Source organism: Stutzerimonas stutzeri, assembly GCF_024448985.1.
Taxonomy (GTDB): Bacteria; Pseudomonadota; Gammaproteobacteria; order Pseudomonadales; family Pseudomonadaceae; genus Stutzerimonas; species Stutzerimonas stutzeri_AP.
The window spans coordinates 1-49,089 of sequence record NZ_JAMOII010000026.1 but is presented as its reverse complement, the minus strand read 5'-3'; the positions used below and the strand labels follow the sequence as shown (position 1 = coordinate 49,089).

At 59.3% G+C, this 49,089-nt stretch carries 42 protein-coding genes and 3 tRNA genes; 27 read left to right on the top strand and 18 right to left on the bottom strand.

Annotation, left to right across the window (positions count from 1 at the left end; translation table 11 throughout):
• Positions 1-558, top strand: a 558-nt coding sequence (locus NA647_RS18485) for a L,D-transpeptidase family protein (protein ID WP_256059008.1), incomplete at its 5' end; no start/stop codon positions are given.
• Between the two features lie 84 nt (positions 559-642).
• Here NA647_RS18485 and NA647_RS18480 read toward each other — a convergent pair.
• Positions 643-897, bottom strand: a complete 255-nt coding sequence (locus tag NA647_RS18480) for an Lpp/OprI family alanine-zipper lipoprotein (protein WP_131648997.1) — start codon at positions 895-897, stop codon at positions 643-645.
• A gap of 413 nt (positions 898-1,310) precedes the next feature.
• Between NA647_RS18480 and NA647_RS18475 the strand changes: the two genes are divergently transcribed.
• Positions 1,311-1,601 carry a GNAT family N-acetyltransferase gene (locus NA647_RS18475; RefSeq protein ID WP_131648930.1) on the top strand — a complete coding sequence of 97 codons (291 nt, stop codon included), beginning with the start codon at positions 1,311-1,313 and terminating at the stop codon, positions 1,599-1,601.
• Positions 1,602-1,647: 46 nt separating this feature from the next.
• On the opposite strand, the gene NA647_RS18470 is transcribed toward NA647_RS18475, so the two are convergent.
• Positions 1,648-2,724, bottom strand: coding sequence for a 3-deoxy-7-phosphoheptulonate synthase (locus NA647_RS18470; RefSeq protein WP_256059007.1), 1,077 nt, complete (start codon positions 2,722-2,724; stop codon positions 1,648-1,650).
• A gap of 276 nt (positions 2,725-3,000) precedes the next feature.
• Between NA647_RS18470 and NA647_RS18465 the strand changes: the two genes are divergently transcribed.
• Positions 3,001-3,954, top strand: coding sequence for a putative 2-dehydropantoate 2-reductase (locus tag NA647_RS18465; RefSeq protein WP_256059006.1), 954 nt, complete (start codon positions 3,001-3,003; stop codon positions 3,952-3,954).
• Positions 3,955-4,278: 324 nt separating this feature from the next.
• Positions 4,279-5,253, top strand: a complete 975-nt coding sequence (gene cysB, locus NA647_RS18460) for an HTH-type transcriptional regulator CysB (RefSeq protein WP_256059005.1) — start codon at positions 4,279-4,281, stop codon at positions 5,251-5,253.
• A gap of 56 nt (positions 5,254-5,309) precedes the next feature.
• On the opposite strand, the gene NA647_RS18455 is transcribed toward cysB, so the two are convergent.
• Entirely contained in the window at positions 5,310-6,047 is a 738-nt protein-coding gene (locus NA647_RS18455; protein WP_256059004.1) for a phosphoadenylyl-sulfate reductase, read from the bottom strand.
• 185 nt (positions 6,048-6,232) lie between these two features.
• Between NA647_RS18455 and thrH the strand changes: the two genes are divergently transcribed.
• Positions 6,233-6,850, top strand: a complete 618-nt coding sequence (gene thrH / locus NA647_RS18450) for a bifunctional phosphoserine phosphatase/homoserine phosphotransferase ThrH (protein WP_256059003.1) — start codon at positions 6,233-6,235, stop codon at positions 6,848-6,850.
• Between the two features lie 210 nt (positions 6,851-7,060).
• Here thrH and pabB read toward each other — a convergent pair whose 3' ends face one another.
• Genes pabB through NA647_RS18430 form a run of 4 tightly spaced genes read right to left on the bottom strand, consistent with a single transcriptional unit; the run spans position 7,061 to position 11,503 of the window.
• The gene (pabB, locus tag NA647_RS18445; RefSeq protein ID WP_256059002.1) at positions 7,061-8,401 is read right to left on the bottom strand and encodes an aminodeoxychorismate synthase component I; all 1,341 of its coding nucleotides are present in this window, start codon (positions 8,399-8,401) and stop codon (positions 7,061-7,063) included.
• A gap of 47 nt (positions 8,402-8,448) precedes the next feature.
• Positions 8,449-9,432 carry an alpha-L-glutamate ligase-like protein gene (locus NA647_RS18440; RefSeq protein ID WP_256059001.1) on the bottom strand — a complete coding sequence of 328 codons (984 nt, stop codon included), beginning with the start codon at positions 9,430-9,432 and terminating at the stop codon, positions 8,449-8,451.
• A gap of 3 nt (positions 9,433-9,435) precedes the next feature.
• The gene (locus NA647_RS18435; protein WP_256059000.1) at positions 9,436-10,962 is read right to left on the bottom strand and encodes an inactive transglutaminase family protein; all 1,527 of its coding nucleotides are present in this window, start codon (positions 10,960-10,962) and stop codon (positions 9,436-9,438) included.
• Positions 10,963-10,966: 4 nt separating this feature from the next.
• Positions 10,967-11,503 (bottom strand): ATP-dependent zinc protease, encoded by a 537-nt coding sequence (locus tag NA647_RS18430; RefSeq protein WP_256058999.1) that lies wholly within the window; start codon positions 11,501-11,503, stop codon positions 10,967-10,969.
• A gap of 273 nt (positions 11,504-11,776) precedes the next feature.
• Here NA647_RS18430 and NA647_RS18425 point away from each other — a divergent pair, with 273 nt between their 5' ends.
• The 5 genes from NA647_RS18425 (at position 11,777) to prpF (ending at position 18,601) form a co-directional block, all read left to right on the top strand.
• Positions 11,777-12,499: a GntR family transcriptional regulator gene (locus NA647_RS18425; protein ID WP_256058998.1), complete on the top strand. Its 723-nt coding sequence runs from the start codon at positions 11,777-11,779 to the stop codon at positions 12,497-12,499.
• Complete coding sequence (gene prpB, locus NA647_RS18420) at positions 12,496-13,383, top strand: methylisocitrate lyase (RefSeq protein WP_256058997.1); 888 nt, start codon at positions 12,496-12,498, stop codon at positions 13,381-13,383. The genes NA647_RS18425 and prpB overlap by 4 nt, the downstream gene beginning before the upstream one ends.
• A 79-nt stretch (positions 13,384-13,462) precedes the next feature.
• A complete protein-coding gene (gene prpC, locus NA647_RS18415; RefSeq protein WP_256058996.1) occupies positions 13,463-14,590 on the top strand; it encodes a bifunctional 2-methylcitrate synthase/citrate synthase in 1,128 nt (375 codons plus the stop codon).
• Positions 14,591-14,661: 71 nt separating this feature from the next.
• Complete coding sequence (gene acnD, locus NA647_RS18410) at positions 14,662-17,259, top strand: Fe/S-dependent 2-methylisocitrate dehydratase AcnD (protein ID WP_256058995.1); 2,598 nt, start codon at positions 14,662-14,664, stop codon at positions 17,257-17,259.
• 154 nt (positions 17,260-17,413) lie between these two features.
• Positions 17,414-18,601 (top strand): 2-methylaconitate cis-trans isomerase PrpF, encoded by a 1,188-nt coding sequence (gene prpF, locus NA647_RS18405; protein WP_256058994.1) that lies wholly within the window; start codon positions 17,414-17,416, stop codon positions 18,599-18,601.
• 184 nt (positions 18,602-18,785) lie between these two features.
• On the opposite strand, the gene ppsR is transcribed toward prpF, so the two are convergent.
• On the bottom strand, positions 18,786-19,604 hold the full coding sequence (gene ppsR / locus NA647_RS18400; RefSeq protein ID WP_131648912.1) for a posphoenolpyruvate synthetase regulatory kinase/phosphorylase PpsR: 819 nt from the start codon (positions 19,602-19,604) through the stop codon (positions 18,786-18,788).
• Between the two features lie 155 nt (positions 19,605-19,759).
• Here ppsR and ppsA point away from each other — a divergent pair, with 155 nt between their 5' ends.
• Both ppsA and rraA read left to right on the top strand, forming a co-directional pair.
• Complete coding sequence (gene ppsA / locus NA647_RS18395) at positions 19,760-22,132, top strand: phosphoenolpyruvate synthase (RefSeq protein WP_256058993.1); 2,373 nt, start codon at positions 19,760-19,762, stop codon at positions 22,130-22,132.
• Positions 22,133-22,284: 152 nt separating this feature from the next.
• Entirely contained in the window at positions 22,285-22,773 is a 489-nt protein-coding gene (rraA, locus tag NA647_RS18390) for a ribonuclease E activity regulator RraA (protein ID WP_256048751.1), read from the top strand.
• A gap of 632 nt (positions 22,774-23,405) precedes the next feature.
• Here the strand turns inward: rraA and acnB are convergent.
• Positions 23,406-26,015 carry a bifunctional aconitate hydratase 2/2-methylisocitrate dehydratase gene (acnB, locus tag NA647_RS18385; protein WP_256058992.1) on the bottom strand — a complete coding sequence of 870 codons (2,610 nt, stop codon included), beginning with the start codon at positions 26,013-26,015 and terminating at the stop codon, positions 23,406-23,408.
• A 403-nt stretch (positions 26,016-26,418) separates the two neighbouring features.
• Here acnB and NA647_RS18380 point away from each other — a divergent pair, with 403 nt between their 5' ends.
• Positions 26,419-26,886: a DUF1289 domain-containing protein gene (locus NA647_RS18380; protein WP_256058991.1), complete on the top strand. Its 468-nt coding sequence runs from the start codon at positions 26,419-26,421 to the stop codon at positions 26,884-26,886.
• Positions 26,887-26,924: 38 nt separating this feature from the next.
• Here the strand turns inward: NA647_RS18380 and NA647_RS18375 are convergent, their stop codons facing one another.
• Entirely contained in the window at positions 26,925-27,788 is an 864-nt protein-coding gene (locus NA647_RS18375) for a universal stress protein (protein ID WP_256058990.1), read from the bottom strand.
• A gap of 177 nt (positions 27,789-27,965) precedes the next feature.
• Between NA647_RS18375 and NA647_RS18370 the strand changes: the two genes are divergently transcribed.
• On the top strand, positions 27,966-28,571 hold the full coding sequence (locus NA647_RS18370) for a tRNA-(ms[2]io[6]A)-hydroxylase (protein WP_256058989.1): 606 nt from the start codon (positions 27,966-27,968) through the stop codon (positions 28,569-28,571).
• 5 nt (positions 28,572-28,576) lie between these two features.
• Here the strand turns inward: NA647_RS18370 and lpxH are convergent, their stop codons facing one another.
• Together lpxH and NA647_RS18360 are read right to left on the bottom strand one after the other, a co-directional pair.
• Complete coding sequence (gene lpxH / locus NA647_RS18365) at positions 28,577-29,299, bottom strand: UDP-2,3-diacylglucosamine diphosphatase (protein WP_256058988.1); 723 nt, start codon at positions 29,297-29,299, stop codon at positions 28,577-28,579.
• A gap of 6 nt (positions 29,300-29,305) precedes the next feature.
• Complete coding sequence (locus tag NA647_RS18360) at positions 29,306-29,800, bottom strand: peptidylprolyl isomerase (protein ID WP_256058987.1); 495 nt, start codon at positions 29,798-29,800, stop codon at positions 29,306-29,308.
• 191 nt (positions 29,801-29,991) lie between these two features.
• On the opposite strand from NA647_RS18360, the gene NA647_RS18355 reads away from it, so the two are divergent.
• The gene (locus NA647_RS18355) at positions 29,992-31,659 is read left to right on the top strand and encodes a glutamine--tRNA ligase/YqeY domain fusion protein (RefSeq protein ID WP_256058986.1); all 1,668 of its coding nucleotides are present in this window, start codon (positions 29,992-29,994) and stop codon (positions 31,657-31,659) included.
• Positions 31,659-33,044 (top strand): cysteine--tRNA ligase, encoded by a 1,386-nt coding sequence (gene cysS, locus NA647_RS18350; protein WP_256058985.1) that lies wholly within the window; start codon positions 31,659-31,661, stop codon positions 33,042-33,044. Before NA647_RS18355 ends, cysS begins: the two co-directional genes overlap by 1 nt.
• Before the next feature lie 282 nt (positions 33,045-33,326).
• Here cysS and NA647_RS18345 read toward each other — a convergent pair whose 3' ends face one another.
• On the bottom strand, positions 33,327-35,195 hold the full coding sequence (locus tag NA647_RS18345) for a sigma-54-dependent Fis family transcriptional regulator (RefSeq protein WP_256058984.1): 1,869 nt from the start codon (positions 35,193-35,195) through the stop codon (positions 33,327-33,329).
• Between the two features lie 217 nt (positions 35,196-35,412).
• On the opposite strand from NA647_RS18345, the gene NA647_RS18340 reads away from it, so the two are divergent.
• The 6 genes from NA647_RS18340 to NA647_RS18315 are packed head-to-tail and all read left to right on the top strand — an operon-like array spanning position 35,413 to position 41,342.
• Positions 35,413-36,495, top strand: a complete 1,083-nt coding sequence (locus NA647_RS18340) for an ABC transporter ATP-binding protein (protein WP_256058983.1) — start codon at positions 35,413-35,415, stop codon at positions 36,493-36,495.
• 9 nt (positions 36,496-36,504) lie between these two features.
• A complete protein-coding gene (locus NA647_RS18335) occupies positions 36,505-37,602 on the top strand; it encodes an ABC transporter ATP-binding protein (protein WP_256058982.1) in 1,098 nt (365 codons plus the stop codon).
• Positions 37,599-38,462: a carbohydrate ABC transporter permease gene (locus NA647_RS18330; protein WP_256058981.1), complete on the top strand. Its 864-nt coding sequence runs from the start codon at positions 37,599-37,601 to the stop codon at positions 38,460-38,462. The genes NA647_RS18335 and NA647_RS18330 overlap by 4 nt, the downstream gene beginning before the upstream one ends.
• Before the next feature lie 13 nt (positions 38,463-38,475).
• Positions 38,476-39,276 (top strand): carbohydrate ABC transporter permease, encoded by an 801-nt coding sequence (locus NA647_RS18325; RefSeq protein ID WP_256058980.1) that lies wholly within the window; start codon positions 38,476-38,478, stop codon positions 39,274-39,276.
• A 10-nt stretch (positions 39,277-39,286) separates the two neighbouring features.
• Entirely contained in the window at positions 39,287-39,559 is a 273-nt protein-coding gene (locus NA647_RS18320; RefSeq protein ID WP_256058979.1) for a DUF2160 domain-containing protein, read from the top strand.
• Positions 39,560-39,602: 43 nt separating this feature from the next.
• A complete protein-coding gene (locus NA647_RS18315; RefSeq protein WP_256058978.1) occupies positions 39,603-41,342 on the top strand; it encodes an ABC transporter substrate-binding protein in 1,740 nt (579 codons plus the stop codon).
• A gap of 97 nt (positions 41,343-41,439) precedes the next feature.
• Here NA647_RS18315 and folD read toward each other — a convergent pair whose 3' ends face one another.
• Positions 41,440-42,294 (bottom strand): bifunctional methylenetetrahydrofolate dehydrogenase/methenyltetrahydrofolate cyclohydrolase FolD, encoded by an 855-nt coding sequence (gene folD, locus NA647_RS18310; RefSeq protein WP_256058977.1) that lies wholly within the window; start codon positions 42,292-42,294, stop codon positions 41,440-41,442.
• 271 nt (positions 42,295-42,565) lie between these two features.
• On the opposite strand from folD, the gene NA647_RS18305 reads away from it, so the two are divergent.
• The 5 genes from NA647_RS18305 (at position 42,566) to NA647_RS18285 (ending at position 45,210) form a co-directional block, all read left to right on the top strand.
• Positions 42,566-42,642: transfer RNA gene (locus NA647_RS18305), tRNA-Arg, on the top strand.
• A 33-nt stretch (positions 42,643-42,675) separates the two neighbouring features.
• Positions 42,676-42,751 (top strand) — tRNA-His (locus NA647_RS18300).
• Between the two features lie 45 nt (positions 42,752-42,796).
• Positions 42,797-42,881: transfer RNA gene (locus NA647_RS18295), tRNA-Leu, on the top strand.
• 990 nt (positions 42,882-43,871) lie between these two features.
• Positions 43,872-44,213, top strand: a complete 342-nt coding sequence (locus NA647_RS18290) for a DUF6968 family protein (RefSeq protein ID WP_256058976.1) — start codon at positions 43,872-43,874, stop codon at positions 44,211-44,213.
• Between the two features lie 517 nt (positions 44,214-44,730).
• On the top strand, positions 44,731-45,210 hold the full coding sequence (locus tag NA647_RS18285; protein WP_256058975.1) for a VOC family protein: 480 nt from the start codon (positions 44,731-44,733) through the stop codon (positions 45,208-45,210).
• Between the two features lie 83 nt (positions 45,211-45,293).
• Here NA647_RS18285 and tcyN read toward each other — a convergent pair whose 3' ends face one another.
• The 4 genes from tcyN to NA647_RS18265 form a co-directional block, all read right to left on the bottom strand.
• The gene (tcyN, locus tag NA647_RS18280) at positions 45,294-46,052 is read right to left on the bottom strand and encodes an L-cystine ABC transporter ATP-binding protein TcyN (protein ID WP_256058974.1); all 759 of its coding nucleotides are present in this window, start codon (positions 46,050-46,052) and stop codon (positions 45,294-45,296) included.
• Complete coding sequence (gene tcyL / locus NA647_RS18275; RefSeq protein WP_256058973.1) at positions 46,052-46,720, bottom strand: cystine ABC transporter permease; 669 nt, start codon at positions 46,718-46,720, stop codon at positions 46,052-46,054. The genes tcyN and tcyL overlap by 1 nt, the downstream gene beginning before the upstream one ends.
• Positions 46,717-47,514, bottom strand: a complete 798-nt coding sequence (tcyJ, locus tag NA647_RS18270; RefSeq protein WP_256058972.1) for a cystine ABC transporter substrate-binding protein — start codon at positions 47,512-47,514, stop codon at positions 46,717-46,719. Before tcyJ ends, tcyL begins: the two co-directional genes overlap by 4 nt.
• 104 nt (positions 47,515-47,618) lie before the next feature.
• Positions 47,619-48,623: a D-cysteine desulfhydrase gene (locus NA647_RS18265; protein WP_256058971.1), complete on the bottom strand. Its 1,005-nt coding sequence runs from the start codon at positions 48,621-48,623 to the stop codon at positions 47,619-47,621.
• Between the last annotated feature and the right edge of the window lie 466 nt (positions 48,624-49,089).

The following is a 49,089-nucleotide window of genomic DNA, read 5'->3' as shown; positions in this document are numbered from 1 at the left end:
GGCAATACCCGCATTTCAGCGATGACCAGTAATCCTGCCTGGTATCCGCCGCAGTCGATTCGAGATGAACACGCCGCCGAGGGCGATCCGCTGCCGAAGGTCGTACCGCCGGGGCCGGATAACCCGCTTGGCCCGTACAAGATGACCCTGGCAATGCCCGGCTACCTTATCCACGGTTCGAACAAGAAGTTCGGTATCGGCATGCGTGTCAGTCACGGTTGCTTCCGCATGCTCAATCACAACGTGCTGGAGCTGGCCGGGCTGGTCAAGGTCGGCACTGCGGTGCGAATCATCGACGAGCCCTACAAGTTCGGTGTGAGCCAAGGCAAGATCTATCTAGAGGCGCATACGCCGCTGCAGGACGAAGAAAAGCATATGACGCTTATGGATAAGCACGCAGTGGTAGTCAATACGTTGCTTCAGCGTGATGAGGCCGCCGGTGTGCTGCAACTGGATTGGGAGATGGTGCGGGAGATCATTGCTGGTGAAGACGGCTTGCCGATTCAGATTGCCGAGCAGGGGCAGGCGTTGGCCAGTCAGGACGATCCGATCTTCTGACAGCGGCCACCGAATCGAGACGTTAATTTGTCATCCATAAAAAAGCCGACCTGGAGCAGGTCGGCTTTTTTTATCGCCTGAAGCTTACTTGCGGCTGGCACGTTCCAGCATACGCAGTGCACGCTCATTGGCTTCATCAGCAGTCTGCTGAGCCTTCTGAGCAGCCTGCAGAGCCTCGTCGGCCTTGCTGTACGCTTCGTCGGCACGGGCCTGGGCACGAGCAGCGGCGTCTTCGGTCGCGGTCAGACGGGCTTCGCCTTCCTGAGTCATGCTGTTGCTGCACCCAGTAGCCAGAACTGCGGCGAAAGCCAGAGCAGAAAATTTCAGAACGTTGTTCATCGTGTTCCCCTTAAGGATGAAATCCATGGCAACTTCCGTTATGGAAAGTTGGCGCGCACATACTACCGATTAGTTGCGCTAAGTAAACTGAGGCAAGCAGCGGTCACCATAATTTTTCTGCAAGCTCATTCTTTCACGGCATATGCTAGCCAGATTGGCTGAAAAACAATCAGAGTCAGCCGTTGCACTCGTTACATGGACCGGTCGGGATGCTGAAAAGTTGCACTTCGCGGCGCTACGGCGAATGAAAAGTATCAATCACTCAGACGTAGGGGCATAGCCGGTTTTAAGCAATTGAAGCGACGTCTTACATAGCGGTAGCATGCGTCGTCAAACAAACAAGAAAATGGGGAATGTGCGGGCTCCGCATGCACCTCTTAAGTTGAAGGCAGCAAGCCTGCTGAGGAGGCCAGATGACCGACAAGCTAACCATCCACCATGACCGGACAAGCCACCAGTTCGAAACTACCGTGGACGGCTATCGCGCCTATCTGGCTTATGTAGACTTGGGTAAACAGACCCTGGATATCTACCGGACTTTCGTACCTGATGCGCTTCGCGGTCGTGGCGTTGCCGCCGTACTGGCGCAGCACGCGCTGGACTACGCCAAGCGCGAGGGCTATACGGTCATTCCATCCTGTTCGTACGTGGAGCGGTATATCGAGCGGCAGGGCAACTCAACGGATACTATCGAAAGCGAGTAAGGAAAAACGCCGGCAAGCGGCGTTTTTCCCGGACCAGGAGTAGCCGTTAGCCGCGGGCGCGCTTGGGCAATACATCCTTCAACTTTGCATGCATGCCGAGAATGGCTTTCTCGGTGGCTTCCCAATCGATGCAAGCATCGGTAACGGATACGCCGTACTTCAGGTCCGAGAGGTCTTTTGGTATAGGCTGATTACCCCAGCCCAAATGGCTTTCCACCATCAACCCGACGATCGAGTTGTTTCCTTCGAGGATCTGGTTGGCCACGTTTTCCATGACTAATGGCTGCAGGGCCGGATCCTTGTTGGAGTTCGCATGGCTGCAATCGACCATGATGTTGGGGGTAACGCCAGCCTTGTTCAATTCCTGTTCGCATACCGCCACGCTGACAGAGTCGTAGTTCGGCTTGCCATTGCCCCCGCGCAGAACCACATGCCCGTACGCGTTGCCCTTGGTGGTCACGATCGATACACCACCGGACTGGTTGATGCCGAGGAAGCGGTGCGGGCTTGAAACGGATTGCAGCGCATTGATCGCGACGGTCAGACTGCCGTCCGTACCATTCTTGAAGCCCACTGCAGAGGATAGACCTGAGGCCATCTCGCGGTGTGTCTGGGATTCGGTGGTGCGCGCGCCGATTGCCGACCAGCTGATCAGGTCCTGCAGATACTGCGGTGAGATGGGATCCAGGGCTTCGGTGGCGGTTGGCAGGCCCTTCTCGGCGAGGTCCAGCAGCAGCTTGCGACCGATATGCAGTCCATCCTGAATCTTGAACGAGTCGTCCATGTAGGGATCGTTGATCAGGCCTTTCCAGCCGACTGTAGTGCGTGGTTTCTCAAAGTACACCCGCATGACGAGAAACAGACTGTCGGACACTTTTTCCGCCAGAACCTTGAGGCGTTCTGCATATTCATGCGCGGCCTTGAGGTCGTGGATGGAACAGGGGCCGATTACCAGAAACAGGCGGTGGTCTTTGCCGTCGAGAATGTCGCGAACAACCTGGCGTCCGTGGGAAACGGTCTGCAATGCCGTGGCGGTCAGCGGGAGTTCACGCTTCAATTGCTCCGGCGTGATAAGCGTCACGTTGGATGCAACGTTTAGGTCGTCGATTGGTAGATCAGCCATCTGTCACTCTTCAGGGTCACGTGAGTCGTCCGCCAGCCATCCCGGTGCGGCGGAACGGAACGTTGGGGCGCAGCGGGGAGCGGAACCTTATCGCGTATTGCATCGCCTCGACAATAATCTTGAAGGCGTACTGCCGCCTTGGCGTGCTCAATGTAAGTTCGCGCCGGAAAACGGACCGTTCGCGGCGGCTGGGCGCTGCCTTGGGACGTTGATAAGGTGGCGACTGCAAGCGCGCCATTAGAGGCGTCCCACTGAACTGAAGCTGGAGTTTTCCGCATGACTGCACCCAACCCTCGAATAGGAATCATCGGCACTGGAGCTATCGGCGGTTTTTACGGAGTGATGCTCGCTCGCGCCGGCTATGACGTGCACTTTCTGCTGCGCAGCGAGTACGAAGCGGTTCTACAAGGTGGGCTGCGGATAAACAGCACGGTGCATGGCTCGTTGCATCTGGGTGCGGTACAGGCCTATCGCAGCGCGGCGGATATGCCCAAGTGCGATTGGCTGCTGGTTGGTGCCAAAAGCACCAGTAATCTGGAGCTGGCCCCGTTGATCGAGGAGGCGTCTGGAGAGGATGCCAAGGTTGTGGTCTTGCAGAACGGTCTGGGAGTCGAGGAGGAGCTGCGTCAGGTTCTACCGAACAATGTTCATCTGCTTGGTGGCCTCTGTTTCATCTGCGCGCACCGCTCGGCATTAGGTGTCGTCGAGCATCAAGCGCTTGGCGGGGTCAATCTTGGCTATCACTCAGGGTCGGCAGCAACCCCGGAGCAACAGCGGGCGCTGGTCGAAGAAGGCGTGGCGATGTTCCGCGCGGCGGGAGTCGATTCCAACGCGGCCGACAATCTGGCTCAGGCGCGCTGGCAGAAGCTGGTGTGGAACTTACCCTATAACGGCCTTTCCGTGCTTCTGGATGCCGGTACGGCACCCTTGATGTCCAATCCGGACAGTCGCGCTCTGGTCAGGTCAATCATGCTGGAAGCCTGCGGAGCCGCAGCGGCTTGTGGTCAACCGTTACCAGAAGTACTAGTGGATCGGATGATGATGGCCACCGATCATATGCCTGATTACCTTCCGAGCATGTACCACGATCATGCGCACGGTCGCCCGTTGGAGCTCGATGCGATCTATGCCGCTCCGCTGGCCGCAGCTGCGAATGCCGGATTTGCGATGCCCAAGACCGAGGCTCTGTATCAGGCCTTGTGCTTTATTACTGGGCGCGCAGACCGCTAATCCACTCACCTTGGATGACGTCAATCGCAGTCGGGCGGGTGTTCAGCGCGGTAGTGGTTTTCCTTCGGGCTGCTAAGCTCAAACGAGGCCGCGATATCCATTTGGTGTTCTCGGCCTCGGCGCCTACGGATGCGATCAGTCTGGCAGATCGGGCAGCGTATACGCAGGTATGCTCGCAGTTTTACTTTGCAAGAGTTGCAGTAACGTGACGTCGCCTGGATGCTACGAGCGATACATACGGAAATGACCTAGAATTCCGATTTCTGGCGCAGAAGTTATAAAAATGGTGGCGTTCAGGCGCCATTGGCATTTTGAGGGATCTCTATGAAGCTTCAGCAACTGCGTTACATCTGGGAAGTGGCGCATCATGACCTCAATGTCTCCGCAACGGCGCAGAGCCTGTATACCTCTCAACCTGGCATCAGCAAGCAGATACGGTTGCTTGAGGATGAACTGGGCGTCGAAGTCTTTGCCCGCAGTGGAAAGCATCTGACCAGAGTCACTCCGGCTGGCGAGCGAATCATCACCACGGCCGGCGAAATCCTGCGCAAATGCGAAAGCATCAAACAGATCGCCCAGGAATTTTCCAACGAAAAGCGCGGCACGCTGAGCATCGCAACTACTCACACGCAGGCTCGTTATGCCTTGCCGCCGGTGATCCGTACGTTCATCAAACAGTACCCCGACGTTTCATTGCACATGCATCAAGGCACGCCCATGCAAATTGCTGAAATGGCCGCTGACGGGACTGTGGATTTTGCCATCGCCACGGAAGGACTGGAGCAGTTCGGCGATCTGGTGATGATGCCGTGCTATCGCTGGAACCGTTGTGTAGTCGTGCCGCAGGGGCACCCCCTGACCGAACTGGAAAAACTCACCCTGGAAGCACTGGCGGAGCATCCAATCGTGACCTACGTGTTCGGTTTTACCGGGCGCTCAAAGCTGGACGAGGCATTCAGCCACCGGGGTTTATCGCCCAAGGTAGTATTCACGGCAGCGGATGCAGACGTCATCAAGACCTATGTTCGACTTGGATTGGGCGTCGGCATCGTGGCGCGGATGGCGGTCGATGCCAAGCTTGATCCGGACCTGGTGGTGCTCGATGCCAGCGAGCTGTTCGAAGCCAGCGTCACTAAGATCGGCTTCCGCCGCGGTACCTTTCTGCGTGGCTTCATGGCAGATTTCATCGAAACCTTCGCACCGCATCTTGATCGGGAAATGCTCGAGAAAGCCGTGCAGTGCCGAAACAAGGGCGAACTGGACGAATTGTTCCAAAACGTCGAGTTACCAACCTTTTAGCAGTAGCGGTAAGCCTCAAGTCAAGGCAGCAGCTTCGTCCAGTGCTTTGGTTGTTCTCACTGCTTCGCTATCAGATTGCCGGCATGCAGCCCACATTCCTTCTGCGTGGACTCCTCCCACCACCAGCGTCCTTCACGCTCGTGCTGGTTCGGCAGTACCGGGCGAGTGCAAGGCTCGCAGCCAATGCTGATGAATCCACGTTCATGCAGAGTGTTGTAAGGCACCTCTAGCATGCGGATATAGCCCCAGACTTCTTCGCTGGACATCTGCGCCAGGGGGTTGAACTTGTACAACGTGTGCTCCGGCGTCGAAAAAGCACTGTCGATTTCCAGTACCGAAACCTGACTGCGGGTACCAGGGCTCTGGTCGCGACGCTGGCCAGTGGCCCAGGCGCGAACGCCGGACAGCTTGCGCCGAAGCGGCTCGATCTTACGTATTCCGCAGCATTCACCATGGCCGTCGCGATAGAAACTGAACAACCCTTTTTCGTTGACCATCGGTTGGAGCAGGGCAGGGTTGGGCGTCATGATCTCGATCGGAATGCCGTAGTGCTCGCGAACCTGCTCGATGAAGCGGTAGGTCTCACTGTGTAAACGACCGGTATCGAGGCTGAACACTTTTACGTTTTTGTTCAGCTTCCAGGCCATGTCCACCAGCACGACGTCTTCGGCGCCGCTGAAAGAGATCCATAGATCGTCTCCGAAGAGGTCGAAGGCGAGCTTGAGAATCTCTTGTGGTGATTTGCCAGCATAGGCTGCGGCCAGGTCGGAGATATCAATAGTTTGGTGAGTCATCAGGCGGCTTCCTTGATTGGCGCTTGGGGCGCTCTGCTGGCCGCGGATGTTAGCAAATAGGCTTTATGACGCTAAATAACGTTTGCAGCGGTTACGCCAAACTTTAGTGAATAAGCTGCTGCGTTGCGTCGCTCCGCCCTTGTCGTTAGAGTGCCGCTTCATTTTTCTGCTTTAAGGAGTGGCCCGTGGAAATAGCCTGTCTTGACCTGGAAGGTGTGCTGGTTCCGGAAATCTGGATCGCCTTTGCCGAGGCCACTGGAATCGAATCCCTCCGGGCGACCACGCGGGACATTCCTGACTATGACGTGCTGATGAAGCAGCGGCTGCGCATCCTCGACGAGCACGGCCTGAAACTGGCGGATATCCAAGCCGTCATCGCGACCCTGAAACCGCTCGATGGCGCCGTCGAGTTCGTCGACTGGCTACGCGAGCGCTTCCAGGTTGTGATCCTGTCGGACACCTTCTATGAGTTTTCGCAGCCGCTGATGCGCCAGCTGGGCTTCCCGACGCTGCTTTGCCATCGCCTGATCACTGACGAATCAGGGCGTGTCGTAAATTACGAGCTGCGCCAGAAAGACCCCAAGCGCCAGTCAGTGATCGCGCTGAAGAGCCTGTATTACCGCGTCATCGCGGCGGGCGATTCCTACAATGACACGACCATGCTGTCCGAGGCCCACGCCGGCATCCTGTTCCACGCACCGGACAACGTCATCCGCGAGTTTCCACAGTTTCCGGCTGTGCATACCTTCGAGGAACTCAAGCAGGAATTCATCAAGGCATCGAATCGCAAGCTGGCGCTCTAAATAGCGGCAAGGCGCAAGCCATAAGCTTCAAGTAAACGCGGAAAAGCAGCGGCAACCGTAGGGTGGGCCGGGCGGCGTTCCGCTTCAGTTCACCGACAGGGCCAGGCCTTGGTGGGCTGAAGCCCACCCTACGTTAGTTTGACAGGCTCTGGACGCCAGCCCGCACAGTATTAGCTTGCAGCTTGCAGCTTGCAGCTTGCAGCTTGCAGCCTATAGCCGTTCCAACGTCTCCATCAGTACCTTCACCTTGTCCAGGGTTTCCTGGTACTCGGCCTGCCAGTCGGAGTCGGCCACTATTCCTCCGCCGCCCCAGCAAACGGCCTGGTCGTTCTGAACCAGTAGCGTGCGGATGGCGATCGAACTGTCCATCTCGCCCCGTACATCGAGATATAACAACGAGCCGCAATAGATCGAACGCTGGCTGGGTTCAAGCTCATCGATCACCTGCATGGCGCGAATTTTGGGCGCGCCGGTAATCGACCCTCCCGGAAAGCTGCCTGCCAGCAGGTCCAACGCATCCTTGTCGGCGGCCAGGGTGCCGCTGACCCCGCTCACCAGATGGTGCACGTTCGGATAACTTTCCAGCGAGAATAGTTCGGGAACCCTTACGGTGCCGATCTCGCAGCTGCGTCCTAAATCGTTGCGCAGCAAATCGACGATCATCAGGTTTTCCGCTCGATCCTTATCGCTACTCAGCAGTATTTGAGCCTCTCTTTGGTCGGCTTCGGGATCGAGTCGGCGGGGGCGGGTGCCCTTGATCGGGCGCGTGTCTACAACGCCTTCAGTCAATCGCAAAAAACGCTCGGGGGATAGGCTGAGGATCGCGCCGCCTTTAACATTGATATAACCCGAGTAAGGCGTTGGGCATGCGGCGCGCAACGCCTGGTATGCCTGCCAAGGATCTCCGTTGCAGGGCGCTCGAAAACGATGTGCGAAATTCACCTGATAGCAATCGCCAGCCTGGATGTATTGCTGAATACGCGCAATGGCATCCTGGTACTCGGCGCGCTCCAGATCGGCTTTGAACCGCGAGCCGAGACAGAACGACGTGTGCGCGGGTGACCACACCGACTCGAACCGTTCGATCAGCTGAATCCGCTCTGCATCGGGCAGCTTGGGGTGAAACACCAAATGCGTCGTCTGGCTGTGATGATCGTTGATCAATGCCCAGGCATACAGGCCGAGTTGGGCATGCGGAAGCTGGAGGTCTTGCGCGGCGTTGGTGGGGAGTCGTTCGAGTCGTGAGCCGAAATCGTAGGCAAGAAAACCCAGCAGCCCGCCAGTAAATGGCAGCTCGATATCCGCCGGAGCATCCGCATCGCCAAGTGCTTCTAGCGCGTTACGCAGTCGTGCAAAAAAGGCGTTGCCCGTCTCTGTTATGAGCGGCTCCAGTATTTCGATCGGCCATGCGCTTAGCAGGTCGTACCGTCCGCGCTCGGCGACCGGTCGTCCGGAGTCGAGCAATACGGCACCGGGCGCGTGCCGGATGCGCTCGAACCACTGCGCCGGATCAGGTTGATAGGGAAGGGCGTGTACCGTACAGAGAGGCATACAGGTTTTGGTCTAGAGAGGCCCGACTATCGGCTCGGGCCTCAGCGTCAGGAGTGGGTCGGGATGTGGCCGAAAAGATCCTGGGCGAATCGCACCCGCTCTTCGGGCGTTTCCTGAATACCCTTTTCCTTGAGTTCCTCGATCCGGTTCTCAACAGCGTGCGCGCGATGGGTCAGGCCACAGTCATTGGCAATCTGAATATTCAGGCCAGGGCGGGCGTTGAGCTCAAGAATCAGCGGACCCTTGTCCTGGTCGAGCACCATGTCTACGCCGATGTAGCCCAGCCCGCACAGCTCATAACAGCCGGCGGCGAGCTTCATGAAACCGTCCCAGTTGGGTAGCTGCACGCCATCCACCGCATTGGTGGTGTCGGGGTGCTTGGTGATCTTGTTGTTCAGCCAAGTGCCGCGCAGCGTGATGCCGGTGGCCAGATCCACACCGACGCCGATGGCGCCCTGGTGCAGGTTGGCCTTGCCGCCGGACTGGCGGGTCGGCAGGCGCAGCATGGCCATGACCGGGTAGCCCATAAGCACGATGATGCGGATATCCGGCACGCCTTCGTAGCTGATGCTCTTGAAGATTGGGTCCGGCGTAACGCGGTATTCGATCAGCGCCCGATCGCGGTGTCCGCCCAGAGAGTAGAGCCCGGTGAGGATGTTGGAAATCTGATGCTCGATCTCCTCATGCGTGATGATCTTGCCCGAAACCGTCCGGTAGCGGCCCTCGAATCGATCGGCGATTACCAGAATGCCGTCGCCGCCAGCGCCCTGCGCCGGCTTGACGACGAAATCGGGGCGCCCCTTCACGATGTCCTGGAGCTTCTCTATATCCTTCTCGGTCTCGATGATGCCGTACATTTCCGGCACATCGATACCGGCTTCGATGGCCCGTTCCTTGGTGATGATCTTGTCATCGACGATCGGGTACAGGTTGCGCTTGTTGTACTTGAGCACATAGTCCGCGTTGCGGCGGTTGATGCCCATGATGCCCTTGGCTTCCAGGGCCTTCCACGTCTTGATCAGACCGAACATGGCTCAATCCTTCAGAAAGGCTTTGAAACGGAACAGCTCGGTCAGGCGGTAGCCACGATAGCGACCCATGGCCAGCATGAAGCCCACCATGATCAGCAGCACTGCCGGGAAGGTGAAGATGAAGTAAGTCAGTTCCGGGATGTTCATCAGCATGAACGCCAGGCTTGCCGCGATCAGGGTGCCGACCGCCACCTTGAAGGCATGACCGCCGCCGCGTTCTTCCCAAGTGATCGACAGGCGCTCGATGGTCATGGTCAGGATCACCATCGGGAACAGCGAGACGGAAAGCCCGCGCTCGAGCCCGAGCTTGTGACTCAACAGGCTGATCACCGCAATCAGCACGACGACGAACGTGAGCACGACCGAGAGACGCGGCAGCATCTGCAACTTCAGATGTTCAAGGTAGGAGCGCAGGGACAAACCGAGTGCCGTAATGACGGTAAACAGGATGATGCCGAAGCCAATCTGGGTCTCGCGGAACGCCAGTGCGATCAGTACCGGGGTGAAGGTACCCAGCGTCTGCAAGCCGCCGAGGTTGCGCAGAATCAGAATCACCAGTACCCCGATCGGGATCATGATCATGATCTGATAGGTCTGTTGAGTCTGAAGCGGCAGGCCATAAAGTGAGTACTCGAGGAAATCTGCGTCGGTGTTCTCGTCCGTCAGCTTCGCCAGGCGGATGGCGTTCATCTCGCTGCTGTTGAGCGTGAACGTCACCTGTGCATTACGCCCACCTTCGAGCGTTAGCAGCGGCTCGTCACCGGTCCACCAGACCAAACGATCTTTTGGCAGACCTTGCTCGCCGGTTTCCGGATTGAAATACAGCCACTTGTCGCCGTTGAAGCTGCGCAGCCAAAGTTCGGGCGTTTGCGCCATATCGGCGAGCAGTCGAACGGTATGCACGCGCTCCATCGGAACATGGGCGATGGACAGCAGCAAATCGATTACGCGGGCTTTGTTTGGAGTCGCCGAATCGCCACCGAGCAGTAGTTTGACGTTGTCATCATCGGCATTGTTTACACGCTTGATGGCTTCGCTGATGAATGTCTCAACATCGGCCGAATGCTGGCGGATCGGTGAGAGCAGGGCTTCGGCGGCAATTTTTTCGGCACCTTCGACCGGGATGCTGTCGCGAAAGATCGGGCCGGTGGCTGCGGTTTGTTCGCCGCTGTAGCGTCTGGTGAGCACCAGGCGGTAGTAAAGCGTTTGATTGCCACTGGCACGACGCGCCGACCAGGTGACGCGACGGTTGCCGTCGGCGCGGTTGATGCTCACGCCGTAATTGTTGGAAATGAAGCTTTCGTTGAGGCTGACGAACTCCTGGTTCAGCGGAGGTACGTACATCTGCAGCTTCACCGGCTCGCGCGGGCTGGCCTGAAATTCGATTTTGGCGTCGATATTCCACAGGTCATCGGTTTCGTCTTCGGTGATTGGGATTCCGAGGACGAAGATCTGGTACGCGGTGATCGCGATGCCCAGCGTGACGAGCAGGAAAATCAGAACTTTGAGATGCAGGGTAAGGGCGCGCATGGAATTACTCGTCAGCGTCGGATTCGATAATGCAGCCGGGTTTGCCAGCAGCGTACTTAAGGCTTGGATCGACCAGGGCACCGAAGCGAGTAAGCGCATCGGAACCTATTAAAAGTGGATATTGGAATGCACTTCTGTCCGTGAGGTTCACTTCAATGCTGCGTTTGGCCTTACCCATGCACAGCTCGAGCTCCACGACGGGGCGCGGTGTATAGGTTTTTTCTTCTTCTGGATCGAAGTCTCCAGCGCGACGTTTGATCTTGCTGATGCGCTGCAGCGGGAGCTCGATTGGGTGGTCATGAGCCTCGTCGACGGCGAGGTAGAAGCGAACCCAATCCTTCCCTTTGCGCTTGAAGTTTTCGATATCGCGCGCGCTGAGCGAGGCAGTTTGCGCGCCCGTATCGAGTTTCGCAGCTAGCTCGATACCAAAGTCGGGTAGAGCGACATGTTCGTTCAGGCCATAGATGGTTTTGCTATCCGCCTGGGCGAAGAGCGGGGAGGCCAGAAGGCACAGCGACAGAAGAAAGGGTTTGGCGCTCATAGGTCCAGGATTAGTCGAGTCGGAAAGCATGGGCGGAACGGCAGCCCGTGAGCTTGGAGGGCATGGCGAGGCGGGCGCCAGGCGCCCAGTACCGGCGCATTCTACATGGCCGTTCGTTCCGCCGACTAGGTTATGCCTTGAGCTCGGCTGCGTCATGTCATCGATGCCACTCGCGCATCATAGGCCGTATTGTCGACAATCTACTTTCGTCCATTGACCATTTGGTGATTCTGAGCGTAAGTTATCGGCATTGCTATCCGTGGTGTCAACAATATGCTCGATACCGTCGAAAACCTCCGTTCTGATCAATTAGATAGCGGAACCCTGTCCGAACACGTGTTCCGGCTGATTCAGGCGGCCATCGTCAAGGGCGATATCGCACCCGGCAGCAAGATTTCCGAGCCGGAGCTGGCGCGTACCTATGGCATCAGTCGTGGGCCGTTGCGCGAGGCGATCCACCGCCTAGAAGGGCAGAAGCTGCTGGTGCGCATTCCCCATGTGGGCGCACGGGTGGTTTCCCTCAGTCATGCCGAGCTGATCGAGCTCTACGAGATCCGCGAATCTTTGGAAGGCATGGCCTGTCGGCTGGCCGCCGAGCGCATGAGCGACGCTGAGATCGAAGAGCTACGGCGCGTGCTGAGCACGCATGAGCGCGACGAGGCCTTCCAGGCGGGCGTCGGTTACTACCAGCAGGAAGGCGATTTCGATTTTCACTACCGGATCATTCAGGGCAGTGGCAATCGCACCCTGGCCAAGTTGTTGTGCGACGAGCTCTATCAGCTGGTTCGCATGTATCGAATCCAGTTTTCTACCACGCCGAATCGGCCACATCAGGCCTTCGCCGAACATCACCGAATCCTCGATGCCATCGCCGAGCGCGATGGCGAACTGGCGGAGCTGCTGATGCGCCGTCATATCGCGGCTTCCAAGCGCAACGTCGAGCGCCACTTCCAGGGCGTTCTCGAACAAACACCATATGAAAGGGGCAATGCATGACTCTTCCTACTGCCGGTCAGCGTTTCCGTGACGCCGTGGCCAGTGAGCACCCACTGCAGGTCGTCGGCGCGATCAATGCCAACCATGCGTTGCTGGCCAAGCGAGCCGGCTTCAAGGCTATTTACCTGTCCGGTGGCGGTGTCGCAGCCGGTTCGTTGGGGCTGCCGGATCTCGGCATCACCGGGCTCGACGACGTGCTGACCGATGTACGTCGCATCACTGATGTCTGCGATCTGCCGCTGCTGGTGGATGTCGACACCGGTTTCGGCTCCTCGGCCTTCAACGTGGCGCGTACCGTCAAGTCGATGATCAAGTTCGGCGCGGCGGCGATCCATATCGAGGACCAAGTCGGCGCCAAGCGCTGCGGTCATCGTCCGAACAAAGAGATCGTCTCCCAGCAGGAGATGGTTGACCGCATCAAGGCGGCGGTGGATGCGCGCACCGATGACAGCTTCGTGATCATGGCGCGCACCGATGCGCTGGCAGTGGAGGGGCTGGAGTCCGCCCTCGAGCGTGCCCAAGCCTGCATCGAGGCGGGCGCTGACATGATTTTCCCCGAGGCCATCACCGAGCTGTCGATGTACAAAACGTTCGCCGATCGCGTGAATGCGCCGATCCTGGCCAATATCACCGAATTCGGAGCAACGCCGCTGTATACCACCGAAGAGCTGGCCAGCGTCGACGTCTCTCTGGTGCTCTATCCGCTGTCGGCCTTCCGCGCCATGAACAAGGCGGCCGAAAACGTCTATACCGCGCTGCGTCGTGATGGCACGCAGAAGAACGTGATCGATACCATGCAGACCCGCATGGAGCTGTACGACCGCATCAACTATCACGTTTTCGAGCAGAGCCTCGATGCGTTGTTCGCTCAGAAGAAGAGCTGAGCGCGTCCGGTCCCGGCAGAACCGTCGGAGCCTTCCACCGATGTGCGATATCCAGAATAAATCCAATAAGGAGATAACCATGGCTGAAGCAAAAGTATTGAGCGGGGCGGGCCTGCGCGGTCAGATCGCTGGACAGACCGCTTTATGTACCGTCGGCAAGGAAGGCGCCGGCCTGACCTATCGCGGTTATGACGTTCGCGATCTGGCTGCCGTGGCCGATTTCGAGGAAGTGGCCTACCTGCTATTCCATGGGGAGCTGCCCAATGTCGAGCAACTGGCGGCTTACAAGAACCGCCTGAAGACGCTACGCGATCTGCCGCAGGCGCTGAAGGAAGTGCTGGAGCGCATACCGGCCAGCGCCCATCCGATGGACGTCATGCGTACCGGCGCTTCGGTGCTCGGCACTCTGGAGCCGGAAGTCAGCTTCGAGCAGCAGCGTGACGTCGCCGAGCGCCTGATGGCCGCATTCCCGGCGATCATGTGCTACTGGTATCGCTTCACCCACGACGGCTTACGCATTGAGTGCACCAGCGACGAAGACACCCTGGGCGGGCATTTCCTCGCGCTGCTGCACGGCAAGAAGCCGAGCGACCTGCACGTTCGGGTGATGAACGTCTCGCTGATCCTCTATGCCGAGCACGAGTTCAACGCCTCGACGTTCACCGCACGGGTTTGTGCTTCGACCCTGTCCGACCTGTACTCCTGCGTGACTGGCGCCATCGGTTCGCTGCGTGGCCCGCTGCATGGCGGCGCCAACGAGGCGGCCATGGAGCTGATCGAGCGCTTCAATACTCCCGAAGAGGCCCGCGAAGGCCTGTTGGGCATGCTCGAGCGCAAGGAAAAGATCATGGGCTTCGGTCACGCTATCTATAGCGTTTCCGATCCGCGCAACGAAGTCATCAAGGTCTGGGCTAAAAAATTGGCCGAGGAAGTCGGCGATACCGTGCTGCATCCGGTATCGGTAGCTGTCGACGAGACCATGTGGGAGCAGAAGAAGCTCTTCCCCAACGCCGACTTCTACCACGCTTCGGCCTATCACTTCATGGGCATCCCTACCAAGCTATTCACGCCGATCTTCGTCTGCTCGCGTGTGACCGGCTGGGCGTCCCATGTGTTCGAACAACGCAGCAACAACCGGATCATTCGGCCGAGCGCCGATTACATCGGTCCGGAACAGCGCAAGGTCGTACCGATCGCCGAGCGCTGATCGGAAGAGGGGAGGCCCGCAGGGCTTCCCTTCCTTGCTTTACGGAACATTCCTGATTGAGTTCTTCCGGCATGAATACAGAACACCGCAAACCCCTGCCTGGCACCCTGCTTGACTACTTCGATACCCGCGAGGCAATCGAAGCGATCCAGCCGGGCGCCTACGACACGCTGCCCTATACCTCCCGCGTGCTGGCCGAACAGCTGGTGCGTCGCTGCGAGCCGGCGATGCTGACCGACTCGCTGAAACAGATCATCGAACGCAAGCAGGACCTGGATTTCCCTTGGTATCCGGCGCGCGTGGTCTGCCACGACATTCTCGGCCAGACCGCGCTGGTGGACCTGGCCGGCCTGCGCGATGCGATCGCCGAGCAGGGCGGCGACCCGGCCAAGGTCAACCCGGTAGTGCCGACCCAGCTGATCGTCGATCACTCGCTGGCGGTGGAACATGCCGGCTTCGACCCGGATGCCTTCGAGAAGAACCGTGCGGTGGAAGAGCGCCGCAATGAAGACCGCTTCCACTTCATCGAGTGGACCAAGACTGCATTCAAGAACGTCGACGTGATCCCGGCCGGTAACGGCATCATGCACCAGATCAACCTGGAAAAAATGTCGCCGGTGATCCAAGCGCGCGGCGGCGTCGCCTTCCCGGACACCTGCGTCGGCACCGATTCCCACACCCCTCACGTCGATGCCCTGGGTGTGATCGCCGTCGGCGTCGGTGGGCTGGAAGCCGAAACTGTCATGCTCGGCCGCCCCTCCATGATGCGCCTGCCCGATATCGTCGGCGTGCGGCTGACTGGCAAGCGCCAGCCGGGCATCACCGCCACCGATATCGTCCTGGCGCTGACCGAGTTCCTGCGCAACGAGCACGTGGTCGGGGCCTGGGTGGAGTTCTTTGGCGAAGGTGCCGACAGCCTGTCCATCGGCGACCGCGCCACCATCTCCAACATGTGCCCCGAGTATGGCGCTACGGCGGCGATGTTCTATATCGATCAGCAGACCATTGATTACCTCAAGCTCACCGGGCGCGAGCCGGAGCAGGTGGCGTTGGTCGAGAATTACGCGAAAACAACCGGCCTTTGGGCCGATGCGCTGGTCAGTGCCGAATATGAGCGCGTGCTGGAGTTCGATCTGTCGACCGTGGTGCGCAACCTGGCCGGCCCGAGCAATCCGCACCGCCGCCTGCCGACCTCGGCGCTGGCCGAGCGCGGCATCGCGGTGCATCTGGACAAGGCGCAGGCCGAAGAGAAGGAAGGCCTGATGCCGGACGGTGCGGTGATCATCGCCGCCATCACCAGCTGCACCAACACCTCCAACCCGCGCAACGTGGTTGCCGCCGGTCTGGTGGCGAAGAAGGCCAACGAACTGGGGCTGGTGCGCAAGCCTTGGGTGAAGACCTCCTTCGCGCCGGGCTCGAAAGTTGCCAAGCTGTATCTGGAAGAAGCCGGCCTGTTGACGGAGCTGGAAAAGCTCGGTTTCGGCATCGTTGCCTATGCCTGCACCACCTGCAACGGCATGTCTGGCGCGCTGGACCCGAAAATCCAGCAGGAAATCATCGACCGCGACCTGTATGCCACGGCAGTGCTTTCCGGCAACCGCAACTTCGACGGGCGCATCCACCCCTACGCCAAGCAGGCCTTCCTGGCCTCACCACCATTAGTGGTGGCCTACGCCATTGCCGGCACCGTGCGTTTCGACATCGAGCAGGACGTGCTGGGCCATGATGCCCAGGGCAACCCCGTCACCCTGAAGGACTTGTGGCCGAGCGACGAGGAAATCGACGCCATCGTTGCCTCCTCGGTGAAGCCTGAACAGTTCCGCCAGATCTACATCCCGATGTTCGATCTGGGCGCGGTGGAAGAAGCTGAAAGTCCGCTGTACGACTGGCGTCCGATGTCCACCTATATTCGCCGCCCGCCGTACTGGGAGGGCGCGTTGGCCGGCGAGCGCAGCCTCAAGGGCATGCGTCCGCTGGCAGTATTACCGGACAACATCACCACCGACCACCTGTCGCCGTCCAACGCCATCCTGCTGGACAGCGCCGCTGGTGAGTACCTGCACAAGATGGGCCTGCCGGAAGAGGACTTCAATTCCTACGCGACTCACCGGGGCGACCACCTCACGGCGCAGCGCGCCACCTTCGCCAATCCGCAGCTGGTCAACGAAATGGCCGTCGTCGATGGACAGGTGAAGAAGGGATCGCTGGCGCGCGTCGAGCCGGAAGGCACCGTCATGCGCATGTGGGAAGCCATCGAAACCTACATGAACCGCAAGCAGCCGCTGATCATCATTGCTGGCGCCGATTACGGTCAGGGTTCGTCCCGTGACTGGGCGGCCAAGGGCGTGCGCCTGGCGGGTGTGGAAGCCATCGTCGCCGAAGGCTTCGAGCGTATTCACCGCACCAACCTGGTGGGCATGGGTGTGTTGCCGCTGGAGTTTAAGCCGGGCACCGACCGCAAGACCTTAGGGATAGACGGCACCGAGACCTTCGACGTGATCGGCGAGCGTACGCCGCGTGCAACGCTGACGCTGGTCATTCATCGTCGTAACGGCGAGAGCGTCGAAGTACCGGTGACCTGCCGTCTGGATACCGCCGACGAAGTGTCGGTCTACGATGCGGGCGGCGTGCTGCAGCGCTTTGCCAAGGACTTCCTCGGACAGGCCTGAGGATATGACTCGTAAGGTGGGTCACGCTTTACCGATCCACCGGGTGGCGACCCACCGAGCAGTGTCGGGATAGGTATCAGAAGCAACATCCACCCGTATCTGCACTCCATTCCCGTTGCCGCCGTCTGGCGGCAACGTTTCATGAGGACTCTTTATGGCTCATGCACCCCAAATCAAGATTCCCGCTACCTATATGCGTGGCGGCACCAGCAAGGGCGTGTTCTTCCGCCTGCAGGACCTTCCCGAGCGCTGCCAGGTTCCAGGCGCAGCCCGAGACAAGCTGTTCATGCGCGTGATCGGCGGCCCAGACCCTTATGCCGCGCATATCGACGGCATGGGCGGCGCCACCTCCAGCACCAGCAAGTGCGTGATCCTCTCGAAGAGCAACCAGCCCGATCACGACGTGGATTACCTCTACGGCCAGGTTTCCATCGACAAGGCGTTCGTCGATTGGAGTGGTAACTGCGGCAATCTGTCTACCGGTGCCGGCGCCTTCGCCATTCATGCAGGACTGATTGATCCGACGCGCATTCCCGAGAATGGCACCTGCGTGGTTCGCATCTGGCAGGCCAATATCCAGAAGACCATCATCGCCCATGTGCCGGTCAGCAATGGCCAAGTGCAGGAAACCGGCGATTTCGAGCTGGACGGGGTGACCTTCCCGGCGGCTGAAATCGTGCTCGAATTCCTCGACCCGTCCGATGATGGCGAGGAGGGCAGCTCGATGTTCCCCACCGGCAACCTGGTCGACGATCTAGAGGTGCCAGGCATCGGCGCGTTGAAGGCGACCATGATTAGCGCCGGCATTTCCACCGTGTTCGTCAATGCCGAGGAAATCGGCTACCGGGGCACCGAACTGCGTGAAGACATCAACGCCAATCCCGAGGCGCTGGCGCGTCTAGAGGCCATCCGTGTGGCAGGTGCGTTGCGCATGGGACTAATCAAGACGGCGGAGGAAGCCCTGACCCGCCAGCACACGCCGAAGGTCGCCTTCGTTTCCACGCCGAAAACCTACGCGGCGTCCAGCGGCAAGACCATTGAGGCCGGCGAAGTGGATCTGCTGGTCCGTGCGTTGTCCATGGGCAAGCTGCACCACGCGATGATGGGCACCTGCGCGGTCGCGATCGGCACGGCGGCAGCGGTACCAGGCACCTTGGTCAACATGGCGGCGGGGGGCGGTGAGCGCCAGGCGGTGCGCTTCGGCCATCCGTCCGGCACCCTGAAGGTCGGCGCTGAGGCGAAGCAGGTAGATGGTCAATGGACCGTGACCAAAGCAATCATGAGCCGCAGCGCTCGCATCCTGATGGAGGGTTGGGTACGCGTACCGGGCGACTGCTTCTGAGCCGAGCCACTTTGGCGAGAAAGCCGAAAGTACATCGCCGAGGCAGGCTGTCCGCGCGAGCCTCGGCGGGATGAAAGAGGGGGGCGAACTTCGCGTTCTCCACCAATCCTGTTTTCTAGAAAGTCGCTCAAAAACCGCTATCGGTTGCACCTATCGGGCTTTTTGTTGTCTAGCGAAGCGGTGCTTACTTCAGTCTGCGCTCAACACCTTTTTCCACGAGGATCTTGGCGGATATTTCTTCGACGGAGAAATGCGTGGAGTTGATGTAATTGATGTTCTCGCGGCGGAACAAGTTTTCCACTTCGCGAACTTCGAATTCGCACTGAGCGAAACTCGCATAGCGGCTGTTGGGTTTGCGCTCGTTGCGAATAGCGGTGAGGCGGTCCGGGTCGATGGTCAGGCCGAAAAGCTTGTCCCGGTGAGTTTTCAAAGCGGTCGGTAGTTGCAGACGTTCCATGTCGTCTTCGGTCAGTGGATAGTTGGCCGCACGAATGCCGTACTGCATCGCCATGTACAGGCAGGTGGGCGTTTTGCCGCACCTGGAGACACCGACCAGAATCAGGTCCGCTTTGTCGTAGTAATGGGTGCGGGCGCCGTCATCGTTATCCAGAGCGAAATTGACCGCGTCGATTCGCTCCATGTAGTTGGCGTTATGGCTGATCGAATGGGATTTGCCGACCGAATAGGAGGAACGTGACATCAGTTCATGTTCCAGCGGAGCAAGGAAAGACGAAAAGATGTCGATCATGAAGCCATTGGACTCGGCCAGGATGTCGCGAATCTCCTGGTTCACCAGCGTATCGAATATGATCGGGCGCGCGCCGTCGCTTTCCGCCGCTTTATTGATTTGCTGTACCATCAGCCGCGCTTTGTCGGCGGTATCTATGTATGGCCGAGTCAGCTTGGTGAAGCTGATGTTTTCGAACTGTGCCAACAGGCTCTGGCCAAGTGTCTCGGCCGTGATGCCGGTACCGTCGGATATGAAAAATGCAGTTCGTTTCATTGCACCTGGGGCCTTAAGTCAAGAACGGTTCTCAGCTATAGTAGCCCCCTTCGCCGAGCCACAAGTGGCGGGCATTGTCACCCATTTTGCAGGGGCAGGCCACCGGATCGCGGATGGAGCCGACCGAGTTTCCAACACAATGTGGAGAGAGCACCTTGGTAGAGTACGTAGTTTCCCTCGATAAGCTCGGCAATCATGACGTTGAGCGTGTAGGGGGCAAGAACGCCTCCCTGGGCGAGATGATCAGCAACCTTGCTGGCGCGGGCGTTTCGGTACCTGGTGGTTTCGCCACTACGGCACAGGCCTATCGTGACTTCATGGAACTCAGCGGCCTGAACGAGCAGATCCATGCGCTGCTCGATGCGCTGGACGTGGACGACGTGAATGCATTGGCCAAGGCTGGTGCGCAAATTCGCGGCTGGGTCATGGAGGCTGAATTCCCTCAGCAGCTGGATGCCGATATCCGCGCAGCCTTCGCCGAGATGTCCGCCGGTAACGACAATCTGGCGGTTGCGGTGCGTTCTTCGGCCACCGCCGAAGACTTGCCGGATGCGTCCTTTGCCGGTCAGCAGGAAACCTTCCTCAATATTCGTGGCGTGGATAACGTGATCCGCGCTGCCAAGGAAGTGTTCGCCTCCCTGTTCAACGACCGTGCCATTGCCTATCGCGTGCACCAGGGCTTTGATCACAAGCTGGTCGCCCTGTCCGCCGGCGTGCAGCGCATGGTGCGCTCCGAAACCGGCACTGCTGGCGTGATGTTCACGCTGGACACGGAGTCCGGCTTCCGCGATGTGGTCTTCATCACTGGCGCCTATGGCTTGGGCGAGACCGTCGTGCAGGGCGCGGTCAACCCCGACGAGTTCTACGTACACAAGCACACCCTTGAAGCGGGCCGCCCCGCAATCTTGCGCCGCAACCTGGGCAGCAAGGCGATCAAGATGATCTACGGCGAAGAAGCCAGCGCCGGCAAATCGGTTAAGACGGTCGATGTCGATCAGGCCGAACGCATGCGTTTCTGCCTCACCGATGAAGAAGTCAGCAATCTGGCCCGGCAGGCGATGATCATCGAGAAACACTACGGCCGCCCGATGGATATCGAGTGGGCCAAAGACGGCGATGATGGTCAGCTGTACATCGTCCAGGCGCGCCCTGAAACCGTTAAAAGCCGCACCAGCGCCAACGTCATGGAGCGTTACCTGCTCAAGGAAAAAGGTACTGTACTGGTCGAAGGTCGCGCCATCGGCCAGCGTATTGGCGCAGGCCCGGTGAAGATCATTCGCGACGTCTCGGAAATGGACAAGGTCCAGCCGGGCGACGTGCTGGTGTCGGATATGACCGATCCGGACTGGGAGCCAGTAATGAAGCGCGCCAGTGCCATCGTCACCAACCGTGGTGGCCGTACCTGCCACGCGGCGATCATTGCGCGTGAGCTGGGTATTCCGGCCGTTGTGGGTTGTGGTAACGCTACTGAGTTGTTGAAGGATGGTCAGCGCGTCACCGTCACTTGCGCCGAAGGCGACACTGGTCTGATCTTCGAGGGCGAGCTGGGCTTCGATATCCGTCAGAACTCCATCGACGCCATGCCTGAACTGCCGTTCAAGATCATGATGAACGTCGGCAACCCGGACCGTGCATTTGACTTCGCCCAGCTGCCGAACGAGGGCGTGGGCCTGGCTCGCCTGGAGTTCATCATCAACCGCATGATCGGTGTGCATCCCAAGGCGCTGCTGAATTTCGACGGCCTGCCGGCGGATGTGAAGAGTAGCGTCGAGAAGCGCATCGCCGGTTATGGCGATCCGGTCGATTTCTATGTGGAGAAGTTGGTCGAAGGCGTGAGTACGCTGGCTGCGGCGTTCTGGCCGAAGAAAGTCATCGTGCGGCTGTCGGACTTCAAGTCCAACGAATACGCCAACCTGATCGGCGGCAAGCTTTACGAGCCGGAAGAAGAGAACCCGATGCTCGGCTTCCGTGGTGCCTCGCGCTACATCAGCGAATCCTTCCGCGACTGCTTCGAGCTCGAATGCCGGGCGATGAAGAAGGTCCGCGACGTCATGGGGCTGACCAATGTCGAGCTGATGGTGCCTTTCGTGCGCACGCTTGGCGAGGCCTCGCAGGTCATCGACATTCTCGGCCAGTTCGGCCTCAAGCGCGGTGAGAATGGCCTGCGCATCATCATGATGTGCGAACTGCCTTCCAACGCGCTGTTGGCCGACGAGTTCCTGGAGTTCTTCGATGGTTTCTCCATCGGCTCCAATGACATGACCCAACTGGCGCTGGGTCTTGACCGTGACTCGGGCATCATCGCGCACCTGTTCGATGAGCGTAATCCGGCGGTCAAGAAGCTGCTGGCCAGCGCCATCGAGGCGTGCAACAAGGCTGGTAAGTACATCGGTATCTGTGGTCAGGGGCCGTCCGATCATCCGGACCTCGCCAAGTGGCTGATGGAGCAGGGTATCGAAAGTGTTTCCCTGAACCCTGATTCGGTGCTGGATACCTGGTTCTTCCTGGCCGACCAGGAAATCGGCTGATCGGAGATCGAAAAGAAGGGCGGGCTTTCCGCCCTTTTTTGCTATGAGCCCTGTTTTCCGCAGCGTTATGAGCCGCGTCTGGTGTTCGCCTCGTCGATTCGAGGCGAATGGGTGTCCGGCGTACTCGGGGCGCTTCTTGAAGGAGATTTGCTATGCAATACGTCACCCCTGATCTTTGCGACGCCTACCCTGACCTCATTCAGGTGGTGGAGCCGATCTTCAGCAACTTCGGTGGTCGCGACTCCTTTGGCGGCGAGATCGTCACGGTCAAGTGCTTCGAAGACAACTCGTTGGTCAAGGAGCAGGTTGAGCTCGACGGCACCGGCAAGGTGATGGTGGTCGATGGTGGTGGCTCGCTGCGTTGCGCCTTGCTGGGCGACATGCTTGCCGAGAAGGCGTCGCGTAACGGCTGGCAGGGCTTGATCGTCTACGGTTGCATTCGCGACGTGGATATCGTCGCGCAAACTGATCTCGGTGTGCAGGCCCTGGCCAGTCACCCTTTGAAGAGCAACAAGCGTGGCGTCGGTGAGTTGAATATCCCGGTGACTTTCTGTGGCGTGACCTTTCGTCCTGGTGAATACCTCTATGCCGACAACAACGGCATTGTGGTCTCGCCTGAAGCGCTGAAGATGCCAGGCTGAGCTGAGCGTCCGGTCGTAATGTCGTTCGCTTAAGTGGAGCGGCGTTACGGCTCAGCGGACAGGTCTTGAGAACTCACCGTTCCGGTCTTGAGGATCGTGGGCGGCGAAACCAAACAGCCTTCCAATTCTCGTCAGCAAACCGCTAGCCGTAGCGAATCCCCTCTCGCTGACAAGGTTTCGTCGAGCCGGAATCAGGCCGTGCCGGTCTCGCCTGCGCTAGTCAGGCTCAGTAGCCAGTCTGCGATGCAGGAAGGCCTGCGTACCCTAGCAGACATCGCCGTCATACTCTCTAAGTGCAGAGCCATCCCGGCGATCGTGACGCAAGACGCTTGCGGTCTTTAGAAATGCCACTTTTAGCTGGCAAATGATCCCGATGCCATTCTCCGCATATATATTCAAGCGCGTCGCTACCTGAACAGGTCCGCTAAAAAGCGAAGCCATGCCCAGCACCAGCACCCCCAGCTAAAGCATTCGATTTTTCCAGATCGGGCAACGGGCAGTTGCCGTTTGGGAGGCATAAAAAAATCCGATGCCAAACGCTTGGCATCGGATCTTCCGGAGAGCCCGGCTAGGCTAATGCGTGAGTGAAACAGCATTTGGCCGAGGCGGGCTTTTCTTGGTTACCTACAGCGTTAGACGGCGACCACGTCGATCTTCGCCTTGGCCGCAGACTCGCGGAACTCAGCGATCTGATCGAAGCTCAGGTAGCGATAGACGTCCGCTGCCATGGTGTCGATCTGCGCCGCGTAGACCATGTACTCCTCGACAGACGGCAGGCGACCGAGAATCGATGCGACCGCTGCCAGTTCGGCAGAGGCCAGGTACACGTTGGTCGCATCGCCCAGACGGTTGGGGAAGTTACGAGTCGAGGTGGAGACCACCGTCGAGCCGGTTTCTACCCGTGCCTGGTTGCCCATGCACAGCGAGCAGCCCGGCATTTCCAGACGCGCACCGGCGCGGCCGTAGATGCCGTAGTAGCCTTCCTCGGTCAGCTGATGCTGGTCCATCTTGGTCGGCGGCGACAGCCACAGACGAGTCGGCAGCGAGCCTTCGACCTTGTCCAGCAGCTTGCCGGCAGCGCGGAAGTGGCCGATGTTGGTCATGCACGAACCGATGAACACTTCATCGATCTTCTCGCCCTGTACGCTGGAGAGCAGGCGGGCATCGTCCGGGTCGTTCGGAGCGCAGAGAACCGGCTCGGTGACTTCGGACAGATCGATTTCGATAACTTCAGCGTATTCAGCGTCAGCATCGGCAGCCAACAGCTCCGGCTTGGCCAGCCAGGCTTCCATTGCCTGAGCGCGGCGCTCCAGAGTACGCGCATCGCCGTAACCTTCGCTGATCATCCAGCGCAGCAGGGTGATGTTGGACTGCAGGTACTCAGCGATCGCGGCTTCCGGCAGCTTGATGGTGCAACCAGCGGCGGAGCGCTCGGCGGAGGCGTCGGACAGCTCGAACGCTTGCTCGACGGTCAGATCGTTCAGGCCTTCGATTTCGAGGATGCGGCCAGAGAAAATGTTCTTCTTGCCCTTCTTCTCGACGGTCAGCAGGCCTTTCTGAATCGCGTAGTAGGGGATGGCGTGAACCAGATCGCGCAGGGTGATGCCAGGCTGCATCTTGCCCTTGAAGCGAACCAGGACCGATTCCGGCATATCCAGCGGCATGACGCCGGTGGCAGCGGCGAACGCGACCAGGCCGGAGCCGGCCGGGAAGGAAATGCCCATCGGGAAGCGGGTGTGCGAGTCACCACCGGTACCTACGGTATCCGGCAGCAGCATGCGGTTCAGCCAGCTGTGGATGATGCCGTCACCCGGACGCAGGGAAACACCGCCGCGGGTCATGATGAAGTCCGGCAGGGTGTGATGGGTGGTGACGTCGATCGGCTTTGGATAAGCGGCAGTGTGGCAGAAGGACTGCATCACCAGATCGGCCGAGAAGCCCAGGCAAGCCAGGTCTTTCAGCTCGTCGCGAGTCATCGGGCCGGTGGTGTCCTGAGAGCCGACGGTAGTCATCTTCGGTTCGCAGTAGGTGCCCGGACGGACGCCTTTGCCTTCCGGCAGACCGCAGGCGCGGCCAACCATCTTCTGCGCGAGGGTGAAACCCTTGCTGCTCTCGGCGGGGGCTTCCGGCTTCTTGAACAGATCCGATGGACCCATGCCCAGTTCGGCGCGGGCTTTTTCGGTCAGGCCACGGCCGATGATCAGCGGAATACGACCGCCAGCACGAACTTCGTCGAGCAGGACGTCGGTTTTCAGCTCGAATGTGGTGACCAGCTCATCGCTATCGTGGCGGCGAACTTCACCTTTGTACGGATAGACGTCGATCACGTCGCCCATGGCCAGGTCGGAGCAATCGAACTCGATCGGCAGGGCGCCGGCGTCTTCCATCGTGTTGTAGAAGATGGGCGCGATCTTGGTGCCGAAACAGAAACCACCGGCACGCTTGTTCGGTACGTTCGGAATGTCGTCGCCGAAGAACCATAGCACCGAGTTGGTGGCCGATTTGCGCGAGGAGCCGGTGCCCACTACGTCGCCGACATAGGCGACCGGGAAGCCTTTGGTCTTCAGCTCTTCCATCTGCTTGAGCGGGCCAACCGAACCAGGAACGTCGGGGTTGATTCCGTCGCGAGCCATTTTCAGCATGGCCAGCGCGTGCAGCGGAATATCCGGGCGCGACCAGGCGTCAGGCGCAGGGGACAGGTCATCGGTGTTGGTTTCGCCAGTCACCTTGAATACGGTGAGGGAAATCTTTTCGGCAAGCGGGGCGCGGTTCTTGAACCACTCGCCCTCGGCCCAAGACTGCATGACGGCTTTGGCGTTGGCATTGCCGGCCTTGGCTTTCTCGGCCACGTCATGGAAGGCATCGAACATCAGCAGGGTGTGCTTCAGTTGCGCGGCGGTGGTGTCGGACAGTTCTGGGTTGTCCAGTAGGTCGACCAGCGTGACGATGTTGTAGCCGCCCTGCATGGTGCCCAGCAGCTCGACGGCGTGCTGCTTGCTGATCAACGGAGAGGTGGCTTCGCCCTTGGCGATGGCAGCGAGAAAGCCGGCCTTGACGTAGGCGGCTTCGTCTACGCCCGCGGGGACGCGGTTGGTGATCAGATCGAGGAGGAATTGTTCTTCGCCGGCTGGCGGGTTTTTCAGAAGTTCGACCAGGCCTGCGGTCTGCTCGGCGTTCAGCGGCTGGGGCACGACGCCCTGGGCGGCACGCTCTTCTACGTGTTTGCGATAGGCTTCAAGCACAGTTATATACCCTCATCATTGGTCCCTTGGGTGTCTCGGGACGCGCATCCGGAAGCTGTTTTCAAAGTTTTACGCCGGCGGCGTGACGGGTGCGCAGGAGAGAGGGATCTGCGCACCCGGCGGATGACCGGTTCAACTGTGCTCGTGACGCTTTGAAAACAGCTTCGTACGGATTGTGGCGCCGAAAACGGCGGAGCGATTCTACTGGAAAGGGCCCGTAAAGTTAAGTGAAACGCCATGGCGCCCGGATATCGAGGGTTCTGTCGAGCGTTCGCGAAAGCCTGCTGGAACGCCGGGCGGCGCGGGGTGCGCGGCCAGAAAAGAGGCGCTGCAGTGGATTCATTCGTGACCTGGCTTGGACAAAAGTCTAAGATGCGGCGCTGTTCATCGACTCACCCTCGCTATGTCCAACCAGCGCATTAAAACCCCTTGTGTGGGCCTCTGTTCCACTGTTTATGGGGATCTCGTCTGCCGTGGCTGCAAGCGCTTCCACCATGAGGTGGTGAGTTGGAATGCCTATGACGAGGAGAGCAAGCGCTCCGTCTGGCGGCGTTTGGAGCTGCTCCTGGCGCAAGTGATGGCCGCCAAGCTTGAAATCTTCGATGCCGATTTACTGCGCCGCCAGCTGGAAAGCCGGCAGATCCGCTTCGTCGCGGAGCAGTCACCGTATTGTTGGGCTTATCAGCTGATTGCTCGAGGCGCGCGGGTTATTCAGCAGCTCGATGCTTATGGCGTCGTGTTATTGCCGGAGTTTCGCGAGTGGTCTCTTCCGGAGCTTCGCGACGCCATCGATCGGGAGTTTTTTCTGCTCTCCGAGGCGCATTACCAGCGCTATATCGCGCCTCGGTTCCTCAGCGATACGGGTGAGTGAGATTCTGCCTTCATCCAAAGGCGGCCGACGAGTTTGAACTAGCGGCGGGCTACCAGCTCCTCGAGGTGGCCAATGATGTCTTCCGGCTTGAGAACCAGTACGTCGCTTTCCAACGTATCGAGTACCACCTCGGCGGTATTGCCCATCAACGCGCCGGAAAAACCGGTGCGGGCTACCGTGCCGATGACCGTCACGACGGCCTGAAGTTGATGGCAGACGCGTGGGATCAGCGCATCCGCAGGGCCTTCCTCGATATGCAGCTGCCCATCGGGGATGCCGTAGTCGGCCTGGAATTGCTTGCAAGCGCTGCGATAGCGCGCCTCGATAGTTTCTTTCAGTTGAAATGCCGGATCGGCTGCCGACAGCATCGGCGAAGGATGGGCGCTGATGACATGCAAATTACCGTCGGCAAGCGCGGCGATCTGGTAACCATGATTGATGATGCTTGAGTGCAACGTGCGGTGTTCGATGTCGGCGTTACCGACGTCCACCGCGGCGAGAATGTTGCCGCCAGTCCAGGGCGCCTCGGTTTTGACCATCAGTACGGGGCAGGGGCAATAGCGCAGCAGCTTCCAATCATCGGGCGTCATCAAGGCGCGCTTCAACGGGTTGTCGGCCACGTGCTGCTTGATCACCAGGCCGCAGCCCTCGGCTTGTTGAACCGTGACGATCGTGTGATGCAGGTTGTCATGCCAGGCTTGCTGCGTGGTGACGGTGTGCCCTTGCTCCTCCAGTTCTGCGCGGATTTCGGCGAGGTAGGCGCTGTGATCCTGCCGGGTGTCGCAAACGAGCAGATGCAGCTCCGATTGAGTGACGCTGGAAATGAGGCGAGCCCGTTTCAAAGCCAGGTTTCCAGGAAGTTTCGGGTCAATTATTACGAGGATACGGCGTATGGCTTGCATGATCGGCTCCGTTTCCAATAACAAATGAATTCACTATAGACAATGCAAGCGTGCCAGCTACTGATCCACATCAAGCGACGCTGGCTGTCCGGCGTGGGCCTCGTATAATGCGCCGCTGATGGCGGCGCTGACGTCGATCGCTGCATTCCATTACTTCGCGAATACCAAGACCTCCCCATGCTCCCCGAATTGAATGAATTTCTTGGTTGTGCCACGCCCGCTGCCTGGGTCGAGGTTGCGCTGCAGAACCAGGACGTGATGCTGATCGATCACGGCAACTGCGAGAAGAAGGCTGCCGGTGCCGCTTTCCAGCTTATGTTCCGGTACGTCGACAAGCCGGATCTGCAGAACAAGATGTCGCGTCTGGCCAGGGAAGAGCTGCGGCACTTCGAGCAGGTGCTTTCGATCATTCGCAAGCGTGACATCGCCCTGCGAAATATCGGCTCGTCACGCTATGCGGCGGGTCTGCGGGAGTTGGTGCGCAATCACGAGCCCTATCGACTAACCGATACGCTGGTGATCGGGGCGTTCATCGAAGCCCGCTCCTGCGAGCGTTTCGCAATGCTGGTGCCGCATCTCGATGAGGAGCTCGGCAAGTTCTATCACGGCTTGCTCAAGTCCGAAGCGCGGCATTTTCAGGATTATCTAAAGCTGGCTTATCTGTACGGAGACGCTGCCGATATCGACGCGACCATCGTGCGGGTGCGGGCGCGTGAGCGGGAATTGATTGAAAGCCCCGACAGCGAATTTCGCTTCCATAGCGGCGTTCCGGCGGCTGCCTGAGCCGCTCAGCTCAATTCGAACGGCGCCTGATGAAAGCCTGATTCATCGATCTGCAGGGCCCACCCTTGGCGATCCCAATCGCCCAGTACGATGCGCTGCGCAGGCTGACCGGCGACCTGCAGCGTGTGGCTGGAAGGGCGGTGAGTATGGCCATGGATCAAGGTCCGGACGTGATGACGCTGCATGACATCGACGACAGCGTCAGGCGTGACGTCGACGATGTCGCTGGCTTTCATGCGCGTCTCTTCCTTGCTGCTTGATCGCAGTTTCTGCGCCAGTTTCTGGCGTTTGGCGAGCGGCAAGTGGTGAAGGACGAACAGACTGACGGGGTTACGCAGCCACCGCCGTAGACGCATGTAGCCCTCATCGCGCGTACAGAGCGTGTCACCGTGCATCAGCAAGACCCGTTGGCCGCTGAGCTCAGCAATGTGCGGATCAGGTAGCAATGTGCAGCCCGCCTCGCGACAGAACGCCTTGCCAATCATGAAATCACGGTTGCCGTGCATGAGATAGATGCGCGTCCCGCTTTCGCTCAGGACGCGTAGGGCAGCGGCGATTTCATGCTGGAAGGACGTCATGCCGTCGTCGCCGACCCAGACTTCGAAGAAATCTCCGAGGATATAGAGCGCCTCGGCATGGACGGCACGAGTCTCTAGAAAACGAAGAAACGCCCGGGTAATGTCCGGGCGTTGTTCTTCAAGGTGCAGATCGGAAATCAGCAGAATCAACGAGGCTTACTCGACGATCTCGGCTTTCTCGATGACCACGTCTTCTACCGGAACGTCCTGATGGCCCGACTTCATGGTGGTGGAAACTCCCTTGATCTTTTCAACCACGTCCATGCCTTCGACCACTTCGCCAAACACCGCGTAGCCCCAGCCCTGCACGGTCGGTGCGGTGTGATCCAGGAAGTCGTTGTCCTTGACGTTGATGAAGAACTGCGCGGACGCCGAATGCGGCTCCATGGTGCGCGCCATGGCCAATGTGCCGACCTTGTTGGAGAGCCCGTTGTTGGCTTCGTTCTTGATCTGCGCGCGGGTAGCTTTCTGCTTCATACCCGGCTCGAAGCCGCCGCCCTGGATCATGAAGTTGCTAATGACCCGATGGAAAATGGTGCCGTCGTAGTGACCGCTCTTCACGTATTCCTTGAAGTTGGCTGTGGTTTCCGGGGCTTTATCTTCGTACAGCTTGACGGTGATGACGCCGTGGTTGGTGTGGAGCTTGATCATCGGAGCAATCCTTATGGAGAGGAAAACCGCGTCGCGATAGCAGGGCGGCGCGGCAATGGAAATGAACCGCTGCTGCAGAGCAATACGGCGGGCGCTTTGCTCTGTCAGGGGGTTGACGGGTCCGCTATGATAAGCGCTTTGATTTGGCCGGCCTACCCTGAGCCGCGCACTCGCAGATCGTTAAGGACACCATGAGCAAGCCTGAGACTACCGCCGCCACCAATTTTCTCCGCCCGATCGTCCAGGCCGACCTGGACTCGGGCAAGCACGCCCGCATCGTCACGCGCTTTCCGCCCGAGCCCAACGGCTATTTGCACATTGGCCATGCCAAGTCGATCTGCCTGAACTTCGGTCTGGCTCAGGAATTCGGTGGCGTCTGCAACTTGCGTTTCGACGACACCAACCCGGCCAAGGAAGACCAGGAATACATCGACGCGATCAAGAGCGACGTGCAGTGGCTGGGCTTCCAGTGGGCCGGCGAAGAGCGCTATGCCTCCGAATACTTCGACCAGCTGCACGCCTGGGCCATTCACCTGATCGAGGCGGGCAAGGCCTACGTCTGCGACTTGTCGCCCGAAGAGGCGCGCGAATACCGCGGCAGCCTGACCGAACCGGGTAAGAACAGCCCGTTCCGTGAGCGCAGCGTCGAAGAGAACCTCGATCTGTTCGCTCGAATGAAAGCTGGTGAGTTCCCAGACGGTGCCAAGGCGCTGCGTGCCAAGATTGATATGGCTTCGCCGAACATGAACCTGCGTGACCCGATTCTCTATCGCATCCGTCACGCCCATCATCACCAGACCGGTGATAAATGGTGCATCTACCCCAGCTATGACTTCACCCATGGCCAGTCGGATGCCATCGAGGGCATCACTCATTCGATCTGCACCCTGGAGTTCGAGGACCATCGTCCGCTCTACGAATGGTTCCTGGAACAACTGCCGGTGCCGGCCAAGCCGCGTCAGTACGAATTTGCCCGTCTCAACCTGAACTACACCATCACCAGCAAGCGCAAGCTCAAGCAGTTGGTCGACGAGAAGCACGTGAGTGGCTGGGACGATCCGCGTATGTCGACCCTGTCGGGCTTTCGTCGCCGCGGCTATACGCCGGCCTCGATCCGTAACTTCTGCGACATGATCGGCGTGAATCGCGCTGGCGGCGTGGTGGACATCGGTATGCTGGAATTCGCCATCCGTGAAGACCTCGATGCCAACGCGGCGCGTGCGATGTGTGTGCTCAAGCCGCTCAAGGTAGTGATCACTAACTATCCAGAAGGCCAGGTCGAGAACCTGGAACTGCCGCGCCATCCCAAGCAGGACATGGGCGTGCGCGTGCTGCCGTTCTCCCGCGAAATCTATATCGATGCCGGCGACTTCGAAGAAGTCCCGCCGGCCGGCTTCAAGCGCCTGATTCCTGGTGGCGAGGTGCGTCTGCGCGGCAGTTACGTAATTCGTGCCGATGAGGCGGTGAAGGATGAGCAGGGCAATATCGTCGAGCTGCGTTGCTCGTACGACGAAAACACCCTCGGCAAGAATCCGGAAGGCCGCAAGGTCAAGGGCGTGATTCACTGGGTCCCGGCTGCCGAGAGCGTCGAGTGCGAGGTGCGGCTGTACGACCGCCTGTTCCGCTCCGCCAATCCAGAGAAGTCGAACGAGGGCGGCAGCTTTCTCGACAACATCAACCCCGAGTCGCTGGTGGTGCTCACCGGCTGCCGCGCCGAGCCGTCCCTGGCCAACGCACAACCAGAGGAGCGCTTCCAGTTCGAGCGCGAAGGCTACTTCGTCGCCGACCTCAAAGATTCGCAGCCCGGCAAGCCGGTGTTCAATCGAACCGTCACCCTGCGTGATTCCTGGGGGCAATGATGGGGCTGTCGATCTACAACACGCTGACAAAGGCCAAGGAACCGCTCAAACCGCTGATCGATAACCAGGTGCGCATGTACGTCTGTGGTATGACGGTCTATGACTTCTGTCACATCGGCCATGCGCGGGTAATGGTGGCCTTCGACGTGGTCTCGCGTTGGTTACGCCAGCGCGGTTACGAGCTGACCTACGTGCGCAACATCACCGATATCGACGACAAGATCATCCGTCGCGCTCAGGAAAATGGTGAAAGCTTCGAGGCGCTGACCGGTCGTATGATCGCCGCGATGCATGAGGACGAGGCTCGGCTCAATGTGCTGCGCCCCGATCTTGAGCCGCGCGCCACCGAGCACATCGCCGGCATGCACGGCATGATCCAGACCCTAATCGACAAGGGCTTCGCCTACGCGCCAGGTAATGGCGATGTCTACTATCGGGTCGGTAAGTTCGTCGGTTACGGCAAGCTGTCGCGACGCAGGATCGAAGATCTCAAGATCGGTGCACGCATCGAGGTCGACGAGGCCAAGGAAGATCCGCTGGACTTCGTGCTCTGGAAGGCCGCCAAGCCGGGCGAGCCGAGCTGGGAATCGCCTTGGGGAGCAGGGCGTCCGGGCTGGCATATCGAGTGCTCGGTCATGTCCACCTGTTGCCTGGGCGAAACCTTCGACATCCACGGTGGCGGCCCCGATCTGGTGTTCCCGCATCACGAAAATGAGATCGCCCAGAGCGAAGCGGCAACCGGCAAGCCGTACGCCAACGCCTGGATGCATGCCGGTGCGGTGCGCGTCGATGGCGAGAAAATGTCCAAGTCTCTGGGTAACTTTTTCACCATTCGCGAAGTGCTGGAGAAGTATCAGCCGGAAGTGGTGCGCTATTTGTTGGTTTCCAGCCACTACCGCAGCCCAATCAACTATTCAGAAGACAGCCTTAAGGAAGCCAAGGGCGCGCTGGAGCGGTTTTATAACGGCCTGAAAGGCTTGCCCGAGGCAACACCCGCGGGTGGCGAGGCGTTCGTCGAGCGCTTCGGCGCTGCGATGGACGATGACTTCAACTCACCGGAAGCCTGCTCTGTGCTGTTCGAGATGATTCGTGAGGTCAACCGCCTGCGTGACACGGATTTGCAATCCGCCGCTTCTCTGGCAGCGCGCCTTCGGGAACTGGCCTCCGTACTCGGTGTGCTGCAACTCGAGCCTGAGGCTTTCCTGCAGGCTGGTGCCGCCGGCAAGGTCGACGCGGCCGAGGTGGATGCCCTGATCGCCGCACGATTGAACGCCCGCGCCGAGAAGAACTGGGCCGAATCGGACCGTATTCGCGATCAGTTGACGGCCATGGGCGTGGTGTTGGAAGACGGCAAGGGCGGCACGACCTGGCGTCTAAGTGAATAAGTTGCACACTCTATCGAGGCCGCCGCGTGCGGTCTCTTTTGTTTTCCGGTAAGCGAACGGAAGCTTCCCTCAATACGGATAAACAGGGCTGCTATACCGGTCCCTGTTCGACCGGTGGGGCCAAGCAGCGTCCGCTTCAGCCTCGCGAACCGTCAGCACTCCACAATCGATCAGGTGTGCCGGTGGGCTAAAGCCCACCCCACATCTGCCGTACCGTTTTACCGGTCCCGTAAGGCAGGCGCTATTCGGTTCGTTGGAACGCTACAGCGCTATGCCGCGAACTTAACCTGGATAAAGACCTTCGGCCCGCAGGCGCTTGTAGAGGGTGTTGCGGCTGACGCCTAAATGCCGGGCGAGGTGCGAAACGTTGCCGCGACAGGCTTCGAACTGTGAGCGCAGCGGCTGGTTCGTGGATAACGAAAGCGAAGGCGCCACGCCGATAGAATGGGTTGGCTCTGTTCTTCCGCGACTTTCGGCGCTTTCGTTAAGATCTACGAAGAAGTCGTCAGGCAAATGCTCCGGGCGGATCGGCTGATCGTCGGCCAGCGCCAGCGCAACCTGGATCACGCTGCTCAATTGGCGAATGTTTCCTGGCCAGGGATGGCGATCGAACAAATGCTGTACTTCACTGCTCAATCCGGCCCATTGCCGGGGTTCTCGATGTTGTTCCCAGATTCGCTGAATCAGTGCCTGCTTGTCGCTGCGGGCGCGTAGCGGCGGCAGCTCCACGCTCAGGCCGCTCACACGGTAGAACAGGTCCTGGCGGAAACGACCGCTTTCGACTTCCTGGCGCAGCGAGCGGTTCGTTGCACAGACAAGGCGAAAGTCGACCGGCAGAGACTCACCTCCGCCAAGCGGCTGGACGCTGCGATCCTGCAACACGCGGAGCAAACGCGCTTGCAGACTCAGCGGCATATCACCAATTTCGTCAAGAAACAGCACGCCACCGTCTGCTTTGCGAATAAGGCCCAAATTGCCTTTCTGGTTAGCTCCGGTGAAAGCGCCTTTTTCGTAACCGAACAGTTCTGATTCGATCAGCTCGCTGGGAATTGCAGCGCAGTTGACGGCGATCAGCGGGGCGTTTGCTCGCGAGCTAGCGGCGTGTAACGCTTTGACCAGCACTTCTTTGCCGACGCCGGTTTCGCCATGCACGAGGATTGGAACGTCCTTCTCCAGCATGATCTGGGCTTGGCGTATCGCTTTGTGGACCTGTGGGTCGCCTTGATCAATGCTGGCTAGATCAATGGTGCTCTTTGATCTGACGGTGGGGCGAAAATCACGCGGCTGAATGCATGGTTTCTGTGGACGCCGCACAACACCATGAAAGCGATGCCGTCCCAGGGCTCGTAGCATCAAGGGTTGATCTTCCGGCTGGTTGAGCAGCTGCAACAGCGGAACGTCGAACAACATGTCGATGCGTGTGCGCGTCAGCGCAACGCCGAGCAGGCTGTCGGCACGCCGGTTTGCAGACACGATCAGCCCGGACTCATCGAACACCAGCAGCCCCGCCCACTGGCTGTCCAGATTGTCCTGTCCCGTATTGAAGGTCAGCTGGAAGTAGTCGTCATGGAACAGGTTGAGGATGAGCCGATTTTCCACCGACTGGCTCATCATCTTCACCATGCCGAGCGTGTGCGACGGAGGAAGGTAGCTATCGCTAGACACGTCGAGTACCGCGATCAGCTGGCGCTGCGCATCGAAAATCGGAGAGGCCGCGCCGGAAAGATAACGATTGGCCTTGAGGAAGTGTTCGTCGCGCTGAATGTGCACGGCCTGTCCGCTGGCCAATGCAGTGCCGATAGCATTGGTACCGGTGTCGCGCTCCATCCAGCTTGCTCCCGGCTTGAAGCCGCGTTGCTGCGCCGGTTCGACGAAGCGTCGGTCGCCCCAGGATTCGAGCAGCTGCCCGCCGCTGTCCGCCAGCAGAATCAGGCAGCTCGAATTCGAAAGGATGTTTTCGTAGTACGGAAGCACTTCGCGCTGGGTGGTCTGGACCAGGCTGCGCTGACTTTCCAACAGGGCGTTGACGTCTTGCTCGGCTGGTTGGCCGAAGCTGGGAACACTGAGCGGATTCAGTCCATAGCGTTCGCAGCGGCTCCATGAATCTTCTACCAGAGCCTGGTGTGAGATGGGCTGGACGGGGTCGGCCATGAGGTCTCTCTGAAGGTGCAATTCTTGTTGTTATTGGATGTATCGCGCGGCGATTTGAACAGTCTTGTTCAATTCTGCGCACTGTCAATGTTCAGAATTGTTCATTTTGAACACGTGTTGACAGTGCTTTTCGCAACGAGCGCCTATTTAGAGCGGCCGGGGAATGCTGGCACGAATCTCGCTCCGCATCCTGGCATAACAACTAGAAGGTTGCGGCATGTCCCTCACTCTGGAACACGTCACTAAAACCGTCGATGGGCAACTACACATCGACGATGCCAGCCTGGTTTTCGAACCCGGTTCGTTCAACGTACTGATCGGGCGAACCCTGTCAGGCAAGACCTCGCTGATGCGTCTGATGGCAGGACTCGACAAGCCGAGCCAGGGGCGAGTGCTGATGAACGGCGCCGACGTAACCGGTGTTCCGGTGCGCAAGCGCAACGTGTCGATGGTGTATCAGCAGTTCATCAACTACCCGACGCTCACCGTGTTCGAGAATATTGCTTCACCGTTACGGCAGGCAGGCGTGAGCAAAGCGGAGATCGAGCGCAAGGTACGCGAAACCGCCGAGATGCTGCACATCGAAGGTTTTCTAAAGCGCCATCCTTTAGAGCTTTCAGGCGGTCAGCAGCAACGTACTGCGATGGCTCGAGCACTGGTGAAAGATGCCGATCTGGTTTTGTTCGACGAGCCTCTGGTCAACCTCGACTACAAGCTGCGTGAGGAACTCCGTCAGGAGATGCGTGAGCTGTTCAAGACTCGACGCAGCATTGCCGTCTACGCCACTACCGAGCCTAACGAGGCGTTGGCGCTAGGTGGTACCGCAACGGTGCTGCATGAAGGGCGGGTAATTCAGAGCGGCCCGACGTCCGACGTTTATCACCGTCCGAGTCAGATGCTTAGCGCCGAGCTGTTCTCAGAGCCGCCGATCAATCTGTTATCAGGGCAGATTGCTGCCAATGAAGTCAGCTTTCAGGACTGCATGCATTTCCCCCTCAACGCCGATCTGCGAGATCTGGGCGAAGGGCAATATCGTTTCGGTATCCGGCCCAGTCACATTGGCCTGGTGCCATCCAATGATGATGACCTCGAAGTTTCCGGTGCGGTCGAGCTCGCGGAAATCAGCGGTTCGGAAACGTTCCTGCACGTACGCAACGAGCATTTCAGCCTGGTGCTGCATCTCCAGGGCGTGCACGACTATGCCGTGGATTCTCCAATCCGCGTGTACATCCCGACCCACAAGCTGTTCGTGTTCGATGCGGCCGGCCAGTTGGCACAGGCGCCGGCCCGACGCATCTGAGGAGTTAACATGGCGGAGATTCGTTTGCAGAACCTTGCCCATAGTTACAGCTCGCATCCGCATGGCGCGTCGGACTATGCCATTCGCGAAATGGACCATGTATGGGAGCAGGGTGGGGCTTATGCGCTGCTGGGCCCCTCCGGCTGTGGCAAGTCCACTCTGCTCAACATCATTTCCGGGTTGCTCAGCCCCTCTGAAGGCCAGGTGCTGTTCGATGCCCGTGAAGTGAACAAGCTGACGCCCGAACAGCGCAATATCGCCCAGGTTTTCCAGTTTCCGGTCGTTTACGACACCATGACGGTGTTCGACAACCTGGCCTTCCCGTTACGCAACCAGGGTGTCCCGGAGTCGCGAGTCACCAGCAAGGTCCATGAGATTGCGGAGGTGCTCGATTTACATCCCTTGCTCAAGCGTAGAGCCAGCAACCTGACCGCGGACGAAAAACAAAAGGTATCGATGGGCCGAGGGTTGGTGCGCGACGACGTGTCCGCAATTCTTTTCGACGAGCCGCTCACGGTGATTGACCCTCACCTGAAATGGAAACTGCGGCGCAAGCTCAAGCAGATCCACGAGCAGTTCAATATCACCATGATCTATGTCACCCACGATCAGCTGGAGGCTTCGACCTTCGCCGACAAGATCGCTGTGATGCATGGCGGACAGATCGTTCAGTTCGGCACGCCGCGCGAGCTGTTTGAGCGGCCGCAGCACACATTTGTCGGCTTCTTTGTCGGCAGCCCAGGGATGAACCTGATCGAAGTGCATGCCGAGGAGGGCGGGGTCGGCTTCGATGATCTGCACGTTCCGCTGAACGACGCGCTGGCAGCAAGGCTGCATCACATTGGCTCGGCTCGTCTGCAGATAGGTATCCGCCCGGAGTTCGTTCAGGTAACCGAAGAGCGACCAATCGGCGGAATGCAGGCCGAGATCATCCGGGTAGAGGATCTGGGCACCTACAAGATTCTCACGCTCCGCCTGAAAGCGCAGCTGATCAAAGCGCGCCTGCCTGAGGACCAGCCGGTACCTAGAGGGCAGGCCTGGGTGGGCTTTCCCGCGCAGTGGCTGATGCTCTATGCCGATGATCGGCTGGTGGAGGAGCAGGCATGACCAAAATTCATAACAATCGTGCCTGGTGGCTGGTGCTGCCGGTATTTCTGCTGGTTGCCTTCAGCGCCATCCTGCCGATGATGACCGTGGTGAACTACTCAGTTCAGGACATCTTCGATTCCTCGACGCGGTTCTTCGTCGGTGCGGACTGGTATCGCCAGATTCTTCACGACCCCCGCCTGCATGATTCATTGCTGCGGCAGTTCATCTTCTCCGGCTGTGTGCTGTTGATCGAAATACCGCTAGGTATCGCGGTCGCGCTGACCATGCCAACCCGCGGCCGCTGGGCTTCGCTGTGCTTGATCGTGATGGCGATTCCACTGCTGATTCCCTGGAACGTGGTTGGCACCATCTGGCAGATCTTCGGCCGCGCCGACATTGGCCTGTTGGGCTACGGCCTTCGTGAACTGGGCATTGACTATAACTATGCGTCCAACACTCGGGACGCCTGGGTGACGGTGCTCGTCATGGACGTCTGGCACTGGACCTCTTTGGTCGCGCTGCTGTGCTATTCAGGTCTACGAGCCATTCCTGATGCCTACTATCAAGCGGCGCGTATCGACAGGGCGTCATCCTGGGCGGTGTTCCGCTACATCCAGTTGCCCAAGCTTAAAAGCGTATTGCTGATCGCGGTGATGCTGCGTTTCATGGACAGTTTCATGATCTATACCGAGCCGTTCGTGCTCACCGGCGGCGGACCGGGCAACGCCACGACGTTCCTCAGTCAGACGCTGACGAAGATGGCGGTTGGGCAGTTCGATCTGGGCCCTGCGGCGGCGTTTTCGCTGATCTATTTCCTGATCATCTTGCTGGTGTCCTGGCTGTTCTATACAGCCATGACCCATGGCGACCAGAAATGAGGAGGAGCCGCTGATGAACCTGCGCAAGCGACTGGTACTGATCCTCTATATCGCCTTTCTGATGGTGCCGATCTACTGGCTGGTCAACATGTCGTTCAAGAGCAACACCGAGATCCTTGGTGGACTTACGCTCTGGCCGCGTGATCTCACGCTGGACAACTACAGGGTGATCTTCACCGATCGCAGCTGGTATAGCGGCTATATCAACTCGCTGTACTACGTGTGCCTCAACACGATCATCTCGCTGACCGTGGCCTTGCCAGCTGCCTATGCCTTTTCCCGCTTTCGCTTCCTGGGCGATAAGCACCTGTTCTTTTGGCTGCTGACCAACCGCATGGCACCGCCTGCAGTGTTCTTGTTGCCGTTCTTCCAGCTCTATTCTTCGATCGGGCTGTTCGATACGCACATTGCGGTGGCCCTGGCGCACTGCCTGTTCAATGTGCCGCTCGCGGTTTGGATCCTCGAAGGCTTCATGTCCGGCGTACCGAAGGAAATTGACGAAACCGCTTACATCGACGGCTACAGTTTTCCCAGATTCTTCGTGAAAATTTTCATTCCGCTGATCGGCTCGGGGATCGGCGTGACGGCCTTCTTCTGCTTCATGTTTTCCTGGGTCGAGCTATTGCTGGCGCGCACGCTGACGTCGGTGGATGCCAAACCCATCGTCTCGGTAATGACCCGTACCGTTTCGGCGTCAGGGATCGACTGGGGCGTGCTGGCAGCTGCCGGCGTGCTGACAATTCTGCCAGGCATGCTGGTGATCTGGTTCGTCCGCAATCACGTGGCCAAGGGCTTCGCCCTCGGTCGGGTATAGGAGATCACACATGAGCTGGATGGCCTGGACCACACCAACAGCAGCCTTTTTCACCGCAATCGGCCTGATGCTTGCGCTGATGAGTGTGTGGGAACTTAGAAGGCCTTGCATGCCACGCAAGGGTTTTCTGCCTATCGTCACTACGCGTGGCGATCGATTGTTCATTGGACTTTTGGGCAGTGCCTATTGGCATCTTCTGCTGATAGGGCTGACCGACTGGAGCATCTGGATAGCGTCCGCGCTGTCTCTCGTCTGGTTGTTTGCAGTGATGCGCTGGGGTTGAACCGCGTGGTTCGTCCCCTCCGAAAAACCCAAAGGAGGTGTGTATGTTCGAGAATAAAAACAACACCCGACATGGCATGGCGCTCACGGCCTTGCTGACGTTGTCCGGCATGGCAGGAACGGCATGGGCCGATGCCTATGAAGATGCGGCGAAAAAATGGATCGAGTCGGAATTCAACCCTTCGACCCTTTCGCCGGAACAGCAGATGGAGGAGTTGCGCTGGTTCATCAAGGCCGCCGAGCCTTTCCGAGGAATGGAAATCAACGTAGCGTCGGAAACCATCACCACCCATGAATATGAGTCGAAAACCCTGGCGAGGGCGTTCAGTGAAATTACCGGTATCAAGCTGCGGCATGACCTGATGCAAGAGGGCGATGTCGTCGAGAAACTGCAGACGCAGATGCAATCCGGCAAGAACATCTATGACGGCTACATCAACGACTCGGATCTGATCGGCACGCATTTCCGTTACGGAAAGGCAGTCGCCATCAGCGACATGATCGAAGGTGAAGCCAAGGATTACACGCTGCCCACGCTTGACCTGGATGACTTCATCGGCATTTCCTTCACCACCGGGCCGGACGGCAAAATCTACCAGTTGCCGGTTCAGCAGTTCGCCAACCTCTACTGGTTCCGTGCCGACTGGTTCGAGCGTGATGATCTCAAGCAGCAATTCAAGGAACGCTACGGATACGAGCTCGGCGTGCCAGTGAACTGGTCCGCTTATGAAGACATCGCCGAATTCTTCAGCAAACACGTCAAAGAGATCGATGGGCAGCGCGTCTATGGCCACATGGACTACGGCAAGAAAGATCCATCGCTTGGCTGGCGCTTCACCGATGCCTGGTTCTCCATGGCTGGCGCGGGCGACAAGGGGCTCCCAAACGGTCTGCCAGTGGACGAGTGGGGCATCCGTGTCGAGGATTGCCATCCGGTCGGCTCGAGCGTCGCGCGAGGTGGCGCCACCAATGGCCCTGCCGCAGTTTATGCCACGCAAAAATATGTCGATTGGATGCGCGAATATGCACCGCGAGAAGCGCAGGGTATGACGTTCTCCGAGTCCGGCCCTGTGCCGGCACAAGGCGCCATCGCCCAGCAGATTTTCTGGTACACGGCCTTCACGGCTGACATGACCAAACCGGGTCTGCCCGTAGTTAACGAGGATGGCACGCCCAAGTGGCGGATGGCTCCGTCACCTAAAGGCCCGTATTGGGAGGAGGGCATGAAGCTCGGGTATCAGGATGCTGGTTCCTGGACCTTCCTTGACTCCACTCCTGAGAAGCGCCGTCTGGCGGCATGGCTATATGCGCAATTCACCGTCGCGAAAACCGTGTCGCTGAAGAAAACGCTGGTGGGGCTGACGCCGATTCGTGAGTCGGACATCAACTCCGAAGCCATGACCGAAGCGGCGCCAAAGCTGGGCGGCCTCGTCGAGTTCTACCGCAGCCCTGCGCGAGTGCAGTGGACACCAACCGGAACCAACGTGCCGGATTACCCACGTCTGGCGCAACTCTGGTGGCAATACATCGCCGAAGCGGCGAGCGGTGACAAGACGCCCCAGGAAGCGTTGGATGGTCTTGCCGAAGCACAGGACACCATGATGGCTCGGCTGGAACGTGCCAATGTACAGACGAAGTGCGGACCCAAGCTCAACGAACCGCGTGATCCAGAGTACTGGCTTAGCCAGCCTGGCTCGCCCAAACCCAAACTGGAGAACGAAAAACCTCAAGGCCAGACCGTCAGCTATGACGAGCTGATCAAGTCTTGGGAGCAAGAGCGTTGAGCTGTTGATCGGGTTCTAACGGAAAAAGAAAACGGCACCCAAGGGTGCCGTTTTCGATTTTCAGGCTCAGCAGGCGCCGAGTGTGAAATGAGGTGTATCAATCATGCAGGTGTTCTGCTGCATGCAGGGTGTTCTCCAACAGGCAAGCGCGAGTCATCGGACCAACTCCGCCGGGCACCGGTGTAATCCAGCTGGCTCGCTGTACAGCCACCTCGAACTCGACGTCACCAACCAGTTTTCCATCGGCCTGCCGGTTGATTCCGACATCGATGACGATAGCGCCTTCCTTAATCCATTCGCCTTTCACCAGACCCGTGATACCCGTGGCGACCACGATCAAATCGGCTCGCTTGACGTGCTCTGCGAGGTCATTGGTGAAGCGATGGGTGACGGTCGTGGTGCAGCCGGCCAGCAACAATTCCAGCGCCATGGGGCGGCCTACAATATTGGACGCGCCGACAACCACGGCGTTGAGCCCATGCAGATCGACGCCAGTGCTCTCGAGCAGGGCCATGATGCCTTTCGGCGTGCAGGGGCGGAGCAGGGGCATGCGCTGCGCAAGACGGCCAATGTTGTAGGGATGGAAGCCATCCACATCCTTGTCAGGTCGAATGCGTTCGAGCAGCTGCGAGGCATCCAGGTGCTTGGGCAACGGCAACTGCACGAGAATCCCGTCGATAAGCGGGTCGTCATTGAGCTGATCGATGAGCTTCAGAAGTTCGCCCTGGCTGGTCGTCGCTGGTAAATCATGAGCAGTGGACTTGAATCCCACTTCCTCGCAGTCCTTGCGCTTGTGCGCGACATATACCTGCGAGGCCGGGTCCGAACCCACAAGGATCACTGCCAGCCCCGGAGCTCTGAGGCCCTGCTGGGAGCGCTCGGCCACTCGGCCGGCGATCTGCAGGCGGATATTGGCAGCAATCTGTTTACCGTCGATCAGTTTTGCGGTCATGACGCGTGGTTAACCATCGAGAAGGATTGAAAAAGGATGCGCATTCTCTCACGGTGACACCGTCCGGCAAAGGCGATGCGGTGTTCCCTGTCCGTAACTCCTTTACCTGCCTGAAATTTTTTCGGTTTAGCTGTTGACGGCCTGCAGGCAGGCCATTAAGATTCGCCCCGCTTGTCGAGCACAGCTTGCTGCTGGGTAAGACGGCTTTTGGAGGTAAGTCCTTCATTAGCCGGAGCTTGAAGTCTGCGCTCCGAATAGATTGCAGATAAAAGCGCCCGTAGCTCAGTTGGATAGAGCATCCGCCTTCTAAGCGGATGGTCGCAGGTTCGAGTCCTGCCGGGTGCGCCAGTTTCTGGGCTCTGGCACAAGCAATGCAATATGGTGGGCGTAGCTCAGTTGGTAGAGCACAGGATTGTGGCTCCTGCGGTCGTGGGTTCGAACCCCATCGTCCACCCCATATTCCGGAACGCCAGGCATAGCCTGGCGTTTTCGTTAAAAGTTTGCGGACGTGGTGAAATTGGTAGACACACCAGATTTAGGTTCTGGCGCCGCAAGGTGTGAGAGTTCGAGTCTCTCCGTCCGCACCATTACATAATTCTGAGGCCTCTCTAGAGGGCTCGTGAATCGCTGAAAGCCCCGTAATTGGGGCTTTTTTGTATCTGTCGATTATCAGCTTCTCTTTGCTGCCAGCGCCAGTGCCGGCATCAGGAGCTTCAATCCGAAAAAGGGCGAGATCGATGTTGGCGTCAAATGCGAGGCCGCCCTCTCTTTAGCCGAAGGCAAGGTCACGACAACCACCTTCTTCCCGTCACGCGCGGGCAGCACGCTGCAGATCAGCTACCGAAATGCCCTCGGCCATCCGGTCCGGCATCCGTTCGGTAGCTTCCGCCTAGAATGGCAGTCTGGAGTTGTCCTGTTTCGCGGGTGCTAGTGTCGAGGCCGGCATCAAGACCAGCAAAGGTCTGGCCTTGGCCAGTTCTCCCTTCATTGCAAAGCCAGCCTGGTCTTCGGTCTTCGATCTTGGGGGCTGGTGGCGGCTTCGGAACCGTCGTTGACTTGGAGAAGGTTTGGGATCTGATCGTGCTGGTCTGCGAGACGTTGCATGACGTCGAGTATCGACCCATCCTGGGCATGAAGAGCAGGCCTTTGGTGCCATCTGACAGCTTTACAAGGCTGCTCTCGCACCAGGCGAAGCGATGCAGGGCCTAATCGGCAGCGGCATACAGAATCTCACCATCTGCTGGGCCTCGATGCGGGAGGCTATCTCGGTGACCTTCGAAGGGAAGAGTTTCTGGCTTTCGGGAAGGCCCGCCGCCCTGCAGGATATCGCCGCAGCGAACCCTATAAACAAGGCTAGTATTCGGAGCTTGTCCATCGCATTCGTCCTTGAAACGGTCATCACAAGGGCTGCGCTCTAGCCACTAGCAAGGTGGGACAGGACCTGCATGGCTCAAAGTCGAAGCGGCTCACGCTCTTGCCGGCGAGCGCATTGGCGCATTTCATCCAAAACTACTGTTGCATCGGACAAGCTATCTTGGCTGCGGTCCGCCAACCCAAAAACTCTCGGGAGAACCGCCATGACCATCTTCGTAGAGCGGAGGTTCGAGTTGGGTGACATGCAGCTAATCGCCCGTTTTTGCACGCCGACGAAGGCAGTTGGTGGCGAATTCAAATGCCACTACACCTTGGACTGGCCAGATCATGAGGACAGCGGCTACGCCTGTGGTGAAGATGGTATCCAGGCGCTCATGCTCGCGATGAAGAAAGTGCACATTGCGCTGGTCGAAAGCGATGCGTACAGGCAGGGAAAACTGACCTTGTGGGGGCAGCCGGATCTCGACCTGCCGCCTACCTGGGGCGCTGGGCCTTTGTACTACGCGGCAAGTCGACCCAACGAAACTCCGGGCGACGATTCCTGATGGGCAGTGGCCGCCGGCCGAGACGGCGATGTGGCCGCGTCACGAAGCAGGCCTTGGTTGAGGGGCGTACCTGGAGGTCGCGAGCGAAGAGCGAATCATCGGTGTGCTCAAGGCGAACGCCAGGACGCTGGTGCTGATCCTCTATTGCCCGTCGGTCACCGGCAAGGCCGGCTTCGTGATGGCGACGGGACGGTGTGCATGAGTCCTTCACCATCCTAGGCGAAGGCCCGGCTGCAGCAGGCGCGGGCGCAGCCACCTAACTAGAGCAGCCGCATGGTTTCGAGCGCCGCGCTTGCGCAGGGGCAACAGATGGCCGCCTTTCAGCGGAGGTAAATTTCCGAACCCGAACAATCTGAGCGAGGTGTCGATTTCGCAGGCGCTCGTACGACTATTTGAGGTGATCGCCCGGTCGGCGCCAAAACCGCCATGGCCGCGGCCATATCCAAGGGGCGCCAAGGTTGGCGAGCGCTTCACCGCATGCTCGGCGCCATCTCGTTAAGCAACACGGAGATCTACGATGACCAGCAAGAACACCATCTGCCTCTGGTACGACGGTACCGCGCTCGAGGCGGCTACCTTCTATGCCGAAACCTTCCCGGACAGCGCAGTAGACGCGATTCATCGTGCGCCAGGTGACTATCCCTCAGGCAAGCAGGGCGACGTCCTGACGGTCGAATTCACGGTGATGGGGATCCCTTGCCTCGGGCTAAACGGGGGTCCGGCCTTCCAGCATACCGAGGCGTTCTCGTTCCAGGTTGCTACCGACGACCAGGCCGAAACGGACCGCTTGTGGAGTGCAATCGTCGATAACGGCGGCCAGGAAAGCGAATGCGGCTGGTGCAAGGACAAGTGGGGCTTGTCGTGGCAGATCACGCCGCGCGTATTGACGGCCGCCTATACCAGCCCTGATCGGGCGGCGGCCAAGCGCGCTTTTGAAGCAATGATGGGCATGCGCAAGATCGATATCGCCACGATCGAAGCGGCATTGCGGGGCTAATCGGGGCAGCGATTCAGCGAAAGGCCGCAGCCAAACCAGCGCCCGACAAGCGCCTAGGGCCGAGGCAGCCGCGAGCGGGCGCTTCAGTGCCCGTAGTGGTCGCCAATGAACTTGCCCAGAAACTGCCGGGTGCGTTCGTGCTGCGGTGCGCTGAGCAGTTGCCTGGCATCACCCTGTTCGACAATGACCCCTTCGTCGATGAAGATCGCCCTGTCGGCCACATCGCGGGCAAAGCTCATCTCGTGGGTGACGATGACCATGGTGCGCCTTTCTTCGGCCAGGCCGCGGATGGTGGCGAGCACTTCGCCGACCAGCTCCGGATCCAGCGCCGAGGTCGGTTCGTCGAACAGAATCACGTCCGGCTGCATGGCCAGTGCGCGGGCGATCGCCACACGCTGTTGCTGGCCGCCGGAGAGGCGCCTGGGATAGGCGTCCTCCTTGCCGCCCAGACCGACCTTGGCCAGCAGCGCGCGGCCGCGCTCGATGGCCTCGCTGCGCGGCTCCTTCTTCACCTGCACCGGACCTTCGATGACATTCTCGAGGGCGGTCCGATGCGGAAACAGGTTGAAGTTCTGGAACACGAAACCGACGTGCTGGCGCAGCTCGCGGATCAGGCCCTGCTGGGCCTTGAGCGGCCTGTCCGCGTCGATGTGGATCTCACCCACGCTGATCTGTCCACCGCTGGGTTGCTCCAGCAGGTTGAGGCAGCGCAGCAGGGTGGTCTTGCCCGAACCGCTGGGGCCGATGATGGCCAGCACCTCGCCGGGGGCGATGTCCAGGTCGATGCCCTTGAGCACCTCCTGGCCATTGAAAGATTTTCTCAGGTTGCGCACGGAGATCATCAGGCGTCCTGCTCGTGACGGTTGACCCGTTGCTCCAGGCGCCCCTGGAAGTAGGCCAGCACGCTGGCCAGCAACCAGTAGATCAGGGCGGCGGCCAGGTACATGGTGAAGATCTCGAAGGTACGCGCGGTGATCAGCTGCGCCTGGCGGAACAGCTCCGGCACCTGGATAGTGGCAGCCAGGGCGGTGTCCTTGACCAGCGAGATGAAGCTATTGCCCAGCGGCGGCAAAGCGGTGCGCGCGGCCTGCGGCAGGATGGCCCGGTACAGGGTCTGCGCGCGACTCATGCTGATGCTGGCGGCCGCCTCCCACTGGCCACGGTCGATGGAGGCGATGGCGGCGCGCAGGATCTCGGCAGTATAGGCCGCCATGTTCAGCGAGAAACCGATCAGCGCCGCCGGCAGCGGGTCGAGCTGGATGCCCAGTTGCGGCAGGCCGTAATAGATCATGAACAGCTGCACCAGCAGCGGGGTTCCGCGAAAAAATGACACATAGACCCGCGCCAGCCACTGTAGCGGCCAATACCCGTACAGCCGCAGCAGGGCCAGGCCGAAGCCCAGCAGCAGGCCAAAGAACATCCCACCCAGGCTCAGCACCACGGTCCACCACGCACCCTTGAGCAGGAAGGGCAGCGAGTCCAGCGCCAGCTGCAGGCTGCTGTCGATCATTGCGTGACGTCAGCCCCGAACCACTTCTCGGAAAGCTCTTTGAGGGTGCCGTCGGCGCGCAGCTTGGCTATGGCTTCATTGATGGCGGCGAGCAGCTGCGGGTTGCCCTTGCGCAGGGCGACGCCGGACTCTTGGCGGGAGAAGGCATCACCGGCCACCGCCAGGCGATCGCCGGTTTTCTCGACCATCTCGAAGGCGGCCAGACGGTCGACCAGGATCACATCGATGCGGCCAACGGCGAGATCCTGGAACTTGGTAGGGTCATCGTCGTAGGTGCGGATATCGGCTTGTGGCACGTTCTCCTTCAGCCATTGCTCGTAGTTGGTACCCAGGCCCACCCCGACCTTCTTGCCGGCTAGGTCAGCCGGACCTTTGATGCTGTCGGCATCGGCCTTGCGGGTGAGCGCCTGGATGCCTGAGACGGTGTAGGGCGTGGAGAAGTCGTACTTCTGCTTGCGCTCCTCGGAGATGGTCACCTGGTTGATGACCACGTCCAGACGTTTGGATTCCAAGGCGGCGAGGATGCCGTCCCACTTGGTCGGCTGGAACGCGGCCTTGACCCCCAGTTCCTCTGCCACGGCATTGGCGAAGTCCACCTCGAAGCCAGTCAACTCACCACTTTCATCCTGGAAGTTGAAAGGCGGGTAGGTGCCTTCCAGGCCCACCTCGAGCGTGCCGTTGGCCTTGACCTCTTCCAGGAGATCGGCCGCGAACGCCGGTGCGAACAGGCTTGAGCCGAGCAGTACGCTCAGGCTGCAGAGCAGGAAATGACGACGCAGAGTGGCAATTTTCATGACAGGCCTCTAGGTGGACGGGAAGGTCATACAACTCTAAGGGCGAAGATTTATTCGAGAAAATAATTAGAAGGCATCAGGACCAGCACAAAAGGAATATGGCGTTATTGATCCAACGCCCATGGATAATAGGCGAACAATGCCGGGGCACCACCAGTGTGCAGGAACAGCAGCGGGCCCTGGCCGGGGAACGCGCCCCGGGCAATGCTGTCGAGCAGGCCGGCAAAGGCCTTGCCGGTGTAGACCGGATCGAGCAGCACGCCTTCCTGTTCGGCGAGCAGGCGGATCGCGGCTAGGGTGCTGGCATTAGGCTCACCATAGCGTGGGGCGAAATACTGGTCCCACAGCTCGATCCGAAGCCCCGCCGGCGCTTCGACTCCGAGCAGCTCGCCGGTGCGTTGCAGTAGGCCTTCGACCTTAGGCCGCTGGGTCGTCTCAGGGCGCGACACGGTGACCCCGACCACCCGGCTACCAGGCCGGGCATATTCCAGTGCAAGAGCCAGACCACTGTGGGTTCCGGCGCTTCCGGACGCGAGCAGCACGGCGGCAAAATCCTCGCCGGTGCCGTGCATCTGCTCGGCCAGCTCAAGGCCGGCGCGCACGTAGCCCAACGCGCCGAGCGCATTGGAGCCGCCGATTGGCACCACGTAGGGCTTGCGCCCCGCACAGCGTAGGCGCTCCGCGGCGGTCTGCAGCAACTCGTCGGCGTTATCCAGGTTGGCGACCGCTTCAGCCTCGCAGCCGAACAGATCGAGCAGCAGGCGGTTGCCATTGCCCAGGTAGTTACCCTCGGTAGTACCCAGTGGATTTTCCAGTAGCGCCAGGCAGCCCAGGCCGAGCTTGGCCGCCAATGCTGCGGTCTGGCGTACATGGTTGGACTGGATGGCTCCGGCGGTGACCAATACCTCGGCGCCCTGGGCGAGGGCGTCGGCGCCAAGATACTCAAGCTTGCGCGCCTTGTTGCCACCGAGGGCCAGCGGGGTGAGGTCGTCGCGCTTGATCCAGATATCCCGACCCAGGTGACGTGATAGGCGCGAAAGATGCTCCAGCGGCGTGGCGGCGTTTATCAGTTCAAGACGAGGGAAGCGGGCGAGGGCGTCGACGAGCATGAAAGCAGACTTCTGCGCAGAGCTGTGTGATCACTGTAGAAAGCAATTCAGAACTGGCGCAAGCCGATGTCCAGCAAAGTATGGCGCTGCGCTTCAGATCCTATGAAGAAGGTCAGGTGGCGAGCCGGTGAAGACGCGCATACATCAAAAAAACTCCGACCCCATCCAGCGAGACTGCAGCGATTTGGTGGATCGGAGAAAAGGCTTCCAAGGAAACGCTGGCGTCGCTTAAGGCGAAGTATGGAACGGATCTGCTTTTGCAGGGTGGTCGCTCGGCGGATCGAAGCCGCCCGAGCCCGGGCACCGTTCAGGACACGTTCGACGCTCTACGCGCTCAGCAGGTCGAGCGCGCCAGGGTATAGTTGGCCGATGCGGCGTCTACAGGGCATGGGGAAAAGGGGAACAGATTATTTTTCCTACTGACGGGTCGGCCAGTTAAATAAATCTGTCCCAATTCTAACCAACC

Coding starts and splice junctions, on each gene's coding strand:
- NA647_RS18480 (WP_131648997.1), bottom strand. CDS start 897: ATGAACAACGTTCTGAAATTTTCTGCTCTGGCTTTCGCCGCAGTTCTG.
- NA647_RS18475 (WP_131648930.1), top strand. CDS start 1,311: ATGACCGACAAGCTAACCATCCACCATGACCGGACAAGCCACCAGTTC.
- NA647_RS18470 (WP_256059007.1), bottom strand. CDS start 2,724: ATGGCTGATCTACCAATCGACGACCTAAACGTTGCATCCAACGTGACG.
- NA647_RS18465 (WP_256059006.1), top strand. CDS start 3,001: ATGACTGCACCCAACCCTCGAATAGGAATCATCGGCACTGGAGCTATC.
- cysB (WP_256059005.1), top strand. CDS start 4,279: ATGAAGCTTCAGCAACTGCGTTACATCTGGGAAGTGGCGCATCATGAC.
- NA647_RS18455 (WP_256059004.1), bottom strand. CDS start 6,047: ATGACTCACCAAACTATTGATATCTCCGACCTGGCCGCAGCCTATGCT.
- pabB (WP_256059002.1), bottom strand. CDS start 8,401: ATGCCTCTCTGTACGGTACACGCCCTTCCCTATCAACCTGATCCGGCG.
- NA647_RS18440 (WP_256059001.1), bottom strand. CDS start 9,432: ATGTTCGGTCTGATCAAGACGTGGAAGGCCCTGGAAGCCAAGGGCATC.
- NA647_RS18435 (WP_256059000.1), bottom strand. CDS start 10,962: ATGCGCGCCCTTACCCTGCATCTCAAAGTTCTGATTTTCCTGCTCGTC.
- NA647_RS18430 (WP_256058999.1), bottom strand. CDS start 11,503: ATGAGCGCCAAACCCTTTCTTCTGTCGCTGTGCCTTCTGGCCTCCCCG.
- NA647_RS18425 (WP_256058998.1), top strand. CDS start 11,777: ATGCTCGATACCGTCGAAAACCTCCGTTCTGATCAATTAGATAGCGGA.
- prpB (WP_256058997.1), top strand. CDS start 12,496: ATGACTCTTCCTACTGCCGGTCAGCGTTTCCGTGACGCCGTGGCCAGT.
- prpC (WP_256058996.1), top strand. CDS start 13,463: ATGGCTGAAGCAAAAGTATTGAGCGGGGCGGGCCTGCGCGGTCAGATC.
- acnD (WP_256058995.1), top strand. CDS start 14,662: ATGAATACAGAACACCGCAAACCCCTGCCTGGCACCCTGCTTGACTAC.
- prpF (WP_256058994.1), top strand. CDS start 17,414: ATGGCTCATGCACCCCAAATCAAGATTCCCGCTACCTATATGCGTGGC.
- ppsR (WP_131648912.1), bottom strand. CDS start 19,604: ATGAAACGAACTGCATTTTTCATATCCGACGGTACCGGCATCACGGCC.
- rraA (WP_256048751.1), top strand. CDS start 22,285: ATGCAATACGTCACCCCTGATCTTTGCGACGCCTACCCTGACCTCATT.
- NA647_RS18380 (WP_256058991.1), top strand. CDS start 26,419: ATGTCCAACCAGCGCATTAAAACCCCTTGTGTGGGCCTCTGTTCCACT.
- NA647_RS18375 (WP_256058990.1), bottom strand. CDS start 27,788: ATGCAAGCCATACGCCGTATCCTCGTAATAATTGACCCGAAACTTCCT.
- NA647_RS18370 (WP_256058989.1), top strand. CDS start 27,966: ATGCTCCCCGAATTGAATGAATTTCTTGGTTGTGCCACGCCCGCTGCC.
- NA647_RS18360 (WP_256058987.1), bottom strand. CDS start 29,800: ATGATCAAGCTCCACACCAACCACGGCGTCATCACCGTCAAGCTGTAC.
- NA647_RS18355 (WP_256058986.1), top strand. CDS start 29,992: ATGAGCAAGCCTGAGACTACCGCCGCCACCAATTTTCTCCGCCCGATC.
- cysS (WP_256058985.1), top strand. CDS start 31,659: ATGGGGCTGTCGATCTACAACACGCTGACAAAGGCCAAGGAACCGCTC.
- NA647_RS18345 (WP_256058984.1), bottom strand. CDS start 35,195: ATGGCCGACCCCGTCCAGCCCATCTCACACCAGGCTCTGGTAGAAGAT.
- NA647_RS18340 (WP_256058983.1), top strand. CDS start 35,413: ATGTCCCTCACTCTGGAACACGTCACTAAAACCGTCGATGGGCAACTA.
- NA647_RS18335 (WP_256058982.1), top strand. CDS start 36,505: ATGGCGGAGATTCGTTTGCAGAACCTTGCCCATAGTTACAGCTCGCAT.
- NA647_RS18330 (WP_256058981.1), top strand. CDS start 37,599: ATGACCAAAATTCATAACAATCGTGCCTGGTGGCTGGTGCTGCCGGTA.
- NA647_RS18325 (WP_256058980.1), top strand. CDS start 38,476: ATGAACCTGCGCAAGCGACTGGTACTGATCCTCTATATCGCCTTTCTG.
- NA647_RS18320 (WP_256058979.1), top strand. CDS start 39,287: ATGAGCTGGATGGCCTGGACCACACCAACAGCAGCCTTTTTCACCGCA.
- NA647_RS18315 (WP_256058978.1), top strand. CDS start 39,603: ATGTTCGAGAATAAAAACAACACCCGACATGGCATGGCGCTCACGGCC.
- folD (WP_256058977.1), bottom strand. CDS start 42,294: ATGACCGCAAAACTGATCGACGGTAAACAGATTGCTGCCAATATCCGC.
- NA647_RS18290 (WP_256058976.1), top strand. CDS start 43,872: ATGACCATCTTCGTAGAGCGGAGGTTCGAGTTGGGTGACATGCAGCTA.
- NA647_RS18285 (WP_256058975.1), top strand. CDS start 44,731: ATGACCAGCAAGAACACCATCTGCCTCTGGTACGACGGTACCGCGCTC.
- tcyN (WP_256058974.1), bottom strand. CDS start 46,052: ATGATCTCCGTGCGCAACCTGAGAAAATCTTTCAATGGCCAGGAGGTG.
- tcyL (WP_256058973.1), bottom strand. CDS start 46,720: ATGATCGACAGCAGCCTGCAGCTGGCGCTGGACTCGCTGCCCTTCCTG.
- tcyJ (WP_256058972.1), bottom strand. CDS start 47,514: ATGAAAATTGCCACTCTGCGTCGTCATTTCCTGCTCTGCAGCCTGAGC.
- NA647_RS18265 (WP_256058971.1), bottom strand. CDS start 48,623: ATGCTCGTCGACGCCCTCGCCCGCTTCCCTCGTCTTGAACTGATAAAC.